Source organism: Bradyrhizobium forestalis, assembly GCF_002795245.1.
Classification (GTDB): Bacteria; Pseudomonadota; Alphaproteobacteria; order Rhizobiales; family Xanthobacteraceae; genus Bradyrhizobium; species Bradyrhizobium forestalis.
In genome coordinates this window covers 55474-112080 of record NZ_PGVG01000013.1, presented here as the reverse complement: position 1 = coordinate 112080, position 56607 = coordinate 55474, and the positions used below count along the sequence as shown (strand labels likewise).

The 56607-nt window shown below is 64.9% G+C and carries 51 protein-coding genes, 1 tRNA gene, 1 pseudogene and 1 riboswitch (2 of these 54 cut by a window edge); of the genes and pseudogenes, 20 read left to right on the top strand and 33 right to left on the bottom strand.

Features of this window, described 5'->3' with window-relative positions; genetic code table 11:
• Positions 1-913 carry the 3' portion of a GGDEF domain-containing protein gene (locus CVM73_RS17740; RefSeq protein ID WP_208639215.1) on the top strand. The gene continues 134 nt to the left of window position 1, outside the view, so the window shows 913 of its 1047 coding nt (coding positions 135-1047); its start codon lies off the left edge, out of view; the stop codon is at positions 911-913.
• Between the two features lie 83 nt (positions 914-996).
• On the opposite strand, the gene CVM73_RS17735 is transcribed toward CVM73_RS17740, so the two are convergent.
• Entirely contained in the window at positions 997-2700 is a 1704-nt protein-coding gene (locus tag CVM73_RS17735) for a diguanylate cyclase domain-containing protein (RefSeq protein WP_100233231.1), read from the bottom strand.
• A 109-nt stretch (positions 2701-2809) separates the two neighbouring features.
• Here CVM73_RS17735 and CVM73_RS17730 point away from each other — a divergent pair, with 109 nt between their 5' ends.
• On the top strand, positions 2810-3499 hold the full coding sequence (locus tag CVM73_RS17730; protein WP_100233230.1) for a YggS family pyridoxal phosphate-dependent enzyme: 690 nt from the start codon (positions 2810-2812) through the stop codon (positions 3497-3499).
• A gap of 231 nt (positions 3500-3730) precedes the next feature.
• Here the strand turns inward: CVM73_RS17730 and CVM73_RS17725 are convergent, their stop codons facing one another.
• Both CVM73_RS17725 and CVM73_RS17720 read right to left on the bottom strand, forming a co-directional pair.
• The gene (locus CVM73_RS17725; protein ID WP_100233229.1) at positions 3731-4516 is read right to left on the bottom strand and encodes a 2-keto-4-pentenoate hydratase; all 786 of its coding nucleotides are present in this window, start codon (positions 4514-4516) and stop codon (positions 3731-3733) included.
• 5 nt (positions 4517-4521) lie between these two features.
• A complete protein-coding gene (locus CVM73_RS17720; protein ID WP_167406909.1) occupies positions 4522-5091 on the bottom strand; it encodes a L,D-transpeptidase family protein in 570 nt (189 codons plus the stop codon).
• Between the two features lie 202 nt (positions 5092-5293).
• On the opposite strand from CVM73_RS17720, the gene CVM73_RS17715 reads away from it, so the two are divergent.
• Positions 5294-5980: a response regulator transcription factor gene (locus CVM73_RS17715; RefSeq protein WP_024338712.1), complete on the top strand. Its 687-nt coding sequence runs from the start codon at positions 5294-5296 to the stop codon at positions 5978-5980.
• A gap of 58 nt (positions 5981-6038) precedes the next feature.
• A complete protein-coding gene (locus CVM73_RS17710) occupies positions 6039-6482 on the top strand; it encodes a cyclic nucleotide-binding domain-containing protein (RefSeq protein WP_018646009.1) in 444 nt (147 codons plus the stop codon).
• 117 nt (positions 6483-6599) lie between these two features.
• On the opposite strand, the gene CVM73_RS17705 is transcribed toward CVM73_RS17710, so the two are convergent.
• From CVM73_RS17705 to CVM73_RS17665, 9 genes are all read right to left on the bottom strand, one after another.
• Entirely contained in the window at positions 6600-7415 is an 816-nt protein-coding gene (locus CVM73_RS17705) for an exodeoxyribonuclease III (RefSeq protein ID WP_100233227.1), read from the bottom strand.
• A gap of 217 nt (positions 7416-7632) precedes the next feature.
• Positions 7633-8394 carry an outer membrane lipoprotein carrier protein LolA gene (locus tag CVM73_RS17700; protein WP_100233304.1) on the bottom strand — a complete coding sequence of 254 codons (762 nt, stop codon included), beginning with the start codon at positions 8392-8394 and terminating at the stop codon, positions 7633-7635.
• Positions 8395-8544: 150 nt separating this feature from the next.
• Positions 8545-11022 (bottom strand): DNA translocase FtsK, encoded by a 2478-nt coding sequence (locus tag CVM73_RS17695; protein ID WP_100233226.1) that lies wholly within the window; start codon positions 11020-11022, stop codon positions 8545-8547.
• A gap of 9 nt (positions 11023-11031) precedes the next feature.
• A complete protein-coding gene (locus CVM73_RS17690; RefSeq protein WP_167406902.1) occupies positions 11032-12246 on the bottom strand; it encodes an aminotransferase class I/II-fold pyridoxal phosphate-dependent enzyme in 1215 nt (404 codons plus the stop codon).
• A 327-nt stretch (positions 12247-12573) separates the two neighbouring features.
• Positions 12574-12978 carry a GFA family protein gene (locus tag CVM73_RS17685; protein WP_100233225.1) on the bottom strand — a complete coding sequence of 135 codons (405 nt, stop codon included), beginning with the start codon at positions 12976-12978 and terminating at the stop codon, positions 12574-12576.
• A 214-nt stretch (positions 12979-13192) separates the two neighbouring features.
• Positions 13193-14641 carry an ammonium transporter gene (locus CVM73_RS17680; protein WP_100233224.1) on the bottom strand — a complete coding sequence of 483 codons (1449 nt, stop codon included), beginning with the start codon at positions 14639-14641 and terminating at the stop codon, positions 13193-13195.
• Between the two features lie 37 nt (positions 14642-14678).
• Positions 14679-15017 carry a P-II family nitrogen regulator gene (locus CVM73_RS17675; protein ID WP_008142813.1) on the bottom strand — a complete coding sequence of 113 codons (339 nt, stop codon included), beginning with the start codon at positions 15015-15017 and terminating at the stop codon, positions 14679-14681.
• A gap of 310 nt (positions 15018-15327) precedes the next feature.
• Positions 15328-16629: an ammonium transporter gene (locus CVM73_RS17670; protein WP_100233223.1), complete on the bottom strand. Its 1302-nt coding sequence runs from the start codon at positions 16627-16629 to the stop codon at positions 15328-15330.
• A gap of 77 nt (positions 16630-16706) precedes the next feature.
• Positions 16707-17045 carry a P-II family nitrogen regulator gene (locus CVM73_RS17665; protein WP_028176997.1) on the bottom strand — a complete coding sequence of 113 codons (339 nt, stop codon included), beginning with the start codon at positions 17043-17045 and terminating at the stop codon, positions 16707-16709.
• Between the two features lie 251 nt (positions 17046-17296).
• Between CVM73_RS17665 and CVM73_RS17660 the strand changes: the two genes are divergently transcribed.
• On the top strand, positions 17297-18178 hold the full coding sequence (locus tag CVM73_RS17660; protein WP_100233222.1) for a DUF4339 domain-containing protein: 882 nt from the start codon (positions 17297-17299) through the stop codon (positions 18176-18178).
• Between the two features lie 39 nt (positions 18179-18217).
• On the opposite strand, the gene tesB is transcribed toward CVM73_RS17660, so the two are convergent.
• On the bottom strand, positions 18218-19081 hold the full coding sequence (gene tesB, locus CVM73_RS17655; protein ID WP_100233221.1) for an acyl-CoA thioesterase II: 864 nt from the start codon (positions 19079-19081) through the stop codon (positions 18218-18220).
• A 223-nt stretch (positions 19082-19304) separates the two neighbouring features.
• On the opposite strand from tesB, the gene CVM73_RS17650 reads away from it, so the two are divergent.
• Positions 19305-20525 carry a ubiquinone biosynthesis hydroxylase gene (locus tag CVM73_RS17650; RefSeq protein ID WP_100233220.1) on the top strand — a complete coding sequence of 407 codons (1221 nt, stop codon included), beginning with the start codon at positions 19305-19307 and terminating at the stop codon, positions 20523-20525.
• A gap of 225 nt (positions 20526-20750) precedes the next feature.
• Here the strand turns inward: CVM73_RS17650 and CVM73_RS17645 are convergent, their stop codons facing one another.
• On the bottom strand, positions 20751-20948 hold the full coding sequence (locus tag CVM73_RS17645) for a Trm112 family protein (RefSeq protein WP_007598651.1): 198 nt from the start codon (positions 20946-20948) through the stop codon (positions 20751-20753).
• A 59-nt stretch (positions 20949-21007) separates the two neighbouring features.
• Positions 21008-21538: a TetR/AcrR family transcriptional regulator gene (locus CVM73_RS17640; RefSeq protein WP_167406901.1), complete on the bottom strand. Its 531-nt coding sequence runs from the start codon at positions 21536-21538 to the stop codon at positions 21008-21010.
• 104 nt (positions 21539-21642) lie between these two features.
• On the opposite strand from CVM73_RS17640, the gene CVM73_RS17635 reads away from it, so the two are divergent.
• The 6 genes from CVM73_RS17635 (at position 21643) to CVM73_RS17610 (ending at position 27489) form a co-directional block, all read left to right on the top strand.
• A complete protein-coding gene (locus CVM73_RS17635; RefSeq protein WP_100233218.1) occupies positions 21643-21993 on the top strand; it encodes a hypothetical protein in 351 nt (116 codons plus the stop codon).
• Positions 21994-22026: 33 nt separating this feature from the next.
• Positions 22027-22836 (top strand): crotonase/enoyl-CoA hydratase family protein, encoded by an 810-nt coding sequence (locus CVM73_RS17630; RefSeq protein ID WP_100233302.1) that lies wholly within the window; start codon positions 22027-22029, stop codon positions 22834-22836.
• Complete coding sequence (locus CVM73_RS17625; RefSeq protein ID WP_100233217.1) at positions 22827-23639, top strand: SDR family oxidoreductase; 813 nt, start codon at positions 22827-22829, stop codon at positions 23637-23639. The genes CVM73_RS17630 and CVM73_RS17625 overlap by 10 nt, the downstream gene beginning before the upstream one ends.
• A 219-nt stretch (positions 23640-23858) precedes the next feature.
• The gene (locus CVM73_RS17620) at positions 23859-24137 is read left to right on the top strand and encodes a PepSY domain-containing protein (RefSeq protein ID WP_100233301.1); all 279 of its coding nucleotides are present in this window, start codon (positions 23859-23861) and stop codon (positions 24135-24137) included.
• 57 nt (positions 24138-24194) lie between these two features.
• Positions 24195-24785: a cytochrome b/b6 domain-containing protein gene (locus CVM73_RS17615; RefSeq protein ID WP_167406900.1), complete on the top strand. Its 591-nt coding sequence runs from the start codon at positions 24195-24197 to the stop codon at positions 24783-24785.
• Between the two features lie 205 nt (positions 24786-24990).
• Positions 24991-27489, top strand: coding sequence for an EAL domain-containing protein (locus CVM73_RS17610; RefSeq protein WP_100233300.1), 2499 nt, complete (start codon positions 24991-24993; stop codon positions 27487-27489).
• Positions 27490-27501: 12 nt separating this feature from the next.
• On the opposite strand, the gene CVM73_RS17605 is transcribed toward CVM73_RS17610, so the two are convergent.
• Together CVM73_RS17605 and trxA are read right to left on the bottom strand one after the other, a co-directional pair.
• The gene (locus CVM73_RS17605) at positions 27502-28179 is read right to left on the bottom strand and encodes an LON peptidase substrate-binding domain-containing protein (protein WP_100233215.1); all 678 of its coding nucleotides are present in this window, start codon (positions 28177-28179) and stop codon (positions 27502-27504) included.
• Positions 28180-28263: 84 nt separating this feature from the next.
• The gene (gene trxA / locus CVM73_RS17600; RefSeq protein ID WP_100233214.1) at positions 28264-29187 is read right to left on the bottom strand and encodes a thioredoxin; all 924 of its coding nucleotides are present in this window, start codon (positions 29185-29187) and stop codon (positions 28264-28266) included.
• Positions 29188-29460: 273 nt separating this feature from the next.
• Between trxA and CVM73_RS17595 the strand changes: the two genes are divergently transcribed.
• The 4 genes from CVM73_RS17595 to CVM73_RS17575 all read left to right on the top strand — a co-directional run bounded on the left by CVM73_RS17595 (position 29461) and on the right by CVM73_RS17575 (position 33061).
• Positions 29461-29535 (top strand) — tRNA-Gly (locus tag CVM73_RS17595).
• Positions 29536-29611: 76 nt separating this feature from the next.
• Positions 29612-30598: an NAD-dependent epimerase/dehydratase family protein gene (locus CVM73_RS17590; RefSeq protein WP_167406899.1), complete on the top strand. Its 987-nt coding sequence runs from the start codon at positions 29612-29614 to the stop codon at positions 30596-30598.
• 381 nt (positions 30599-30979) lie between these two features.
• Positions 30980-32254 (top strand): PQQ-dependent sugar dehydrogenase, encoded by a 1275-nt coding sequence (locus tag CVM73_RS17580; protein ID WP_100233212.1) that lies wholly within the window; start codon positions 30980-30982, stop codon positions 32252-32254.
• Positions 32255-32476: 222 nt separating this feature from the next.
• Positions 32477-33061, top strand: a complete 585-nt coding sequence (locus CVM73_RS17575; RefSeq protein ID WP_100233211.1) for a c-type cytochrome — start codon at positions 32477-32479, stop codon at positions 33059-33061.
• Positions 33062-33252: 191 nt separating this feature from the next.
• Here the strand turns inward: CVM73_RS17575 and panE are convergent, their stop codons facing one another.
• From panE to CVM73_RS17555, 4 genes are all read right to left on the bottom strand, one after another.
• Complete coding sequence (gene panE / locus CVM73_RS17570; protein ID WP_100233210.1) at positions 33253-34176, bottom strand: 2-dehydropantoate 2-reductase; 924 nt, start codon at positions 34174-34176, stop codon at positions 33253-33255.
• A gap of 112 nt (positions 34177-34288) precedes the next feature.
• A complete protein-coding gene (locus CVM73_RS17565) occupies positions 34289-34903 on the bottom strand; it encodes a 2-hydroxychromene-2-carboxylate isomerase (RefSeq protein WP_167406898.1) in 615 nt (204 codons plus the stop codon).
• An 84-nt stretch (positions 34904-34987) separates the two neighbouring features.
• Positions 34988-36337, bottom strand: a complete 1350-nt coding sequence (locus CVM73_RS17560) for an MATE family efflux transporter (RefSeq protein ID WP_245452322.1) — start codon at positions 36335-36337, stop codon at positions 34988-34990.
• 88 nt (positions 36338-36425) lie between these two features.
• The gene (locus CVM73_RS17555; protein WP_100233207.1) at positions 36426-37022 is read right to left on the bottom strand and encodes a DUF2239 family protein; all 597 of its coding nucleotides are present in this window, start codon (positions 37020-37022) and stop codon (positions 36426-36428) included.
• A gap of 150 nt (positions 37023-37172) precedes the next feature.
• Here CVM73_RS17555 and CVM73_RS17550 point away from each other — a divergent pair, with 150 nt between their 5' ends.
• Positions 37173-37838 carry a glutathione S-transferase family protein gene (locus CVM73_RS17550; RefSeq protein ID WP_100233206.1) on the top strand — a complete coding sequence of 222 codons (666 nt, stop codon included), beginning with the start codon at positions 37173-37175 and terminating at the stop codon, positions 37836-37838.
• A 185-nt stretch (positions 37839-38023) separates the two neighbouring features.
• Here CVM73_RS17550 and ggt read toward each other — a convergent pair whose 3' ends face one another.
• Positions 38024-39775 carry a gamma-glutamyltransferase gene (gene ggt / locus CVM73_RS17545; RefSeq protein ID WP_100233205.1) on the bottom strand — a complete coding sequence of 584 codons (1752 nt, stop codon included), beginning with the start codon at positions 39773-39775 and terminating at the stop codon, positions 38024-38026.
• Between the two features lie 100 nt (positions 39776-39875).
• Here ggt and CVM73_RS17540 point away from each other — a divergent pair, with 100 nt between their 5' ends.
• On the top strand, positions 39876-41261 hold the full coding sequence (locus CVM73_RS17540; RefSeq protein WP_100233204.1) for an MFS transporter: 1386 nt from the start codon (positions 39876-39878) through the stop codon (positions 41259-41261).
• 124 nt (positions 41262-41385) lie between these two features.
• Here CVM73_RS17540 and purH read toward each other — a convergent pair whose 3' ends face one another.
• The 3 genes from purH to CVM73_RS17520 all read right to left on the bottom strand — a co-directional run bounded on the left by purH (position 41386) and on the right by CVM73_RS17520 (position 46366).
• Complete coding sequence (purH, locus tag CVM73_RS17530) at positions 41386-42978, bottom strand: bifunctional phosphoribosylaminoimidazolecarboxamide formyltransferase/IMP cyclohydrolase (RefSeq protein WP_100233202.1); 1593 nt, start codon at positions 42976-42978, stop codon at positions 41386-41388.
• A gap of 25 nt (positions 42979-43003) precedes the next feature.
• Positions 43004-43085: riboswitch (ZMP/ZTP riboswitch) on the bottom strand.
• Positions 43086-43143: 58 nt separating this feature from the next.
• A complete protein-coding gene (locus CVM73_RS17525; RefSeq protein WP_167406896.1) occupies positions 43144-44862 on the bottom strand; it encodes a heparinase II/III family protein in 1719 nt (572 codons plus the stop codon).
• Positions 44863-45019: 157 nt separating this feature from the next.
• Entirely contained in the window at positions 45020-46366 is a 1347-nt protein-coding gene (locus CVM73_RS17520) for an RsmB/NOP family class I SAM-dependent RNA methyltransferase (protein ID WP_100233200.1), read from the bottom strand.
• Positions 46367-46554: 188 nt separating this feature from the next.
• On the opposite strand from CVM73_RS17520, the gene CVM73_RS17515 reads away from it, so the two are divergent.
• Positions 46555-46752, top strand: a complete 198-nt coding sequence (locus CVM73_RS17515) for a DUF1674 domain-containing protein (protein ID WP_100233199.1) — start codon at positions 46555-46557, stop codon at positions 46750-46752.
• Positions 46753-47036: 284 nt separating this feature from the next.
• Here the strand turns inward: CVM73_RS17515 and cysN are convergent, their stop codons facing one another.
• The 4 genes from cysN to CVM73_RS17495 form a co-directional block, all read right to left on the bottom strand.
• On the bottom strand, positions 47037-48932 hold the full coding sequence (cysN, locus tag CVM73_RS17510; protein ID WP_100233198.1) for a sulfate adenylyltransferase subunit CysN: 1896 nt from the start codon (positions 48930-48932) through the stop codon (positions 47037-47039).
• Complete coding sequence (gene cysD / locus CVM73_RS17505) at positions 48932-49894, bottom strand: sulfate adenylyltransferase subunit CysD (RefSeq protein WP_100233298.1); 963 nt, start codon at positions 49892-49894, stop codon at positions 48932-48934. The genes cysN and cysD overlap by 1 nt, the downstream gene beginning before the upstream one ends.
• Positions 49895-49899: 5 nt before the next feature.
• Complete coding sequence (locus CVM73_RS17500; RefSeq protein ID WP_100233197.1) at positions 49900-50919, bottom strand: sulfotransferase family protein; 1020 nt, start codon at positions 50917-50919, stop codon at positions 49900-49902.
• A 155-nt stretch (positions 50920-51074) separates the two neighbouring features.
• On the bottom strand, positions 51075-52793 hold the full coding sequence (locus CVM73_RS17495; RefSeq protein WP_245452321.1) for a methyl-accepting chemotaxis protein: 1719 nt from the start codon (positions 52791-52793) through the stop codon (positions 51075-51077).
• Between the two features lie 240 nt (positions 52794-53033).
• Here CVM73_RS17495 and CVM73_RS17490 point away from each other — a divergent pair, with 240 nt between their 5' ends.
• The gene (locus CVM73_RS17490; RefSeq protein WP_100233196.1) at positions 53034-53621 is read left to right on the top strand and encodes a thermonuclease family protein; all 588 of its coding nucleotides are present in this window, start codon (positions 53034-53036) and stop codon (positions 53619-53621) included.
• A gap of 55 nt (positions 53622-53676) precedes the next feature.
• On the opposite strand, the gene CVM73_RS17485 is transcribed toward CVM73_RS17490, so the two are convergent.
• The 4 genes and pseudogenes from CVM73_RS17485 to CVM73_RS17475 all read right to left on the bottom strand — a co-directional run.
• Positions 53677-54192, bottom strand: coding sequence for a L,D-transpeptidase (locus tag CVM73_RS17485; protein ID WP_100233195.1), 516 nt, complete (start codon positions 54190-54192; stop codon positions 53677-53679).
• Positions 54193-54459: 267 nt separating this feature from the next.
• Positions 54460-55773 (bottom strand): toll/interleukin-1 receptor domain-containing protein, encoded by a 1314-nt coding sequence (locus tag CVM73_RS17480; RefSeq protein WP_158237575.1) that lies wholly within the window; start codon positions 55771-55773, stop codon positions 54460-54462.
• 197 nt (positions 55774-55970) lie between these two features.
• Positions 55971-56096 (bottom strand): annotated as a pseudogene (locus tag CVM73_RS41475) (hypothetical protein); the annotation flags it as partial.
• 139 nt (positions 56097-56235) lie between these two features.
• Positions 56236-56607 carry the 3' portion of a TIR domain-containing protein gene (locus tag CVM73_RS17475; protein ID WP_100233193.1) on the bottom strand. The gene runs 948 nt beyond the window's last position, so 372 of the gene's 1320 nt are visible here — the last part of the coding sequence; its start codon lies beyond the right edge, outside the window; it ends in the stop codon at positions 56236-56238.

The following is a 56607-nucleotide window of genomic DNA, read 5'->3' as shown; positions in this document are numbered from 1 at the left end:
CAGCCATGACGATCTGCGCAACGCGATCGATCTCCTGATCGACCACAATCGTCCGTTCGACGCGCGTACCAATCAGGATCTGTTCGAGACCTATGTCGCGCCCCAGGTGAGTGCCGTCGCGGTCGACACGTCCGAGCGGCTGCAGGCGCTCATGGGGGCCGCAAAGGAGTTTCTGGCGACTGCGATCGCCGACAATCATTCGCAGATGCAGGTCATCAGCCAGGTGGCCGACCAGGGCAGGGCCGGCGTCGATCCAAAACTGCTGGTCGCCCAGCTCATGAACGAGCTGGCGCGGGCCGCCACCAAGGCGACGCGGCTGGAGGCAGGCTTTGCGGAAAAGACCCGCGAGCTCGACGTGATCCGCGATTCGCTGTCGAGGTCCGAGCAGCGCGCCCGGACCGACATGCTGACGGGCCTGGCGAACCGGCGGGCGCTCGATGAATTCCTGCGCAAGGCGCAGGCGACTGCGGAATGGGGCGAGCCGCTCAGCGTGCTCTTGCTCGACATCGACCACTTCAAGTCCTTCAACGACAATTTCGGTCACGGCGTCGGCGACCAGGTGTTGCGCCTGATGGCCAAGGTGCTGCGCGAAAAGGTTCGCGTGCAGGATCTGCCGGCCCGCTATGGCGGCGAGGAGCTGATCGCGGTGATGCCGGACGCCGATCTCGCCACTTGCGCCGAGATCGCCGAACGCATCAGGCGCGCGATCGCCGAATGCACGATCACGCGCCGCTCGACCGGAGAGACCCTGCCCAACATCAGCGTGTCGATCGGTGTGGCGCAGTACCGGACGGGCGAGGCAATCACCGATCTGATCGAGCGTTGCGACCGCGCGCTCTATCTCGCCAAGGGCGGCGGACGCAATCGCGTGGTGACGGAGATCGAGCTCGAGCGGGCCGGGGCTGCGGGGTAGGCTCTGCAGGCTCGTTCACCTCTCCCGCTTGCGGGAGAGGGAGTGCACCTCCGCTCCAGCAATCAAACTGATCTCGTCACGCCTTAGGCGCTCGCCACCATCATCATCTCAGCCGCGCCGGTCGCGATCGCCTGCACGCCGTGCTCGACGACGTTGTTGCGGCCACGATGCTTGGCGGCGTAGAGCGCGGCGTCGGCGGCTTCGATCAGGTCGCCGGGACGCAAGGCTTCGTTGGGCTTCGTCGCGGCGACGCCGATCGAGACCGTGACGATCATGTGGGCGGAGGTGATGTGCGGCAGGCACAGCTTCAGCACAGCCGCGCGCACCTGCTCGCCGATCTCGACGGCGCGGTTCACGTCCGTGTTCGGCAGCAGCAGGCAGAACTCCTCGCCGCCATAGCGCGCCGCAAAGCCCATCGTGTCGGCGGCGATGCCGGACAGCGATTCGCCAAGCCGCGTCAGGCAGGAATCGCCTTCGAGATGGCCGTAGGTATCGTTGAACAGCTTGAAATGGTCGACGTCGATCATCAGAAGCGCGAGCTCGCTGCCATATTGCTGTGCTCGCATCCATTCGAAGTCGAGCCGGCTCTGGAAACCGCGGCGATTGGCGAGACCGGACAGCATGTCGATCGAAGCCATCACCGTCAGGCGGTCGTTGCTTGCGATCAGCTCGCGCTCGCGCTGGCTCAGCTGCGCAGCCATCGCGTTGAACGCGCGGGCCAGCGGCACGAACTCGGCCGGCAGCCGATTGCGTGCCGCGCGGGCCGACAGGTCGCCCTCGCCGAGACGCTTGGCCATGTCGGCGAGCATCTCGATCGGCTTGATCACCAGCTTCTCGGCGGCGATCAGCGCGCCGAGCAGGACGAACATGAGGACGAAAGCGAGCTGCAGATATGCGGTGCGGATGTCGCGGCTGACCGCTGCGGACACCTTGTCTTCGTCGATGCTGGCGATCAGGCGAGCATTGGTGCCGGCGATGCGGATATAGCTGACCGCACGGCGGGAGCCGTCGGCGGCGAGGAAAGACAGTGACCCCTCATCCTGGTCGGACCGCAGCGCCTTGTCGGCGATTGCGGACATCAGGGGCAAGTTGTCGAGCGGACGGCCGACTGCACTGTGCTGATCGGCCGGCGCCGCCAGCACGGTGCCCGCGCTGTCGACCAGCACCGCGGTGATGCCGGCGCGACCGCCCAGATTGCTCATGACCTTCGACATCCAGTCGAGGTTGACGGTGGCGAGCACGACGGCATCGGGTACCCCGCTGAAGGCGGAGACCGGATAGACCGCCATCACCGTCGGCGACGGCACCGGCCGCGACATGATGAAGTCGCTCAGTATGAAGCGACCGGTCTCCTGCGCCTGCTGGAAGTACGGCCGGTCACTGAGATCGAGGCCGACATACATGTTGTTGGTGGCGCATTGGATGCGCCCGTCCTGGCCGGCGATCAGAAGCGTGCGGATCCAGGGAAGGCTCGACGGCAGGCTCGCGCGCAGCACGTCGCAGCTCTTGCTGATGCCGCCGGCGGAAGCGCGGATGAAGGCCTCCGATTTCAGGATGGTCTCGACCGACGAGATCACCTCACGCTGCGCATCGGCGCTGTGCCTTGCCACCGTGGTGAATTCGGCCGCAGCTTGCGCGATCTGCCGCACGCGCGTGTTTTCGAGCGAACGGATGCGCTCGAGCATCAAGGGCGTCACGAGAATCACCGCGAGCAACGCAAGCCGCGCCCGGATTCCGAGAACCTGCTTGAGTTTCGCTCGTTTGCGGTTGAGACTGACGCTTGCCATCTTCGCTACCCACCCCGTGGGCCAAGGTAAAGCGAAGGGTTCAAAAACTGTTTCGTGAACTCGGTAAAATTGGACTTAACTCGGGCTACGATCTCAGCCAAGAGACGTCATGACAAAAGACAACACCGCGCCGGTAACCGGCCATTCACCAAACGCACTTGCCGCGGTCGAAGCCGAGATTGCACGCGCCTGCAAGGATGCGCAGCGTGATCGCGCCTCCGTGACGCTGATCGCGGTGTCCAAGACTTTCGCGGCCGATGCAATTACCCCGGTTATCGCCGCCGGACAGCGCGTATTCGGCGAGAATCGGGTGCAGGAGGCAAAAGCCAAGTGGCCGGCGTTAACGTCTGTTTACCCCGATATCGCGCTGCATCTGATCGGGCCGCTGCAATCCAACAAAGCAAAAGAGGCCGTCGCACTGTTCGACGCCATCCATTCGGTCGACCGCCCGAGCATTTGCCAAGCGTTAGCCAAGGAAATCGAATCCCAGAACAAGCACCCGCAGCTCTTCGTCCAGATCAACACCGGCGAGGAACCGCAGAAGGCCGGCATCGCGCCCGGCGAGGCCGACGCCTTCCTCGCGAGCTGCCGCGACACTTATGGTCTGACGATCTCCGGTCTGATGTGCATCCCGCCGGTCGACGAACCGCCGGCGGCGCACTTCGCGCTGACCGCCAAGATCGCCGCGCGCAACGGCTTGAAGAATCTCTCGATGGGCATGAGCGCCGATTTTGCGACCGCGATCATGCTCGGTGCCACCCATGTGCGCGTGGGGAGCGCGATCTTCGGGCACCGGTAGGAAGGCCATACCCGGCAACGGAGTACGTGCATCCTCGACGGTCATTCTCGTGTCCCGGACAAGCTGCAACGCCGAAGCGTTGCGGCGCAGAGCCGGGACCCAGAGCGAGATTGTACAGTGCGGCGGAATGGGCCCCGGCTCTGCAGCGCACCGCTGAAGAAGCGCTGCGCTGCGTCCGGGGCGCGCGCGCGAAGCGTGGCGCTCGCAATGACGGCGGCGTGCGAGCCGCGCCTACGCGAACCCCACCGACACCTTGCCCAGCACACCAAAATCCGCCGCCAAATGATCGCCGGCCTGGATAGCCAGTGGCGGATGGCATGTGCCTGTCGTCACGACCTCCCCTGCCCGCAAGGTGATGCCGAGCCCGCGCAGCTCATTGGCAAGCCAGGCGAGCGCAATGCGGGGATCGCCGAGCACGTTCTTGCCGTGGCCGATGTAGCGCTCGCCGCGTAGCGTGACCTGCGGCCGTTCCTCGACGAGATCGATCGCGCGCCAGTCTGCCGAGGTCGCCGCGCCGAGCACGAACAGATGGGCGCAGGCATTGTCGGCGATGAGCTGCGCCTCGCCGGCGCCGGCGAAATCGACAAAGCGCGAATCGGGAATCTCGATCGCGGGATGCAGGGTCCCGACCGCGGCGAGGACTTCCTCGACGGTGTACGGCGTCGCGCGGGGCGGCAGATCGCGTCCCATGCGGAAGGCGAATTCAGGTTCGCCGACGCGCATCTCGTTGCCCTTCATCGACGCGGTGCCGCCGTCAGCGATCACCGTGTCGTTCATGATGCGACCGGCCATGGGGCCGGCGACATTGATGTGTTTCTGCCCGGCCTCGCTCGTGGCCGCGATCTTCCATCCGAACAATGTTCCGCTCGATTGTCGTTCGAGCGCGGCCTGGATGGCGTAGCCCTCGGCGCGACTCCGCGGCCTCAGCGGTGCCTGCAGTGCGTCCAGCTTGGTGCCGTCGCGCCAGTGCTTGACCAGCACATGCGAAGCGGCGGCGATCTGATTCTCGTCGAGCATGCCTCTCACCCGATGATGATTCTTGTTCTTGGTCCCAAGCGCCGCAGCAATTGCAGCATCGCAGATTTCGTCATGGAGACGCAGCCCGCGGTCGGGCCGAAATTGTCGCGGGCGAGGTGCAGGAACACCGCGCTGCCGCGGCCGGCGATGCGTGGTCGCGTGTTGTGGTCGATCTCGATGATGAAGTCATAGAGATGGTCGGCGCGCTTGAGCCGGTCACCGCCCTGCCCCTCGCCGCGCCGGATGCTCTGGTTGTAATGGCGGTCCCGCGGATCCTCGCACCAGGCGTCCACGCCGGTGATCATCCGGGCCGGCAGGAACGTCTGTGGGCGGCTGTGCCGGTCGGCCCGCCACCACAACCGCCTGGGACGGAAGCTGCCTCTGGGGGTGCCGCCGTCGCCCTCGCGCTTGTTGGCCAGAATGCCGCCCCGCCCCAGCGCAACCGGGATGGTCAGCGCTCCGGCCGTCAGCCAACCCCGGCGCCGATTACCGGCAGCAGGCTTAACGTGGATCGCGGAGAGCGGCCTGGCGCTTTGATTCCTCGCGTAACCAACTGAAGCTGCTTTATTTTTCATGTGAACGTGCAATGTCGGATTCATTACGGGACATTCATCAAAACGCCCTGCTATTCTGCGTTAGAGTGCTTCTGGCTTGTGAATCGGTAACAGCCCACTACTTCAACACGAACAACAATAACAACGGCGACCCTAAACTTTCCCTCGCGGCTGGGTGCGGCATGGATGCGCGCCGAGCCGGACCCTAAAAGGATGACCTCCCATGCCCAACGCCCGCAAGATCCTGATCGTGGATGACGATACCGATCTGCGCGACACGCTGGTGGAGCAATTATCGCTACACGAAGAATTCGAAGCCTCCGCCGTCGATACCGGCGCCAAGGGCGCGAGCGCCGCCAAGGCCAACTCCCCCGATCTGGTTCTGATGGATGTCGGCCTGCCCGACACCGACGGCCGCGAGGTGGTTCGCTCCTTGCGCAAGGGTGGCTTCAAGGCCCCGATCATCATGCTGACCGGGCACGACACCGATTCCGACACGATCCTGGGCCTGGAATCCGGCGCCAACGACTATGTGGCAAAGCCCTTCCGCTTCGCTGTTCTGCTGGCCCGCATCCGCGCCCAGCTCCGCCAGCACGAAGCCAGCGAGGACGCGGTGTTCTCGGTCGGTCCCTACTCCTTCCGCCCCGGCTCGAAGATGCTGACCGCGGCCAATGCGCGCAAGGTGCGGCTCACCGAGAAGGAAACCGCCATCCTTCGCTTCCTCTACCGCGCCGGCCAGATGCCGGTGTCGCGCGAGACCCTGCTCCAGGAGGTCTGGGGCTATAATTCCGGCGTCACCACCCACACGCTGGAAACCCACATCTATCGCCTTCGCCAGAAGATCGAGAAGGACGCGGCTAACCCGGAAATCCTGGTCACGGAAGCCGGTGGCTACAAGCTGGTGCCGTGATACGCTTCGGGGGCGTGCGAATCGTTTTAGATCGCGTGCCCTCGAACCTCGGACCTGAATGTCAATCGACGATGATGTAGCGCTTCTGGAGCGTGTCCCGACACTGCGCCTGTTGGGAGACGCCTCGTTGCGCATGCTGGCGATCGGTTCCGAGCAGCGTGACTTCGTCCGCGGCGACGTCCTGTTCAATCTCGGCGACGACGCCGATGCCGGCTTCGTGGTCCAGCGCGGCGCCTTCAGGGTCGAAGACGGTGCCGGCGCCGAAATGATCGCAGGTCCTGGCGCGCTGATCGGCGAGCTCGCGCTGGTGGTGCCGATGAAGCGGCCGTCGAGCGCGATCGCACTGGAGCATTCCTCCGTCATCCGCGTCGCACGCAGCCTGTTCCAGCGCGTGCTCGAAAGCGATCCCGCCGCCGCCGTCCGCCTGCGCGACGAATTCGCGGTGCGCTCCAGCCAGATCGCCAGCGATATCTTGATGGCGGGCGCGAAGCTGACGTCGTAGCTCTTGTCATTCCGGGGCGCGCGCAGCGCGAACCCGGAATCCATTGAGCGTCAGAGACGGTCGATGAATGGATTCCGGGTTCGCGACTTCGTCGCGCCCCGGAATGACGACGGCGGCTTACACCTCCAGCGTCACCGTCACAGGCACGTGGTCCGACGGCCGCTCCCAGCTGCGCGCATCGCGCAGAATCTTGAAATCGCTGACCGCGTCCTTCAGCGCGAGCGAGACCCAGATGTGATCGAGCCTGCGGCCGCGATCGCCGACGGTCCAGTCGGCGGAGCGGTAGCTCCACCACGTATAGACCTTCTCCGACATCGGGATGCGCTCGCGCGCGACGTCGACCCATTCGCCGGCGGCGAGCGCCGCCTTCAGCTTCTCGGTTTCGACCGGCGTGTGCGAGACGACTTTCAGAAGCTGCTTGTGCGACCAGACGTCGTTCTCGTGCGGGGCGACGTTGAGGTCGCCCACCAGGATATGGCGGTCCTCGCCGCGCGGATGCAGCGGCTCGCACGCCGTCATCTCGTCGAGGAAGCGAAGCTTGTGATCGAATTTCTCGTTCAGCGCGGGATCGGGAATGTCGCCGCCGGCGGGCACGTAGAAATTATGCAGCACCAGCGGTTTTGCGATGCCCGCCTTCTCGCCGAACGACACCGAGATGTGGCGCGAATCCACCTTGTCGCAGAAGGTGCGGATGTCTTTCGATTCGAACGGGATCTTCGAGACGATGGCGACGCCGTGATAGCCTTTCTGCCCGTTCAGCGCGACGTGCTCGTAGCCGAGCCGCTTGAAGCGCTTCAGCGGAAAGGCGTCGTCGATGCACTTGGTTTCCTGCAGGCACAGCACCTCCGGCCGCGCGCTCTTGAGGAATTTCGCGACCAGGTCGATGCGCAGCCGCACCGAATTGATGTTCCAGGTTGTCAGGGAAAGACGCATGGGGAATGCGTCTTAGCAAGCCCTCGTGGGGTCGGCAAAGGCGCAAAGCGCCGTGCCCACCGTCTTTTCAGGCTTGAGTGTGAGCGGTGGGTTCGCTCGCGTGCCCCGGACGCTGTGCGGCACGAAGTGACGCGCTGCAGAGCCGGGGCCCATCTTGCGGCATCCTGGGTCCCGGCTCTGCGCTCCGGTTCGCTGCGCTTGTCCGGGACGCGAGAGCTCAACCCGGTGATGGGCCGTAATTGGTGAAATCGATCTTGAACATGCCGGGATCGAGCTTCTTGCTCGAATCCAGATTGTAGACCGCGATCGTGGTGTCGTAGCCCTGCGGATCGGTGACGGTCCATTGCTTGAGCTGACCGTCCTTGGCGCCGATCATCAACAGCAGCCGGCTGGTGCCGACCAGCGCTTGCTTCTCCTCGATGGTGACGCTGATGAAGAGATCGTCCGCCGTGACGTTGACGACGTTGGTGTCCTTCATCAAATCGATGCGGTCGGACAGCAAATAGCGCAGCGGTGTCTGCGACAGCGGGTAGACGTCCTGCGTGGCCAGCTTGCGATCGCGCACCACGACAGAGGATCCATCGGCGACGATGTCGATCGGGCTCGGCGCATCGTATTCGAAGCGCACCTTGCCCGGCTTCTGGATGTAGAAATCGCCCTGCGTCTTGCTGCCGTCGGGGCCGACCTGGACGAAATTCCCGACCAGCGTCTGGAGCGACGACAGATAGGCGCTGACCTTGGCCGCCTGCGCCTTCTGGTTGGCGTCGAAGGTCTGGAAGATGCTGCTCGGCACGTTGCGCCGCGGATCCGGGATCACCGGATTCGGCGGGGTCTGCGTCGCTCCGGTGACAGCCGGTCCACCGCCGCCGCCGCCTGCAGCACCGTCGCGTCCCTTCGGTGCAGGCTTCGGCACCGGAACGCTCTGCGCGAGCGACGCACCGGTCACCATCGCGGCGGCGACGAGAAGCACGCCGGCCACGCGCGCGCTTCGCGCGGCGATGATGGCAACGAATCGAATGTCCGGATGTCTGATCAACGCGTGTCCTGTATGGCTAGGCGCCTTTTAGCGTGATTTCGGGCAAAAGCAGATATCGAATTTGCGTGAAATTATGTTCAGAGGCTGCTCGCCTCACATATGGCTGTCTTCTTCCTCGACCAGAATCTCGCGCTTGCCGGCGTGGTTGGCGGGACCGACGATGCCCTCCAGTTCCATGCGCTCCATCAGCGATGCGGCGCGGTTATAGCCGATTTGCAGGCGGCGCTGGATGTAGCTGGTCGATGCCTTGCGATCGCGTTTGACGATCGCAACCGCCTGCTGGAATAGATCGCCGCCGCCATCCCCGCCCATGCCGGTGGCGTCGAACACGGCGCCGTCCTCGTCCTCGGTCGGTTCTTCTGCGGTGACGGCCTCGAGATATTCCGGCTGGCCCTGCGTCTTGAGGTGACGCACCACCTTCTCGACCTCCTCGTCGGAGGCGAACGGCCCGTGCACGCGGCTGATGCGGCCGCCGCCGGCCATGTAGAGCATATCGCCCTGGCCGAGCAGCTGCTCGGCGCCCATCTCACCCAGAATGGTGCGGCTGTCGATCTTGGACGTCACCTGGAAGGCGATGCGGGTCGGGAAGTTCGCCTTGATGGTGCCGGTGATGACGTCGACCGACGGACGCTGCGTGGCCAGGATTACGTGCAGGCCGGCGGCACGCGCCATCTGCGCCAGACGCTGCACCGCGCCTTCGATGTCCTTGCCGGCGACCATCATCAGGTCGGCCATCTCGTCGACGATGATGACGATGTAGGGCAGCGGGTCGAGCGAGAGCTTCTCTTCCTCGTAGATCGCCTTGCCGGTTTCCTTGTCGAAGCCGGTGTGCACCGTGCGCGTCGGCTCCTCGCCCTTGGCCTTCAATTCGAGCAGGCGCGTGTTGTAGCCGTCGATGTTGCGCACACCGAGCTTGGCCATGTTCTTGTAGCGCTCCTCCATCTCGCGCACGGCCCATTTCAGCGCGACCACCGCCTTCTTGGGGTCGGTCACGACGGGCGTGAGCAGATGGGGAATGCCGTCATAGACGGAGAGTTCGAGCATCTTCGGATCGACCATGATCAGCCGGCACTGATCGGGCCGCAGCCGGTAGACCAGGCTGAGGATCATGGTGTTGATCGCGACCGACTTGCCCGAGCCGGTGGTGCCGGCGATCAGCATGTGCGGCGTGCGGGCGAGGTCGATGATGACGGGGTCGCCGCCGATGGTCTTGCCGAGGCACAGCGGCAGCTTTGCGACCGTGTCGGTCGCCTCCTTTGCGACCAGCAATTCGCGCAGGTAGACCTTCTCGCGATGCGCGTTCGGCAGCTCGATGCCGATCGCGTTGCGGCCGGGCACGACGGCGACGCGCGCCGACAGCGCGCTCATCGAGCGGGCGATATCATCGGCAAGGCCGATCACGCGCGAGGACTTGATGCCGGGCGCCGGCTCCAGCTCGTACAGCGTGACCACGGGACCCGGATTGGCCTTCACGATCTCGCCGCGCACGCCGAAATCCTGCAGCACGCCTTCGAGCGAACGGGAATTGGTCTCCAGCTCGGCCTTGCTGAGCGGCTGGCGATCGCCGGCCTTCGGCGCGGCCAGCATGGAGACTGAGGGAAGATCGAACTTGTCGGAGGACTTCTTGGCCGCAGCCTTCGGCGCCGCTTTCTTGCGCGGGGCGCGCGCGGCGGGCTGCTCCTCTTCCTCCTCCTCGTCTTCCGCTTCCTCGTGCTCCTCTTCGTAGTCCTCGTCTTCCGACTGCGGCGAGATCGAGGGCGCGGCGCGGCCGCCGCCGAGATTCGGCTCCTGGCGGCTGTACGCAACGGCCTTGGTCTTCGGTCCGCTCGACACCAGCGAACGGTAGGCAGCGCCAAGCAGCCAGATCAGCCGGGCCTTGGTGCTCATCAAGGCGTGGAACAGCCAGCCCAGCGACACCGAACCACGATCGCTCTCCTCGTCCTCGTCGAGCGGCTTGTCGTCCTCCTCGATCTCGGTGAGCTCGTCGTCGTGCTCGCGTGCGCCGAGGCCGCAGGCGATCAGGAACGTCGCCGCCATCGCGGCGAACAGGATCGTGCCGAGCACGATGCGATAGATCGTGCCCGGCGGTCCGAAGATCACCGCAGGCGCGCGCACCAGCGCGTCGCCGACCACGCCGCCTAAACCGGTCGGCAGCGGCCATGCGCCGCCATGCGGCCAGCAGCTGACGAAGCCTGCCGCGATCACGGTGCAGAGGATCCAGGAGCCGAGCCGCAGCGCCTCGCGGTCGAACGGCCGGTGCGTCATCATGCGCCAGCCCCAGACCGCGACGGTCAGCACCAGCATGATTGCGCCGAGTCCGAGGATCTGCATCGCGAGATCGGCGCCGATCGCACCGGCATAGCCGAGGATGTTGCGGATCGGCCGCGAGGTCGCGTGGCTGAGGCTGGGATCCTGCACCGACCAGGTCATCAGCGCCGCCGAGGCAACGCCCGCCAGCGCGATCAGGCCGAGGCCGGTGAGCTCGCGCATGCGTCGCGCCAGCCCCTCGCGGATCGAAGGCGGCAGATGGCCGACCAGAGGAATGACACGTTCGATTGCCGACATGCTCACGGGCTCCGCCTAACCCAGAGTCTCGACCAGACGGTGCAGCGCCTGCGCCGTCGTTTCACCATCCTGCACCAGCGCGAGGCGGATGTAGCCTGCGCCGGGATTGGATCCGTCAAGCTGCTGCCGCGCCAAGAAGCTGCCGGGCACGACGCGCACGCCTGCTTCCTTGAAGAGTTTCAGCGTCACCGACACGTCGTCGCCGATCTCCGAGGTGTTGAGCCAGACGCAGAAGCCGCCATCGGGCCGGCGATAGCCGTAACGATTGCCGATGATCTGGTCGGCGAGATCGAACTTGATCCGGTACAGCCTGCGGTTCTCCTCGACATGCGCCTCGTCGCCATAGGCGACGGTCGCAACATGCTGGAGCGGCACGGGCACCTGGGGCGCTGCGATGTTGCGCAGCTCGAGGAACATGCCGATGAACCTCTTGTCGCCGGCGGCGAAGCCGACGCGCAGGCCCGGCAGGTTAGAGCGCTTCGACAGCGACTGGAACGCAACCACGCGGGTGAAATCTGGGCCGGCGCATTCCAGTGCGCTGCCCGGGGCTTCGCGGGTGTAGATCTCGGAATAGCACTCGTCGCTGAGGATCACGAAGCCGTAGCGGTCGGCGAGTTGCTTCAAGCGTTTGAAATAGTCGGGCTTGGCGACCGATCCTTGCGGGTTGGCGGGCGAGGCCAGGTAGAACGCGACCGTACGCGCCAAGGTCGCTTCGTCGATGGCGTCGAGGTCGGGCAGGAAGCCATTCTCGACTGTTGTCGGCAGATGGACCGGCTCGCAAGCGGCTGCGAGGGCGCCGGCGCCATAGACCGGATAGAACGGGTTCGGCATCAGGATGGCGGGCTTGCCGGGACGCGGGCCGACATAGCGCGCCGCCGCGATCGCGGCGAGGAACAGCCCCTCGCGGCTGCCATTGAGGACGAGAATCTCGCTCTTGGGGTCGAGCGCCCGCGGCAGCTTGAAGCGCGATGACAGCCAGGCGCCTGCTGCCTGGCGGAACGGCTCGGTGCCCTGGTTCGCCGGGTAACGGCCGAACTCGGCGATGTGCTTGGCCAGAACCGGGCCGACGAAATCGGGCACGGGATGCTGGGGCTCGCCGACCGCGAGCGAAATCAAGGGCTTGCCCGGCTGATGCGGGGCCAGCAGCTCGTTCAGCCGAACGAAGGGCGAGCGCGCGGAATCGGAGCTTCCATTGGCCTGCGGCGCACGGGATGAAGCGGTCATGACCATTCTGGGCGCCAGTACTCTTGGAACGGCCGGTCGCACCAAAGCGCCGGCGGGAAGCGGTTCAGTTCACCATAGATAGGGCGAGGTTAAGACGCGATTAACCATCGGCCGCCGCCCGCGTCCAGAGCGGGAATAATGGGACCGGATAACAACGGGATGGCTGTGGCCGTTCTAACCTCTCCCGCTTGCGGGAGAGGTCGTCGCGCTCGAAGAGCGTGGCGGGTGAGGGCTCTCTCCTCTTGGGGAATCTCTCTGTGGAGACACCCCCACCCCCGCCCACCCCCGCAAGCGGGAGAGGGAGCGCACCGTCTTGCCGGCGCGATCCGATGCTCAGCGCCCCGGTAGCTTCTCGAACGCCGGCATGCCCGCGGGGATCGCGTGGAACTCCTGCATGTCGCAGGTGTAGATCGCCATCTGCGGCTGGAACTGTTTTGGCTCGTCCAGCGTGCCGACCTTTACGACTGCGGCGGGCAGGCCCGGAACCTTGGTCACCAGATGCGTGCCGCATTCGGCGCAAAATTCGCGCGTGACGGCGCGTTCGAGGTCCTTGCGCGTGAACTGCTTCGGTTGTCCGGTGATGTAGCTGAAGCCGGCGGCCGGCATCGCGATGAAGGTGTTGGGCGCGCCGCCCGAGATGTACTGGCACTCGCGGCAATGGCACTGCGCCTGCATCATCGGATCGCCTTCGGCCACGTAGCGCACCTCGCCGCAATAGCATCCGCCTTCCAAACGCATGACGACCTCCCGTTGTTTTTCGTTGTGGAGGGTATTTCTGCGCCGGCAATCCGGAATGGCAATCTCTTTCTTCGTCGTGCGGGCCCAAAAGAAGACAAAAAGAAAGGGGCTCCAGCTTGCGCTGGAGCCCCTCAACGGTCGGGGCATTGCCGGGTATGTGCCCAAACCGTAGGTGTGGACGCGGTCTCCGGAGAGGCCGCGCCCGGGAGGAGAGTTACATGTTGTAAGCGCGCTCGGTGTGCTCGGTGATGTCGAGGCCTTCACGCTCGCTCTCGACATTGGCGCGGAGGCCAACGATCACATCGACGACCTTGTAGAGGATCGCCGAACCGACGCCCGACCACACCAGCGTGGTGCCGACGGCCTTGAGCTGGGAGATCATCTGCGCCGCGAAGTCGTAATCGGCAACCTTCGGCGGGATCGCGGTGTAGTCGATGATGCCGGCGCCGCCGAGGGCGGGGTTCACGAGGATGCCGGTGCCGATGGCGCCGACGATGCCGCCGATGCAGTGCACGCCGAACACGTCGAGGCTGTCATCGTAGCCGAGCGCGTTCTTCACGACGGTGCAGAAGAACAGGCAGACCACGCCGACGACGAGGCCGAGGACGATCGCACCCATCACGCCGGCGAAGCCGGCGGCAGGCGTGACGGCCACGAGACCTGCCACAGCGCCGGAGATGACGCCGAGCACCGACGGATGGCCCTTGATGATCCACTCCGCGAACATCCACGACAGCGCTGCGGCTGCGGTGGCGACGAAGGAGTTGGTCATGGCGAGGGCGGCGCCGCCGTTGGCTTCGAGGTTGGAGCCGGCGTTGAAGCCGAACCAGCCGACCCAGAGCAGCGAGGCGCCGATCATCGACATGGTCAGCGAGTGCGGGGCCAGCAGGTCCTTGCCGTAACCGACGCGCTTGCCGATCAGGAGGGCGCCGACGAGACCTGCGATGCCGGCGTTGATGTGCACCACGGTGCCGCCTGCGAAGTCGATCGCGCCCGCCTTGAAGATCCAGCCGGCGTCGGCATTGATCTCGTCGAGCTTGGCCTGCGCCGCGGTCTTCGCCGCCGCATCACCCGCCGCAGCCAGCGCCTTGGCAGCGTCCTGGATCGCGTCCGGGCCCGGCCAGTACCAGACCATGTGCGCGATCGGGAAGTAGATCAGCGTGACCCAGAGCGGGATGAAGAGAGCGATCGCCGAGAACTTCATGCGCTCGGCGAAGGCGCCGACGATGAGGGCGGGCGTGATCGCCGCGAAGGTCATCTGGAAGCAGACGTAGACGAGCTCCGAGATGTTGGCGTCGACCGAGAAGGTCGCAGCCTTCGAGTCGGTGGTGACGCCCATCATGAAGGCCTTGGAGAAGCCGCCGATGAAGTCGGAACCGCCGGTGAAGGCGAGGCTGTAGCCGTACACGGCCCAGATCACGGTGACGACGCAGACGGTGTAGAACACCTGCATCAGGACCGAGAGCATGTTCTTGGAACGGACGAGACCGCCGTAGAACAGCGCGAGGCCTGGGATCGTCATCAACAGCACCAGCACTGTCGATGTCAGCATCCAGGCGTTGTCTCCCTTGTTGACCGTTGGCTCGGCGTAGGCTGCGGTCGCAGCGAACAGGCCGACTGCGAGAGCCGCCAATCCCGCGCCATGGGGACGCTTGAACGTCATATTGTTTACTCCTGCTTGGATAAGGTTGAGCGCGAAATCAGAGGGCCGCGGCATCGGCCTCGCCGGTGCGGATGCGCACCGCATGGTCGAGGTTGATGACGAAGATCTTGCCGTCGCCGATCTGTCCGGTTTTCGCCGCGGACGTGATGGCATCGATGGTCTTGTCGACCTGGTCGGATGCGACAGCGACCTCGATCTTGATCTTGGGCAGGAAGCTCACGGCATATTCGGCGCCGCGATAGATTTCCGTATGGCCCTTCTGGCGGCCATACCCCTTGACTTCCGTCACCGTGAGACCGTGAACGCCGATGGCGGTCAGGGCGTCCCGGACTTCTTCCAGCTTGAATGGCTTGATAATCGCCATAACAATTTTCATGGGTCCTATCCCCGCTTGGGCCCGGTCCGGACGTGGCCGGGCGTTGCTCGACTGGTTCGCCACGAGGGAGACGTTTCACTACGCGGGCACAGCCGCCCCCCTAGAATCAAATGCCGTGCCAGATCGGGCGTATTGCCTAACGGATTATGAAAGCGGGTGTTTTCGCGTTTGGCGGGTATTGCAGTGCAGTGCGCTATTACGTCGCGCTCAAAACGTGGTCACGCCTGCTCAAAACGAGGGCACGACAGGCTGTCGACACAATGTTGCTCATGTGTCGTGCAGCGAGAAGGTAATTTCGTAGCGCCAGCGCCTATTGCAGGGCTTCACCGTGCTGCGAAATATCCAGTCCTTCGAGCTCGTGCTCACGGGATACGCGCAAGGGCACGAACAGGCCGACCAGCTTGAGCAGGACAAAGCTCACGCCCGCCGACCAGACGAAGGTGACGGCAACCCCGTAGAACTGGATCAGGAGCTGCTGAGGATGGCCCTCCAGCAGGCCGGCGGTGCCGCCAATGGCGCTGGTCGCGAACACGCCGCCAAGCAGGGTGCCGGTCAGGCCGCCGATGCCGTGGACGCCGAAGACGTCGAGCGAATCGTCATAGTCGAAGCGGTGCTTCAGCCAGGTACAGGCCCAGTAGCAGACTGCTCCGGCGACGACGCCGATGACGATGCCGTGCCAGGGCGCGACGAAGCCGGAGGCCGGCGTGATGGTGCCGAGCCCCGCCACCGCGCCGGAGATCATGCCGAGCACAGAGGGCTTGCGCCGCGTCGACCATTCGATCGCGCCCCAGGTCAGTGCGCCGGAGCAGGCGGCGAGATGGGTCGCGATGATGGCCATCACCGCGCGCGAATTGGCCGCGCCCGCCGAGCCGCCGTTGAAGCCGAACCAGCCGACCCACAACAGGCCCGTGCCCATCACCGCCAGCGACAGATCGAACGGCGAGAGATTCTCGGTGCCGTAGCCGTGACGGCGTCCCATCACCTTGGCGGCAACGAGGCCGCCGGTGCCGGCCGACAGATGCACCACGAGGCCGCCGGCGAAATCGAGCACGCCCAGGCTGTTGAGGAAGCCGCCGCCCCAGACCCAATGTGCCAGCGGAATGTAGACGAAGATGAACCAGGCGACGGAGAACAACAGATAGGCCGAGAACCGCATCCGGTCGGCGACCGAGCCCGCGACCAGCGCCACCGTGATGATCGCAAACGTCATCTGGTACAGCATGAACAATGCTTCCGGGATCGTCTTCGCCGCGGGGTTGACGCTGTCGAGCGTCATGCCGGCGAGGAACCAGCGGTCGAGCGTGCCGATCCACGGCCCGTCGCCGACGAAGCACAGCGAATAGCCGAACGCGACCCAGAGAATGGAGATCAGCGTCACGGCGGCGAGGCTCTGCGCCATGGTGGCGAGCACGTTCTTCTTGCGCACCATGCCGGAATAGAACAGCGCGAGCCCCGGGATCGTCATCATCAGCACCAGCGCTGTGGCGACGATCATCCAGGCGGTGTCGGCGGTGTTGATCTCGGAAGCGGCGGCGCGCGCCGGCGAAGCTACGACGGACATAAATCCGACTGGCGCAGCCATGGCAGCTGCGCGGCGCAACAATCCCGCCATATCGTTCCCCCCGGCATCAATTGGCGTCGCACGCTGTAGCGTCGTTGCCCGGTGCGATCGAAACAGATTTGCTTGGTTCAGAGCGCGTCGCTGTCGGTCTCGCCGGTGCGGATGCGCAGCGCGTGGTCGATCGGCGTGACGAAGATCTTGCCGTCACCGATCTGGCCGGTGCGCGCGGTCGCGGTGATCACGCTGACCGCCTTGTCCGCGACGTCGGAGGCGACCGCGATCTCGATGCGCAGCTTGGGCAGGAAGTTCACGACATATTCGGCGCCGCGGTAGATCTCGGTGTGGCCCTTCTGGCGGCCATAGCCCTTCACCTCGGTCACGGTCATGCCGTGAACGCCGATCGCCGTCAGGGCCTGGCGGACCTCATCGAGCTTGAAGGGTTTGATGATCGCGACGACGAGTTTCATGGTCAGGCCTATTTCCCGGGATGCGCCACGCCGTATGTCCCCGGCGCCGCGTCAATCTGGCATCTTTCCGGGCAAATGGCACAAAAAAGTTGCATATTGAAGCGGAAAAACGTTTGGCCATGTGAATGGCCGCCTCTGTACAGGGCATCCGTTCATCCTTCACAATGCATTTTTGGCATGGATGCGGTGAACCGAAGCGGTGAACCTAAGCGCCTTGGCCAGTACATAAGTATGTTCGAGGGGGACGCTTCATGGCGAGTTGGTTTTACGCATCCGAGGGCAAGCAGCAGGGGCCCTTTCCGGAAGGGCAGTTCCGCGATCTGATCGCCCAGGGCGTCGTCCGTTCGGACACGTTGGTATGGACCGAGGGCATGGCCGGCTGGCAGAAGGCCGCCGAGATCCCCGGCCTGCTCGGCGGCGGTGCTCCGCCGATGATACCGGGCGGCGGCCCGCCGATGATGGGTGCTGGTGGTTACGGCGGCGCGGCCAGCGGCGGATCGCTCGCCGTCGATTTCGGCATCCTCGAGTTCACCTGGCGCACGCTCGTGCTCGCGATCGGCTCGTGCTTCATCATCCCGGTGCCGTGGCTGTTCGTCTGGTACACGAAATGGATCGTGCCCTGCGTCAAGGTCCCCGGGCGCCCCAATCTCAGTTTCACCGGCAGCGCTATGACGCTGGTGCCGTGGTTTTTCGGCTTCATCGTTCTGGCGATCGCGCTCGGCTTCGTCGGCAGCCAGTTGCTCAGCAATCTGCTGTTCATCGTCCAGATCGTGCTCTACTGGCTGCTGATCAAATGGATGATCGCGAACCTCGCCTCCAACGGGCAGCCGCTGGGCCTGAGCTTCACCGGTTCGGTCTGGGCCTATATCGGCTGGAATCTGCTGTTCGCGATTTCCATCATCACCATCATCGGCTGGGCCTGGGTGGCCGCGGCCCAGCTGCGCTGGTTCTGCCGCAGCATCGAGGGCACGCGGCGCGAGATCGTTTTCAAGGGCAGCGGTCTCGACATCCTCTGGCGCGGCATCGTGGCTGCGATCCTGTCCAGCCTGATCATCCCGATTCCGTGGGTGTATCGCTGGATCATGAACTGGTTCGCGTCGCAGACCGAGCTCGCACCGCGCGGCTCGGCGTGATCGAGAAATCCCAAGCGCGGTGAGCCGCGCCTGAGATGATCAGCTCCTCCGCTCGCGCACCGAGCCTTCCTGCGCGACGGAGGCGACCAGCGTGCCGTCAGGCTTGAAGATCGAGCCGCGGGTCAGTCCGCGGCCCGATTGCGCGCTCGGCGAATCCTGCGCATAGAGCAGCCATTCGTCGGCGCGGAACGGGCGGTGAAACCACATCGCGTGGTCGAGGCTCGCAGGCATCATGCGCTTGTCGAACAGCGTGCGGCCGTAGCGTGCCATGATCGCATCGAGCAGCGAGAAGTCGGAGGCGTAGGCGAGCGCGCACATATGCAGCGCCGGATCGTCGGGCAGCTTCGCCGCGGTCTTGATCCAGACGTGGATGCGGCCGTCGTCGATCTTCTGGCCGAAATAGCGGCCGAGCTCGACCGGGCGCAGCTCGATCGGGCGGTCAGATTCGTAGTAGCGGCGGATGAACTCCGGCATCTCGCGGAACATCGGCTGCTTCGCCACCTCCTCCGCCGTGAGCTTTTCCGGCGGCGGCACGTCGGGCATCTTGTCCTGATGGTCGAACGCACTCTCCTCCTCGGCGTGGAACGACACCATGATCGAGAAGATCGCGTTGCCATGCTGGATCGCGGTGACGCGGCGGGTCGAATAGCTCTTGCCGTCGCGCAGGCGTTCCACCTGGTAGATGATCGGGATCTGCGGATCGCCCGGCAGGATGAAATAACAATGCAGCGAATGCGGCAGCCGGCCCTCCACGGTGCGGCAGGCGGCGACCATCGCCTGCCCGATCACCTGGCCGCCGAACACCCGCTGCCAGCTCGTCTTCGGGCTGTTGCCGCGGAACAGATTCACCTCGAGCTGTTCGAGGTCGAGGATCGAGATCAGGTCGATCAGGCTCTTGGACATGGTGGTGCTTTCTAATGCCGCGTCATTCCGGGGCGCACGCAGTGCGAACTATGGTGCGCAATTGCGCACCTGAGAATCTCGAGCTGATAACCTCTGGATCCCGGGTTCGCGCGTTGCGCGCCCCGGAATGACCGAAAGAGGCCGTTCCGCCCTCGTTTCACCGCACTGTTTCGCCCAGCTCAAGTCTGCTAGCAAGACCGAGAATTGACCGGGAAGCTTGGGTATGTCGGTACAGGGTAGCATTGTCATCGGTGGCGGCGCGTTTGCGGGGCTCGCGCTGGCCCTGGCGCTGCGCCAGGGGCTCGGGCCCGAGATTCCCGTCATCGTCGCCGATCCCGCGCTCAGCACGCGTCCGAGCCGAGACCCCCGGGCCACCGCGATCGTCGCCGCCTGCCGCCGCCTGTTCGAGGCGATCGGCGCCTGGGACGACGTCAGGGGCGAGGCGCAGCCGATCCTCGACATGGTCGTAACCGATTCGAAGCTGGAGGACGCCACCCGTCCCGTGTTCCTGAATTTCGCCGGCGATGTCGCGCCGGGCGAGCCCTTTGCCCACATGGTCGAGAACCGCCGCCTGATCGATGCGCTGGTGGTGCGCGCCGAGGCCGAGGGCATCGACCTTCGCGCCACCACGGTTGCATCCTACGATGCGCGCACCGACGGCATCGACGTGACGCTCGGCGATGGCAGCGTGATCGCGGCGAGCCTCTTGGTCGCCGCCGACGGCGCGCGGTCGAAGCTGCGTGAGCGTGCCGGCATCGTCACCCATGGCTGGGAGTATGACCAGTCCGGCATCGTCGTCACCGTCGGGCATGAGCGCGATCACGAAGGCCGCGCCGAAGAGCACTTCTTGCCCGCAGGTCCCTTTGCGATCCTGCCGCTCTCGGGCAAGCGTTCCTCGCTGGTGTGGACCGAGCGCCGAGCCGAGGCCGCACGTATCGTTGCGCTGAGCGAGGAGGAATTTCACGGCGAGCTCGAGCAGCGCTTCGGCCTGCATCTCGGCGAGGTGAAGGCGCTCGATAAGCCGCGCGCGTTTCCGCTGTCCTATTTCGTCGCGCGTTCCTTCATCGCCGAGCGCCTCGCGCTGGTCGGCGATGCCGCCCACGTCATCCACCCCATTGCAGGTCAGGGCCTCAACATGGGGCTGAAGGACGTCGCGGCGCTGGCCGAGGTCGTGGTCGACGCCGCGCGGCTCGGCATGGATCTCGGCGGGGCGGACGTGCTCGAGCGCTACCAGCGCTGGCGCCGCTTCGACACCATGGCGATGGGCGTTGCTACCAACTCGCTGAACTTCCTGTTCTCCAACCAGTCGACGCTGTTGCGCACGGTGCGCGACATCGGCCTCGGCCTCGTCGACCGCGCCCCGCCGCTGAAGAACCTCTTCATCCGCCAGGCTGCCGGACTCACCGGTGAGGTGCCGCGGCTGTTGAAGGGCGAGGCGTTGTAGCCGGACGTTTCGGGGGCTCCCGCCCCACTCTCTCCGTCGTCCCGGACAAGCGCGTCCCTAAGCGCGCGTAGATCCGGGACCCATACGCCGCAGCATTGGTTTTGCGAAAGCTCGGAGTTACCAGTCTCGCGCCACAACCACTTCCTGTGGTTATGGATCCCCGCTTTCGCGGGGATGACACCGGCGTGTGGCGCGGGCAAAGCGCTCCATCCGAGCGACGTGCGCTCAATCGATCTTGCGCGCCTCTTCCGGCAGCATGATCGGAATGCCGTCGCGAATGGGATAGGCGAGCTTGGCGCTGCGCGAGATCAGCTCCTGCTTTGCAGAATCGAACTCCAGCGGGCCCTTGGTCAGCGGGCAGACCAGAATCTCCAGCAATTTGGGATCGACGCTGGCTTCGGGACGTTCGGTGGGCGCGTTCATCGGGGTCTCCGGCAATCGGTTGCCTTTAGCATAGAAATTCGCGGCCGCCCATCGCGAGCCTAGGCGGAGACCATCGTCAGAAGCTCGCCGAGCAGGGCTCCGAGCCGTGCCGCCGGCACCGGCGCTCCGGACAGGGCAAAGCCGAGAAATGTCCAGTACAGGATCTGCGCGCGGGCCTGCGCGGTCGCCGGGGCAAGCCCGCGTTTCGCCAGCAGCTGCTCGATATAGTCGAGCCTGCGGCGGTCGATCGCGCGCACCGCTGCTTGCGCGCTGGCATCGAACGCCGCCCAGTTGCGCACCGCGCGCTCGAGATCGAGCCGTGCGCCGAACGACCGACGCAGCAGCGCCTGCAGCGGCTCGTCGCCGGCGGCCTCGACGTCGGCGATGATCTGCTCGGCCGCGATCTCGCGCCAGCGCTTCAGCACCGCGGCTTGGAACGCGCCAAGATCGGCAAAATGCCAATAGAAGCTGCCGCGCGAGACGCCCATGGCCTTGGCGAGCGGATCGGCCTTCAGCGCCGTGAAGCCGTTCTTGGCGAGCGCCTTGAGGCCTTCCTGGATCCAGTCGTCGGCGGAGAGTTGTTCGGTCATGTCGGGTTCCCGAGCGCGGACCATACATTAGTGTATTGACAGGCGACTGGCCAGCGCCTATCTCTCCATACAGCACTGTATGGCGAAGGAAGCGAGGTCTGCTGATGCGTGATCTGCTGCTGCAATGTGCCGGCGTCGCCGGAATCGTGGTCGCCCTGATCCATGGCGTGCTGGGCGAAACCAAGGTGTTCGCCAAAGCGACCATCAGCCCGGAAAGCCTGCGCACGCTGATCCGGCTGGTCTGGCAGGCCGGTACGGTCGCCTGGATCGGCGGCGGCGTGCTCTTGCTTGCGGCACCCACGCTGGAATCGGACAGCGCGCGGCACTGGATCGTGGCGACCATCGTCGCCGTCTACGGCTTTGCGGCCGTCGCCAACGCCTGGTGGTCGCGCGGACGTGGCTTTGGCTGGAAGGCGCTCGCCGCCGTGGTCGCGCTGGCGGTCGGCGGATACTGAACCTGCTCATCCGGGCCGCAAAGGAGGAGCATGATGACCGATCGCATCCGTGTGGTTGTCGAGAATGACGTGGCCCACGTACGCTTGAACCGCCCGGCCAAGATGAATGCGCTCGATCCGGCGATGTTCGAGGCTCTCGCCGAAGCCGGCGCGGACCTTCGTGCCAGCCCAGAAATTCGAGCCGTCGTACTGTCTGGCGAAGGCCGCGCATTCTGCGCCGGCCTCGATGTCGAACGCATGCTTGCGGCTGCAAATGGCGAGCCGCTGCTTCCGTCCGTCGATTTGACGCTTCGGACCCACGGCATCGCAAACTTCGCGCAGCACGTTGTCTGGCTCTGGCGCGAGCTGCCCGTGCCCGTGATTGCAGTGGTGCACGGCATTGCCTTCGGCGGCGGCTTGCAGCTCGCGCTCGGCGCCGACCTGCGCTATCTCGCGCCCGATACGAAGCTCGCGGCCATCGAGGTGAAATGGGGTCTGGTGCCGGATATGTGCGGCCCGCAATTGATGCGCCGCCTCGCGCGCGAGGATGTCGTGCGTGAGCTGACCTATACCGGGCGCGTGTTTTCGGCCGACGAAGCGCTTGCCTACGGCTTTGCGACGCGACTTGTCGACGATCCCGTGGCGGCCGCGCTGGCAACCGCGCGTGAAATTGCGGGCCGCAGCCCCGATGCGATCCGTGCCGCCAAGCGACTGCTCAACCTGTCCGCCACTTGCGAGGCGGCGGCCGGTCTCGCCGCGGAGACCGCCGAACAGGCGGCGTTGCTCGGCTCCGTCAATCAAGTCGAAGCGGTCAGGAGCAATCTCGAACATCGTGCACCGAGATGGAGTCTCGCATGGCGCTGACACTCGTTACCGGAGGCACGGGTCATCTTGGCCGGGATGTCGTCGATCGCCTGGTTCGCGACGGACGTCGGGTGCGGGTATTCGCGCGATCGCCGGGCATACGATCGGACGTCGAATGGGCCGCAGGCGATCTCGCCACAGGCGTGGGGTTGCGGGAAGCGCTGCATGACGTCGATACGGTCATCAATGCGGCGACCTGTTCGCCGATCGCGCGGCGGGGCGGCGTTCGTCCGATCGACTTCTTCAGATCGCCCTCCGCCGTGGACGTCGAGGGGACGGAGCGGCTGCTGTCGCTCTGCGGGGAAGCCGACGTACGGCACGTCCTGCATGTCTCGATCGTCGGGCTCGATCAGGCGACCCTGCCCTACGCGCGGGTCAAGCTCGCTGGCGAACGGCTGGTGCGTGCGTCAGCGCTGCCCTGGTCCATCGTTCGCGCGATGCCGTTTTATTACCTGCTCGACAGCTTGCTCTCGAGCCTCGCCTGGCTTCCGGTATGGCCGGTGCCGACGACGCCCTTCAATCCCGTCGATACGTCCGATGTCGCCGATCACGTTCTGACTTGCGCGTTCGACGGGCAGCGCGGCGTGCGTGCGGAGATCGGCGGCCCCGAAGAACTCGACCTCGTTGCCTTCGCTCGCCAATACCGGGATGCAAGGAGACTGCACCGGAAAATCGTGGCGATCGGCCTTTCCGAAGCGAAGGCGCGCGGCATGGGCTTGGTCGTCAGCCAGGGTGTACGCGGACGTCTCCGCTGGACGGACTGGCTGCAGCGCGCCTATCCAAGCATGCGAAGCGCAGCCTAGCGCAACTGGCGAGATCAGCAGTTCATCCGACCCGTGAGACGTAAGGCCGCAGCTCCCCTGCGAATGCATGCTGCATGCGGAGAGCCCTGATCTTTTGGCGATCGTTAGAACAACTCTAAATCCAAATGGCCCCGTACAGGATTGACTTCACCATCACCTTTGCTTCCTTCAGTCCCGCTTCGCGGCTCCGCGCAGCGCCCACGAGAGGAGGAGAAGTTCGTGAAGGTCATTCGTGTTGTTGCCATTGCACTGACGATCGGGATTGGCGCGGGATCGACGGCTATGGCCGACGGTTTCAAGGACTGCACCAAGCTCGACAAGGCGTCGTGGAAGCCGGCCAGCGAAGCCGAAGCCAAGGCGAAGGCGCTGGGCTATGAGGTGCGGCGCTCCAAGATCGAAGGCTCGTGCTACGAGGTCTACGGCGTCAAGGAAGGCAAGCTCTACGAGCTGTTCTACAGCCCCGAAGATCTCAGCCTGAAGCATACGATCGCCAAGTAGAATGCGTCGATCGCGCGACGCGATCTGCGCAAAGCAAGGCTTGAAGGTGGTCCCCGCTTGATCGAGCAAGCGCCAGACCCGCGCGGGGTGTCCGACCGGACCCCCGCTGAGCGAACCGCTCCGCGGATGATCGCGGTCTGGGACCTCCCGCTGCGCCTTTGGCACTGGGCTCTCGCGGCTGGCGTTCTGGCCGCGTGGTTCACGCCGACCGTCTATGACGGCCTTCACCGCGTGGTCGGCTATGCGGTGCTGGGGCTGCTCGCTTTTCGTCTCGTTTGGGGCTTCTGGGGAAGCCGTTATTCGCGCTTCCGCATGGTCGGCGTCAGGCTTCGCGCCTCGCCTCGCTATCTCTGGAATCTGCGTCGCGGCATCACCGGCCGCTATATCGGGCTCAACCCCGCCGGCACGCTGATGCTGGTCGCGCTGCTGGTTTCGCTCGCGGTCTCGACGATCACCGGCGCGATGTCGGTCACCGTCACCTTCTTCGGCGTGTGGTGGGTCGAAGACGCCCACCACTATTCATCGGATGCCGTCATCGTCCTGGTCGTGCTCCACGTCGCGGGCGTGGTGCTGATGGGAATCTTGCAGCGCGAGAACCTGATCCGCGCGATGATCACCGGACGCAAGCGCATCCGCAGCCTTCTCTAAGTTCGTTGCCGATCGTTGCGCGCCTTTCGTGTCCCCCAGGTCGGGCGCGATCACGCGGCGGTTTTACGCGCAAATGCGCGACAGGTCAGATTGTGCGGCCAACGTTTACCCGCTGGTAAGCATGCAATCAGGCGTTGCACAAAATTAACGCGAAGCACGTTTAGCCCATCCACCATCGACAGTATTGACGATGGAGCGAAATTGGATGTTCCGCGTTTTCTCCTGCCTTGCGGTCGAGCACGATTGGCGGCTCGTGGTGCTCGCTTGCCTGGTCTGCTTCGTTGCCAGCATTGTCGCCGTCAGCATCTTTCATCGTGCGATCGCGACGCGCGCGAGAACGCGGTGGATCTGGATCACCATTGCCGGCGCGGCCATCGGATACGGAATCTGGGCGACACATTTCGTCGCGATGCTCGCCTACGAGCCTGGCGTCACGACGGGCTATGGCATCGTGCTGACGGCGTCTTCTCTTGCCGCGGCAATGCTCCTGACCTCGGTCGGTTTCGGTGTTGCTGTCGGCACCTCCGGCCGGTGGCGCGCGGCGGCAGGGGGCGTCATCATCGGCGGCGGCATTGCCAGCATGCACTATCTGGGGATGTGGGCCCTTGAAGTGCCGGGTCGAGTCTCCTGGTCCATGGATCTCGTGCTCGTCTCGATCATCTTGGGCATGTGTCTCGGCTACGCCGCGCTGGCAGTTGCGCTCACCCATCAGGGCTATCGGGGCACGCTCGCAGCTGCAGTCCTGCTGACGCTGGCCATCGTGTCGCATCACTTCACGGCCATGGGTGCGGTGCAGATCACGCCAGATCCCACGCTCGCGACCGATACCCTCTCGCTTTCTTCGGCCTTCCTCGCGCTCGCTATCGCCGGTGTGGCCTTGTCCGTGCTGGGAATGAGCTTGATCGGCGTGCTGGCCGATCGTCGTCTGGCAACCAGAACCGCCAAGTTCGAAGAGATCATCAGCCAGCTTTCGGTCGCCCGGCAGCAACTCGAAGGCTCGCAGAACGAACTGCGGGAACAGAAGCTCAGGCTGGACACGGCCATCAACTACATGGTCGAAGGCCTCTGCATGTTCGATGCCGATAGACGGCTCGTCGTCTGCAACGAGCGTTATGCCCGACTCTATCAGCTGCCGCCGGAGCTGCTGCGGACGGGGACGTCGCACACCGACATCATCAGGCACCGTATCGCGAAAGGCATTCTCAAGGGCGATTCCAGCGAGGGTGCTGCCGAACGATTCATCTCGAAACTGGCGGCCTTGCCGTTCGATGCAGTCTCGAGCAGGATCGACGAGCTTGCGGATGGGAGGCTGATCTGCGTGACGCGACAGCCAATGGCCGGTGGCGGATGGGTGGCCACGCATCTCGATGTCACCGAGCAACGCCGGTCCGAGGCCAAGATCACCCATATGGCACAACACGACGCGCTGACCGATCTGCCAAATCGCGTGCTGCTCCGGGAACGGATGGAGCATGCGATTGCGGTGACGCGCAACGGCGGCCTCGATCTGGCCGTGCTCGTGCTCGACCTCGATCGCTTCAAGGAAGTCAACGACACGCTTGGACATCCGGCGGGCGACGCCCTGCTGCGCGCCGTCGCCGCGCGTCTGCGCGAATGCGTCACGGAAACCGCATTGATTGCCCGACTGGGCGGCGACGAGTTCGCCGTGATCGATTACGTGACCAACCCGGCCGTGGAGGCCGCTGCCCTGGCCGATAACATCAGAAAGGCGCTCTGCGAACCCTTCGATCTCGGCGATCACCGGGTCGCGGTGGGCACCAGCATCGGCATTGCCATCGCACCGCGCGACGGCAATGATTCCGACGTGATCCTGAAGAGCGCGGATCTCGCGCTCTACTCGGCCAAGAGCGGTGGGCGTGGTGCATTCCGCTTCTTCGAGCCGCAGCTTGACGAGCTCATGCATGCGCGACGCAACCTGGAGCGCGAGATGCGGGATGCGCTTGCCGGCCGCCAGTTCGAGCTTCACTACCAGCCGTTCGTCAGCGCTGCGACCGGCGAGACCTGTGGCTTCGAGGCCTTGCTGCGCTGGCATCACCCGCAGCGAGGCCTGGTTTCGCCGGGCGAATTCATCCCGCTTGCGGAGGAGACCGGCTTGATCGTGCCGCTGGGAGAGTGGGTCTTGAGGACCGCCTGCGCGGAAGCTGCCACATGGCCGGCATCTGTCAGGATCGCGGTCAACCTGTCTCCCGCCCAATTCAGGAGCAAGGAGCTCGTTCCGGTCATCGTCGGCGCGCTGGCGAGTTCAGGAGTCGCGCCGCACAGGCTCGAGCTCGAGGTCACGGAGACGGTGATCATGCATGACAGCGAAGCCGTCTTTGCGGTGCTCGCTCAGCTGCGCGAGCTCGGCGTGCGTATCGCCCTGGACGATTTCGGCACTGGCTATTCCTCGCTGAGCTTTCTGCAGAGATTCCCGTTCGACAAGGTCAAGATCGACCGCAGTTTCGTCGACGAACTCTCCAGCACACGGGCCGAGGCGCGCCATCTCGCGCGCGCAGTGGTTCGTTTCGCAGTCAGCCTCGGCAAGACGACGACCGCCGAAGGCGTCGAAACCGAGGAGCAGCTCGACATCCTTCGTGAGGAGGGGTGCGTCGAAACGCAGGGCTATTATTTCAGTCGGCCGATGCCTGCATCCGACATCGCCAGAATGCTGCGGCGGGACGAGGCAGCCATCCGCGCCGCGTGAGCCTTCAGACCCTCACTGCAGCGGCGGATCGCCGCTGGTGCGCTTCTTGGCGAGGTCCATCTCGGTGACCGCGATCAGGATCTCGGCGCGGGTCTTCAGGTCCGGCGCCTCCAGCATCGCCTGCTTCTCCGCGGGGCCATAGGGCGACATCATCGCCAGCGCGTTGACCAGCGCCTCATTGGGCGCGCTCTCGACGCCTTCCCAGTCGACCTTGAGATTGTTGGCCTTCAGGAAGTCGGCCAGCACCGCCAGCAGCGCCTCGCGATCGACCTCCTCCTCGCCCATGCGCGCGGTGAAGTCGTCGACGAAAGTGAAGAAGTCCACCTTGCACTGCCGATAGGCGGTGAGCACCTCGAGCTCCTCGACCACCTTGAAGCGCGAAACGCCGGTGAGCTCGAGGATGTAGCGGCCGTCGCCGGATTCGGCGAGCTGGGTGATGCGGCCGACGCAGCCGACGCGGAACAGTGCCGGCTTGTCGGAATCCTTCGGCGAGTGCGCCACGTCCGGCTGGATCATGCCGATCAGGCGATGGCCGTCGCGGAAGGAATCGTCGACCATCGCGAGGTAGCGCGGCTCGAAGATGTTGAGCGGCATCTGGCCGCGGGGCAGCAGCAGCGCGCCCGGCAGCGGAAATACCGGGATGATCTCCGGAAGGTCGGCGGGCCCGCGATATTCGATGTTGATCGGCATCTACCCGGTCCCCTGGCGTTGCTAGCGCATGATCCGGAAAAGTGTGGAGCGGTTTTCCGAACAGATCATGCTCAAAAGAGGGCCTTACGAAAACAGGATCGTCGACAAACGCTTGCGTCCCTCGACGGTCGCATCATCCGTGCCGCCCCAGGCCTCGAAGAACTGCACCAGCTGCTTGCGGGCGCCGTCGTCGTTCCATTTGCGGTCGCGCTTGACGAGCTCGAGCAGCTGCTCGGTCGCCGCCGCGCGATTGCCTTGCGCGTTGAGCGCGGTGGCGAGGTCGAAGCGGGCCTGATGATCGAGCGGGTTTGCGGCGACTTTCTGTTCCAGCTCGGTAATCGGGCCAAGCGATTTCGCCTGCTCGGCGAGATCGATTGCGGTCTGCACGGCCTTCACGGCCGGGTCGTTGCGCTTGGATTCCGGCACCATGGCCAGCGTCTGCTTGGCCTGCTCCATCGCGCCGGAGACAGCGTAGCACTTCGCAAGGCCCGCAAGCGCCGCGATATTGGTCGAATCGTGCTGGAGCGCCTCGGCATAGATCTGCGCCGCCGCCGCCGTGTCGCCCTCGGCGAGCACCGTTTCGGCCTCCTGCACGATCTCGGCGACGTTGACCTCGCCCGGCGCGGTGACGCCCTTGGTCAGCTTTTCGATGAAGGCGTTGAGCTGGCTCTCGGGCACGGCGCCCATGAAGCCGTCGGCCGGCTGGCCGTTGACGAAGGCGATGACCGCCGGGATCGACTGGATGCCCATCTGGCCCGGGATCGCCGGGTGCTGGTCGATGTTCATCTTGACCAGCTTGACCTTGCCCTTGGCCGCCTTGACCGCCTTTTCCAGGACCGGGGTGAGCTGCTTGCAGGGGCCGCACCACTCCGCCCAGAAATCGATCAGCACCGGCTGGCGCTTCGATTCCTCGATGACGTCCTTCACGAAGGTCTGGGTGGTGGTGTCCTTGATCAGGTCGGCCGCAGCCGGGCCCGCCGCTCCGTTACCCTGGTCGATGATCGTCACGGGATTCCCTCGTCATGTCTGGAATGGCGGCTCTTTAGCACGCCGCCACATCATATGCTTGTTTGTCGGCTCCTAAATTGGGCCGGGACGGCCGAATTTCAATCCAGGCGACCCGATTCGCCGGTTCCGGGTCCCTTTCGGGCGATTTCGTCGCATTCAGGGGCCATATGGGGCCTCAGATTGCGAATCTATGCCGCCGGTAGCTGTTGCATTCCCCTCCCGCTTTTGGCATACGACAGCCGTTGCCGGCGCGTCACGCGACCGACACAGGATGCGGGTGTAGCTCAGTGGTAGAGCACGACCTTGCCAAGGTCGGGGTCGAGGGTTCGAGCCCCTTCGCCCGCTCCAATTTTTCCCAGAGCATCCAGCCAAACCGGGTCGGGCCGTGGTTTTCCACGCCGCTGGCGGCTCTATTGGATCTCACATGACAATTCTGGTCACCGGCAGCGCAGGCCACCTCGGGGAGGCCATTCTGCGGACACTCCGTGGGCGCGGTTCGGCCGTGCGCGGGATCGATCTGAAGGCTTCGCCCTTCACCGATGCCGTCGGCTCGATCGTCGATCCGGATTTCGTGCGGGAGCAGATGGACGGCGTCACCGCCGTCATCCACACCGCGACGCTGCACAAGCCGCATGTGGCGACCCACTCAAAGCAGGACTTCGTCGACACCAACGTCACCGGCACGCTCAATCTGCTCGAGGCGGCCGCCTCCGCCGGCGTGAAGAGCTTCGTCTTCACCAGCACCACCAGCGCGTTCGGCTCGCAGCTGCGCCCCGACGCGGGACAGGCGGCGGTGTGGGTCACCGAGGATCTGCCGCCGGTGCCGAAGAACATCTACGGCACGACCAAGCTGATGGCCGAGAATCTCTGCGAGCTGTTCTTTCGCGAGCATGCCCTGCCGGTCGTCATCCTGCGGACCTCGCGCTTCTTTCCGGAGGACGACGATGATCCGGCGATGCGGTCGGCTTACGCGCTGGACAACGCGCAGGCCAACGAGCTGCTCTATCGCCGGCTGGATATCGCGGACGCGGTGAGCGCCCATCTGCTTGCCGTCGAGCGCGCGCCAAAAATCGGGTTCGCCCGCTATATCGTGTCGGCCACAAGCCCGTTCGCGCAACGCCATCTCGCCGCGCTCGCGCGCGATGCGGCGAGCGTCGTGCGCGAGCTCTATCCGGAGTGCGCGCAGCTCTATACGGCGCGCGGCTGGCGGCTCTTCCCCGCGATCGATCGCGTCTATGTCAACGCGCGCGCGCGGCGCGAGCTGGGCTGGCGGCCGGAATTCGACTTCGCACATGTGCTGCGCAGCCTGCGAGATGACCGCGATTTCCGCAGCACACTGGCGCGCGAGATCGGGTCGAAAGGCTATCATGACACGGTGTTCGACGATGGGCCCTACCCCGTCGCCCCGTAAGCGCCGCGACTGCCATTTTGCTCGACACTTCAAATGTCTGCCCGGTGTCACCGGGAGCGGACCAGTCTGGGCCGTTCTACTGTGCATGGGGTTGTTTTCGCGTTTTTGTATGAGCCACCCCTCGTGCCGCCCGGAAGCGATCCGCGCGCCCATTTGATTCCGCGCTGCAGCGAGGGCGTTGTCGTCGCGGCGTTCGCCCTTCATCGGCATTCCGTCTCGATTTTTTGGCGCACAGCCGCGCTGAACCCGGCGCGCTTCTCAGGGCTCGCAGATATGCTAACCTTTTTGCGTCTGTCGTCCCGACGGACTCAAAACTTCGCCTCTCGACTAGCAAAACAAAATAACGCGCAGCCCTGACGGCTGCCTTAGGGGAGTGACGCGATGACATCGATGTTCCATCGATCCGTGTTGGCGCTTGCAGCGATTGCCCTTCTCGCGGGGACCAGCGCGGGCAATGCGCAACAGCAGGACAAGAACAGGACGCTGAAGAAATACGAATCCGGCACCAAGGAGTTCTGGACCCATCCGCCGGACGACTGGTTCCTCGGCGACGAGACCGAGGCGCAGAAGGGCCTTGCGCCGCCCTCGGGTCCGCCGACCGGCGCCTCCGATTCCGAGCTCGCCAACATCATCAAGAAGGTCAAGCTGCCGCCGGGCTTCAAGATCGAGGTCTACGCCTCGGGCGTGCTGGCCGCGCGGCAGATGGCCTGGGGCGACCAGGGCACGCTGTTCGTCGGCTCGTTCGGCCTCGGCAACGTCTATGCCATCAAGGACAACAACGGAAAGAAGGAGGTCAAGACCGTCCTCAAGGGCCTGAACATGCCCACCGGTCTCGCCTTCAAGGACGGCGCGCTCTACGTCATCGCCGTCGACAAGCTGATCCGCTACGACAACGCCGAAGCCAATCTGGACAAGCTCGGCCAGGGCAAGGTTGTCTATGACGACATGCCGTCCTATGCCGCGCATGGCTGGAAGTACATCGCGGTCGACAAGGACGGCTGGTTCTACATTCCGTTCGGACCGCCCTTCAATATCGGCCTCCCGCCGACCAGCGTCTCGCAGATCCGGCGCGTCGATCCCAAGACCGGCAACGCCGAAATCTGGGCGCTCGGTGTCCGCAACTCGGTCGGCGGCGACGTCGATCCGCGCACCGGCAAGCTCTGGTTCACCGAGAATGCCCGCGACTGGGTCAGCGACGATCTGCCCTCGGACAAGCTGAACATGATCAGCAAGATCGGCGAGCATTTCGGCTATCCTTATTGCCATCAGGGCGACCTGCCCGATCCGAAGTTCGCGATGGGTCACAAGTGCTCGGAGTTCACTCCGCCGGTGGTGAAGCTCGGCGCGCATGTCGCTCCGCTCGGCATGAAGTTCTATACCGGCGACCAATTCCCCGCCGACTACAAGAACAACATCCTGATCGCCGAGCACGGCTCGTGGAACAGGCACAAATATCAGGGCGCGCGCATCGTCCGCGTGATCGTCGGGCCCGACGGCAAGAATCCCAAGCAGGAGATCTTCGCCTCCGGCTGGCTCGAGGGCGACCAGGGCTATCTCGGCCGTCCCGCCGACATCATTCTCGCCAAGGATGGATCGATCCTCGTTGCCGACGATTGGGCCGGCGCGATCTATCGCATCAGCTACAGCAAGAAGTAGCGCGACACGAGAAAGAGGCTGCGGGCCGGGTGACGGCCGCAGCCTCTTTTGCTTGTGACAGACCTGCAATGGAACACGTTCGTCATGCCCGGACTTGATCCGGGCGTCCATCAACCGAGAAACTTTTGCAAAAGGGATGGATTGCCGGGCCTACGCCCCGCCGAAGAGGCTTCGGCCTCGCAGGCGGGTCAAGCCCGGCAATGACAGCCGGAGAAATCAGTGATGCGGGTCGTTCGGTTCGGAATTCTGTCTGCGACGCTTCTGCTCGCATCTATCCCAGCCCAGGCCGCCGACAATGCCGCGATCAAGGAGAAGGCCGCCGCCTGCGCCGGCTGCCACGGTGAGAACGGCATCTCGCAGACAGAGAACATTCCCTCGCTCGCCGGTCAGCCCGATCAATTCCTGCAATGGCAGCTCGTGTTCTTCCGCGCCGGCTCGCGCAAGAACGACCAGATGCAGCCGATCGTCGAGCAGATCAGCAACGAGGACATCCGCAATTTCGGCGCCTACTTCGCCTCGTTGGCGCCGCCGAAGGGGGCGGAGGACAAGGACCCTGACCTGTCGAAGAAGGGCGCGCAGGTTGCCGCCGGCCGCCGCTGCGCCTCGTGCCATACGGATAGCTATGCCGGCACCAAGGCGGTTGCGCGGCTCGCCGGCCAGCGCGAGGAATACCTCGTCAAGGCGCTGCACGATTACAAAGCCGGCCAGCGCGTCGGCGGCGGCGTCGCCGCGATGGCCGACGTCGCCTATCACATGAGCGACGAGGAAATCACGGCGGTCTCCCACTATCTCGCGCATCTGCAGTAGCTCGGCTGCGAGCTCCAAACTCGGTGTCGTCCTGGACAAGCGCGCCTCAAGCGCGCGCAGATCCGGGACCCATAACCACAGGGTCAAGTTTGGCGAAGACTCGGAGTTGCCGGCGTGTCGCATAACCACGTCCTGTGGTTATGGGGCCCGGATCGGCGCGCTTGTCCGGGACGACGGCGGAGTGTGTGGCTCTACCCCGCCCGCTGCTTCTCATACGCCTTCAGATGCGTGTACGCGATGCGCAGCTTCGGCACCGGCACTTTGGCCGCATCGGCGCGCGCGATGAGATCGCCGATGACGTGATCGGCCTCGACCGGCAGGCCGGCCTTGATGTCGCGGAACATCGAGGCCGTCATCGGCGAACCCTCGGTGGTGAGGTTGCCCTTCACGCGCTCGAAGAATGGCCCGCCCGGCGGATAGCCCGACGCGGTGGCGATCGCGCTGGTCTCGTCCAGCATGCCGAGCAGGAAATCCCGACCGCCGGGAGCCGCAAGGATGCTGCCGACCGAGGCGCGCATCAGGCTGGTGGATGCCGCGAGCGAGGCGAGGAACACCCACTTCTCCCACATGTCCTGCATGATGTTCTGGCTTGCGGCGGCGCCAGTGATGCCGCTCTTGAAGGTTTCGTCGATCGCCTTCACCCGGTCCGACAGCTTGCCGTCGCGCTCGCCGTAATTGATCGACTGCATCGGCTGGAGCTGCACCACCTCGCGCTTCTCGTTCAGTGTCGCGGCGATGGCGCAGAGGCCGCCGAGCACGCGCTCCTTGCCGAACTTGCTATCCAGCGTGTCGAGGTGCTTCATGCCGTTGAGCATCGGAATGATGGCGGTGTTCGGTCCGACCGCCGCGGCGAACGACTTGATGGCGTCGTCGAGGTCGAACGCCTTGCAGCTCAAGAGCACGACGTCGAACTTGTCCTTGAGCGCGTCCGCCTGCACGGTCGGCGGATTCTTCAAGGTCACGTCGCCGTTCGGGCTCTTGATGACGAGGCCAGCGCCTGCAAGCTCGCTGGCGCGCCGTGGCCGGACCAGGAAAGTGACGTCGCGGCCGGCCTGCAACAGCCTGCCACCAAAATAGCCGCCGATGGCGCCGGCGCCGACCACGAGGATACGCATGGGACCTTCCTTGTTGTTGCTCTTGACGGTCTATCTATAGTCGTCATTGCGAGCGATGCGAAGCAATCCAGAATGTTGCCGCGATCACATTCTGTCGCTGGCGAATGCAGGGCTATCCGCCCAGCACCATCTCCTCGACCTCGCGCAGCTGCTCCTTGCCGAAGAACATCTCGTTGCCCACGAAGAAGGTCGGCGAGCCGAACGCGCCGCGGGCGACCGCCTCCTCGGTGTTCTTGATCAGCCTGCCCTTGACCTCGGGTTCCCCGGCGCGGGCGAACAGCTTTTGCGCATCGAGGCCGGAGGACGCCAGCGCCTTCGCCGCGACGTCAGGATCGTCCATCTTCTTCGGCTCGCGCCACATGTGGTGGAAGGCGGCATCGACGTATTTTTCGAACACGCCCTCGAGCTGCGCGGCGATCGCCGTGCGCATCAGGTTCAGCGTGTTGACGGGGAAGAACGGATTCATGACATAGGGCTGGACCTTGAAGCGCTTGACGAAGCGCGCGGTCTCGAGCGCCTGGAATTCGGGCTTGTTCCTGATGCCGGCCAGCGTCTCGGCCGGCGACTTGTTGTTGGTCGCCTTGAAGATGCCGCCGAGCAGGATCGGCACATATTCGAACTTGACGCCGATCCGCTGCTCGATCGCCGGAATCGCCAGATGGCTGAGATAGGCGTTCGGGCTGCCGAAGTCGAACAGGAATTGCGGGGCGGTGCGGGTCAATATCATTCTCCCTGACGTCGCTTTTCGACCATTGTGGCGCAGGCCGCGCCACAGGTCCACCGTTTAATGATGGTCATAATACTTTGAGAGTCAGACCAGACGGCGGATCGCCTGCTTGCGCCACACCAGGAGGTAATAGCCCATCTGCAAGACGAACATGGCGCAGAACACGATCGGGTAGGCAGCCCAGACCCCCTCAAGGCCGATCGCGCGGCTGAGGATCACCGCAGCCGGCAGCTCGATCGCGACAATCGCGAAGATCGACAGCAGCATCGGCGTGAAGGCGACGCCGGCCGCGCGCATCGCGCCGGAAAACACCGTGGCAAGGCCGAAAGGCACCGAGCTCCACAAGGCAATGTAGAGCAGCCCTTTCGCCAGATCGAGCACGGCGCCGTCGGTGATGAAGATGCCAAGCACCGCGCGCGGGGCCAGGTAAATCAGCGCCACCAGCCCGCCGGTCAGGACGAGATTGAACGCAAGGCCGGTGCGCACGATGCCGTCGAGCTGTGCCCTGTCGCCACTGCCGATCGCCTGCGCACCGAGAATCGAGACCGCGATCGAGATCGACATCGCCGTGAACTGTGTGTAGCCCATCACCTGGTTGACGGCGCCGTAGGCGGCCGTCGCGTTTGAGCCGAAGCCGTTGACGAGGCCGAGCAGCACCAGCTCGGCGATCGCCATCACCACCATGCCGATCGCGCTCGGCAGGCCGATGCCGAGGATCTTGCCGAGCACGGCGCGGTTCAGCCGTAGCTGAAGCAACAGCACCGCGTCCGGCGCGAGCGCGTGCTTCCTCCGCAGCAGATAGACCGCCAGCACGATCAGCGTCAGCGCGTTGGCGATCGCAGCCGCCCATGCCGGACTGGTGATGCCAGCCGGCGGCAATCCGAACGCGCCGCGGATCAGCAAGGGCGTCAGGATCAGGCCGACGGCGGTCGACAACGCCAGCGCCAGCAGCGGCGTCAGCGCGTCGCCGACACCGCGGATCATCGCGGTCATCACGAGGAAGACGAAGCCGAGCGGCATGGTCAGCAGCATGATGCGCGCGTAGGCGCTGGCCTCATCGAGAATGTCCGCCGGCGTGGCGAGCATGACCATCAGTTGCCGGCTGAAGAGCCCGCCAATCAGTGCAATCGAAGTCGACAGCAGCAAGCCAACTGCGAGTGTCGTGCCCACGATGATCTTGATCCGGCCGTGGTCGCCTGCGCCAAAGGCTTGCCCGATCAGCACGGTGGCGCCGGTGCTGAGGCCCATGACGAAGGCGAACAGGAAGAACATTACCGGGAAGAAGGCCGAGACCGCGGCGAGCGCGTCGACGCCGATCATCTGGCCGAGATAGACATTGCTGACAGTGCCGAACAGCGATTGCAGCGCGTTGCTCAGCATCAAGGGGGCGAGGAAGCGGAGGAATGTGGTCCAGAGCGGCTTTGCGGCGGGCATGGATCGGCCTTTCATCAGGGCGTGCGAAGCCGTTGCCGCGCAATGCGCGGCTCGGCCGTCGATGGGGCTATGAAGAGCAGTGCGCGGTTTAGGCGCGGTCGCTGTAGGCGAGCTTGACGATGTGGTCGCGGATATCAGTCGGCCAGTCGGCGATCAGCCCGGTGAAACGCCGCCGATCGTCCGCGAACAGCGCGCGCGAAGCTTCCTCGAACTGCGGCAAATTGCCGGCCATGGTCGACATGAAGTGGTAGGCCGCATCGCGCGCGTGGCGCTCGCGGTCCTTGTCGCCGCTCGCGCGCCTGGCTTCGTCGACGAGCTTGCGCAGCGCGACCGAGGCGCCGCCGGGTTGGGCGTTGAGCCACTCCCAATGCCGCGGCAGCAGCGTCACCTCGCGCGCGACCACGCCCAGTTTCGGCCGGCCGCGGCCGCGCGGCTCACTCGATGGTGCGGTCTCCTCAACCGGGGGCGGGAGAAGCTTCGCCAGGCGCGCCAGCACCTCGCGATCTCCGCCGCGCAGATCGAAGTCGATCGATCGGCCCGTGGCGTCCTCGAAGATGATGATGGCCTCCTCCGGCTGTGGCGCCACCCGCTTGACGACCAGCGCGACCTCTCCAGCCGGTCCGGACACCAGACGGCGGTGGCCTTGAAAGGCCGTGAAAATCTTCTGCATTGGAATCATTGCCATAATTGACGACGTTGGCCTTTAATACCCGGATAAATTATCGCCGTCAATATACCCGGGTGAAAATATCCGCACCCGATGGCTCGACATTGTGTTTCCGGGCTGGCACGAACGGCGCGGCTGATCGACCATGCCTAGCCCCGGGGACCCACGATGCTGACCGTTCACCACCTCAACAATTCCCGCTCGCAGCGCGTGCTGTGGCTGCTCGAGGAGCTGGGCGTTCCTTACGAGATCGTGCGCTACCAGCGCCAGCCCGACATGCGTGCGCCGAAGGAGCTGCGCGCCATCCATCCGCTCGGCAAGTCGCCCGTCATCACCGACAACGGCAACACCATCGCCGAGTCGGGCGCGATCATCGAATATCTCATCGCCACCTATGGCAACGGCCGGCTGATCCCACCGCCGGACACGCCGGAGCGGCTGCGCTACACCTATTGGCTGCACTATGCGGAAGGATCGGCGATGCAGCCGCTGCTGCTCAAGCTGCTGTTCACGCTGATGCCGAAGCGCGCGCCGGCACTGCTGCGCCCGCTGGTGCGCAAGGTCTGCAACCAGGCGCTGACTGCGCTGGTCAATCCGCAGCTCAAGCAGCACATGGACTATTGGGAAGGCGAGCTTGCCAAGAGCGAATGGTTCGCCGGCAGCGAATTCACCGCGGCCGATATCCAGATGAGCTTTCCGCTGGAAGCAGCCCAAGCGCGCGGCGGGCTTGAGCAGGGCCATCCCAAGGCGATGGCGTTCCTGGAGCGCATCCATGCGCGGCCGGCATATGCCAGAGCGCTGGAGAAGGGCGGGCCGTATCAGGTGGGGCGGTAGTCCGTTTCACCGTCATTCCGGGGCGCCCGAAGGGCGAACCCGGAACCTCGAAAATTGTGGCGCGGGATCCCGGGTTCGGCTCTTCGCGCCGCCCCGGGATGACACGTTAGTCCGCTTGCAACACGCGTCCGCGCGTCTCCGCCAGGGCAAGCCGGCGTGCTGTCGTGCCACGCAGAGAGAACGGGCTACTGCCCCGCCGCCTCCGCGCCGCGCGTGCGCGGATCGGCCGCGCCGAGCGGTCCGTTCGGCGTCACGAGAATCGAATTCGCCGATGTCTGCCCCATCGGCTCGACGACGAGGTGCCCCATCGTCTTCAGCTCGAGCAGCACGTCGTCGGGAAACCCGCGCTCGACGCGCACCTCATCCGGCAACCATTGGTGATGCAGCCGCGGCGCCGCGACGGCGGCTGCAACATCCATCTTGTAGTCGAGGACGTTCACGATCACCTGGAGCACAGTCGAGATGATGCGGCTGCCACCGGGCGAGCCCGTCACCAGTACCGGCTTGCCGTCCCGCAGCACGATGGTCGGGGACATCGACGAGAGCGGCCGTTTGCCGGGTCCGGGCAGGTTTGCCTCGAAGCCGACGAGGCCATAGGCATTGGAAGCGCCGACTGCCGCGGTGAAATCGTCGAGCTCGTTGTTGAGCAGCACGCCGGTGCCGTCGGCGACCAGGCCGACGCCATAGCTGAAGTTCAGCGTGTAGGTGTTGCTGACGGCGTTGCCGCGGGCATCGACGACGGAAAAATGTGTGGTGTTGCTGCCCTCACGCGGCGCGGCAGAAGCGGAGACGAGCTCCTTCGACGGCGTGGCGCGATCGGCGGAGATGCCCGTGCGCAGCTTGGCGGCGTAGTCCTTCGCGATGAGCGTCTCGATCGGTGCATTGACGAAGGCGGGATCGCCGAGATAGCGCGCGCGGTCGGCGTAGGCGCGCTTCATCGCCTCGATCAAGAGATGCAGCGACGCCGCCGATCCCTGCTTCAAATCGCCAAGCTGAAAGCCTTCGAGGATGTTGAGCGTCTCGATCAGCACCACGCCGCCGGACGATGGCAACGGCATCGAGACGATGTCATAGCCGCGATAGGTGCCGCGCACCGGCGTGCGGATGACCGGCTGATAGGCCTTGAGGTCGGCCGGCGTCATGATGCCGCCGGCATCGGTCACGGCCTTGGCGAGCTTCTCCGCGACTTCCCCCTCATAGAAGCCGCGCGGCCCCTGTGCGGCGACGGCCGACAATGTTTCGGCGAGATCGCCCTGCACCAGCCGGTCGCCTTCGCCCAGCGGCGTGCCATCAGGCCGCGAGAAGATCTTGGCCGAGGAAGGCCAGCGTGCCAGCCGCCGGTGCCAGGTAGGCAGCGTATCGGCCATGTCGTCGCTGACGATGAAGCCGTCGCGTGCGAGCGCGATGGCGGGCGCGAGCAGTTGCGCCAGCGTGAACTCGCCCGAGCCGTATTTGTCCAGTGCGAGTGCGAGACCCGCGACGGTACCGGGCACGCCGATGCCGAGCGCGGAATCGCGTGACTTCGTCGCGTCAGGCTTGCCATCGGCGCCGAGGAAGATCTGCGGTGTGGTCGCGGCCGGCGCGGTCTCACGATAGTCGATCGTGATGTCTTCATTGCGATCGGCGGAATGAATCACCATGAAGCCGCCGCCACCGATATTGCCGGCACGCGGGTAGGTCACCGCCATCGCAAAGCCGGTCGCGACCGCAGCGTCGACCGCATTGCCGCCGCGCCGCAGGATATCGGCGCCGATCCGCGCGGAGATCTTCTCCTGCGCCACCACCATGCCGTGCTCGGCGGCAACGGCGCGCACCATGTCGCGTGTGGGCGGGACATAGCCCCGCCGTGCATCCTGGGCGGTCGCGGGCAGGAGACCGAACGCCAGAGTGGCTATGACGGCGAGAAATGCCCGCCGTGTCGAATATGACGACATCATCAAATTTCCGTCGCGCGCTCGGGCCAGTTCACACCCGTCACGGTAATGCTATACGGTTTGGCCCGAGAGAGGCAAAACTGTTCGTGATGAGGCCTGCGTGATGACGACGATCGCCCCGGATGTGCGCGTGGCCAGCGCGCAGCCGATCTATCCGCCGCGCTCCGCCGTCGTCAGCTGGATCTTCTTCGATTGGGCCGCGCAGCCCTATTTCACGCTGATCACGACCTTCGTGTTCGCGCCCTATTTCGCGACCAGCGTTGCGCCAAATCCCGCCACCGGCCAGTCGCTGTGGGGCTTTGCGATGGCCGCGGCGGGCCTTTCGATCGCGCTGCTGTCGCCCGTGCTGGGGGCCATCGCCGATGCGGCTGGCCGCAGGAAGCCATGGATCGCTGGCTTCGGCGCGGTGCTGGTGCTGGCGTCCTGCACGCTCTGGATCGGCAAGCCCGGCGACTCCGCCGTCATTCCGTCGCTGCTCACCGCGGTGGCGCTCGCCAGCGTCGGTGCCGAGTTCGCCACCGTCTTCAACAATGCGATGATGCCGACCCTGGTGCCGCCGGAGCGGATCGGCCGGCTCTCCGGCACCGGTTGGGCCACGGGCTACATTGGTGGCATCGTCAGCCTGGTCATCGTGCTCGGCTTGCTCGCCGCCAATCCCGAGACCGGCCGCACGCTGCTCGGCTTGACGCCGTTATTCGGGCTCGATCCCGTCACGCATCAGGGCGACCGCGCCGCCGGGCCGCTGACCGGGCTGTGGTTCATCATCTTCGTGACGCCGATGTTCCTGTTCACGCCGGACTATCCGGCGAAGCGCCCATTGCGCGAGGCGCTGCGCGAGGGCCTGTCGGAGCTCAGGCAGTCGATCAAGAGCCTGCCGAGGCAGAAATCGCTCGCGGCATTCCTGCTCGCCAACATGATCTACACCGATGGTTTGGTGTCGCTGTTCGCCTTCGGCGGCATCTATGCAGCGGGCACCTTCGGCTGGCACACGATCCAGATCGGCACGTTTGGCATCATGCTCGCGATCGCCGGCGCGCTCGGCGCATGGCTCGGCGGCAAGCTCGATGATTTCCTCGGGCCCAAACGCGTCATCGCCGGCAGCCTGCTGCTCCTGCTGCTGTCGGTGGCGGCGATCCTGCTGGTCGACAAGGACAGCGTGCTGTTCGTCAAGGTCGCGCCGCCCCAGCCGGGGGCGGGCTTGTTCTCGCGCGCCGCAGAGCGCGCTTATCTGGTGCTGGGCTGCCTGATCGGTGCGGCCGGCGGGCCGTTGCAAGCCGCTTCGCGCACGCTGCTGATCCATCTCGCCCCGAAGGATCGCATCGCGCAGTATTTTGGTTTGTTTGCGCTGACCGGGAAGGTGACGTCCTTTATCGGACCGCTCTTGATCGGCATGATCACCGCGGTGACCGCGAGCCAGAAGGCCGGCATGGCCGTGCTGGTGGTGTTCTTCGTTGCGGGACTGGGGCTGTTGATGCGGGTGAAGGATTAGCCCGCAACTCGCCGTCATTCCGGGGCGCGCGAAGCGCGAGCCCGGAATCTATCGTGCAGCGTGTCACGTGGAGAAATGGATTCCGGGTTCGCGCCAAGTGGCGCGCCCCGGAATGACGGCGAGATCAGTGCCTGAAGTGCCGCGTTCCCGTGAACACCATGGCGATGCCGTGCTCATCGGCGGCCTTGATCACCTCGTCGTCACGCATCGAGCCGCCAGGCTGCACCACGGCGGTGGCGCCGGCTTCGATGCACGCGAGCATGCCGTCGGCGAACGGAAAGAACGCATCCGATGCCACGACCGAGCCCTTGGTGAGCGGCTCGGCGAGCTTCAGCTCGGCTGCGGCATCCTGTGCTTTGCGCGCCGCGATCCGCGCTGAATCAACCCGGCTCATCTGGCCCGCGCCGATGCCGACGGTGGCGAGATCCTTGGCGTAGATGATGGTGTTGGACTTGACGTGTTTTGCCACCCGGAACGCGAATTTGAGGTCACGCATTTCCGCGTCGGTCGGTGCGCGCTTGGTCACGACCTTGAAGGTCATGTCGTCGACCACGGCGTTGTCGCGGCTCTGCACCAGCAGGCCGCCGGCCACCGTCTTGGCGGTGAGGCCGGGCGCGCGTGGATCGGGCAGGCTGCCGGCGAGCAGCAGGCGAAGGTTCTTCTTGCCGGCGATGATGGCGATCGCTTCCTCGCTGGCATCGGGCGCGATGATGACCTCGGTGAAGATCTTGGTGATCTCCCGCGCGGTGTCGGCGTCGAGTGCGCGGTTCATCGCGATGATGCCGCCAAACGCGGACGTGGAATCGCAGGCCAGCGCCCTGCGATAAGCCTCGACAAGGTTCGGGCCTTCCGCGACGCCGCAGGGATTGGCGTGCTTGACGATGACGCAGGCGGCCGTGCGCTTGGCGTCGAACTCACCGATGCATTCATAGGCCGCATCGGTGTCGTTGATGTTGTTGTAGGAGAGCTCCTTGCCCTGCAGCTGCCGCGCGGTGGAGACGCCCGGGCGCTTGTCCGGAGTCGCATAGAACGCCGCGGTCTGGTGCGGATTCTCGCCGTAGCGAAGTGATTGAATGAGGCGGCCGCCGAAGGCGCGGAAGTCGGGCGCGTCGATCTCGAGCCGCCGGTTGAACCAGTTCGAGATCGCGGCGTCATAGGCCGCGGTGCGCGCATAGGCCTTTGCGGCAAGGCGCCGGCGAAGCGCAAGGGTGGTTGCCCCCTCGTTGCGGGAAAGCTCGTCGAGCACGGCCTGATAGTCCTGCGCCTCGACCACGACGGCGACATCGTCATGGTTCTTCGCGGCGGCGCGGATCATCGCGGGGCCGCCGATGTCGATATTCTCGATGCAGTCCTCGAAGCTCGCGCCTTTGTCGACGGTCGCTTCGAACGGGTAGAGATTGACGACCAGGAGATCGATCGGCGCGATCCCGTGCTTCTTCATCGCGTCCGCATGTTCGGTATTGTGGCGGATCGCCAGCAGGCCGCCATGCACCTTCGGATGCAGTGTCTTGACGCGACCGTCCATCATCTCGGGGAAGCCGGTGAGGTCGGCAACGTCCTTCACCTTGAGGCCCGTTGCGGCGATGGCTTTTGCGGTGCCGCCGGTTGAAACCAGCTCCACGCCGCGCGCAGCCAGCGCGCGGGCAAACTCGATCAGCCCGGTCTTATCGGAAACGGAAAGCAGCGCGCGGGTGACGCGGCGGGTCGTGTTGGTCATGGACAAGATCCTCTGTCTAAGGGAGTACCTATGCCCAGGCGCGCGGCTTCTATGTCCCGCGCTTCCCGATGGTGCTCCATCCAAGGTCGCCAGTCGCGCGAGCGAGGGCTCGATAGCAGCTTTTGGCCGTTTTCACAACGACGAGATGGGGCCGAATTCGTGCGGTTACAGCGGCAGTTCCGGCTCGCGGCGGGCGTTGCGGCGGGCATTGGTGACAGCGGGCGAGGCGGTGGAGCGGATAAAGCTCCAGCGGATCGAGGGGGCCTGCCGCGCGTCCTGCCGGATCACGATCTGGGCGGTGCGGCGCGGGCCGTCATTGCCGGCCAGGAACACGCTGTCCTCGAGATCGACCTTGTCGTCCAGCGCCTCGAAGGTCCAGACGTCGCGGTTCGGCAGCACCAGCATGACGCCGCGGGCATCCGACAGCCGGCTCGCCTTCACCGCGGGATGCAGATGGAAGCGCAGCGCGAAATCGGCATCCGCGCCCTTGAAGCGTCCGCCCTGCGGCGGCGACAGCGTGTCCTCGCCGTCGATGCGCGCGCCGTCATTGGTGAGCATCAGCACGCGGCGGTGGATTGCCCCGAACTTGGCGAGATAGCCGTCATGCGATGTCGTGAGCAGCGTGCCGTTCTGCACGACCTCGCGATAACTCTCGACCTCGACGGGGCCGCTGGTGACGGGCGCGCCGTGCAACAGCCGTTTCATCGCCGACATCTCGACGAACTGGCATGACGAGGTGTCGCGATAAGTCAGCGTCGAATGCGCCGCCGTGCTGCGCGCGAACGGCCGCCAATTGTCGCGGCCCGTAGTCGGCATGCCGCAATTGGTGACGATGCGGCTAATGCCGGAAGACAGTTCGAACGACAGGCAGCCGGCATGGGCGTCGTGGCTGATGCCGGCCGGCGGCGGCGGGCCGGTGTCGATGATCAACGTGGTCTGGCCGGCATCGAGGCGCTGGAAGCCGGTATGCGGCATGTTCGCCATCGGCGCGCCGTGGGTGTCATCATAGGCGAGCAGCGTGGCGAGCAGGTCCGAAGAGGTCGCGCTCATGCCGTTGAACAGGGCGAAATTGCCGTCGCCGTGCCGGAAGAAGCGCAGCATCGGCATCATGCGGTCGATCGCATTGAGCAGCGCCGGCGGCGGCGCGATGTTGCGCGCGGCAAAGGTCTGCCGCAGCGGCAAGAGGTCGATCAGCAGCTCGATCAGCGCGCCCGGGTTGCGGGAGATGTGCCCACCGTCGGGCAGGATCTGCCGCTGCAATTCGTCGGAGAGCTTCTTCGAGGCGCTGCGGATGTGACGTGTCTGGTTGGCGAGACACAGGGACGCATAGCACAGCGCGATCAGCACCTGGAGCTTCGGCACCCCGTCCGGAATGTCGACCATGGTGTAGCGCAGGAAGCGGATCTCGCGCGCTAGGGCGCGCAGATAGCGTCGGTAGAATTTGTTGTCGGTCTCGCCCAGCACCAGCGGCGCCTGCGACAGCAGCGAGATCACGCGCCTCGCCAGCACGTCGGCGCGGCGCGCGACGGGGCGGCGCTTGTTGGCGGGGTTGGCGATCCAGTCCTCGATCAGCGCGCGCGCATTCGCCCGCGTCAGCGCAGTGTCGGCGGCGCGTAAGTGACGCAGCCAGCCGAAGCCGAGCAGCGCAACCTCCCAATCCTCCGACGGCGGCTCGAGATCGAAGATCGAACGGCCGTGGCAATTGACGATCTTCCCGGCGAAGACGAAGCGGCCGGCATAGATCTCGGCGGCGCGGGTCGCATCCGCGGTACGCAGGTCGTGCGGTGCGATGATCAGCCGGTCGGTGCGGCTGGGCCAGACCCGCGACATCGCAACGGAACCGCCACTCGCGCGCGCGAGCATGTTCCGCGCGAAGCGGTTCATGACCAGCGTCGAGATACGTCTGCGTTGAGCGACCGACACGCCTTGCCTTGATGGGGGAGAGGATCAGCGACGAATCCTTATTAATCCCAAAATCGGACGCCTGACACCACCTTGAACGGCGCGAATCAGCGTCGTGGTCGCAAAATCCAGTGCAAAATCAGGATTTAACGAGCCGGGCCGCGAAAAATCCGTCGAGCCCGCCGAGCTTGGGATCGGCGTTCGGCAGATGGCAGGGCAGGGTGCGAAGGTCGCCGTCCCGGTTGAGGATTTCGTCGAGGCCCGCGACCTCCGACGCCTTGATCGGGACGCGGCGAAGCGCAGGCTCGGCGGCGAGCAGCGCCGCCACGGCCTGCTCACCCTCCTCGGGTTCCAGCGAACAGGTGCAATAGACCAGCGTGCCGCCCGGCTTGAGCAGCGAGACGGATTTCTTCAGCAGCCGCTGCTGAAGCGCGGCCAGGGCGGCGATGTCGGATTCCTGCCGCAGCCATGCCACGTCGGGATGACGGCGGATCGTGCCGGTCGAGGTGCAGGGCGCATCGATCAGGATACCGTCGAAGGCCTCGGCCGGGCCGGCCCATTCCACGGCGTCAGCGACGACGGTCTCGGCCTGGAGCGACAGTCGCGCCAGGTTTTCGCGCAAACGCGCCACCCGCGCAGGCGAGCGGTCGATCGCCGTGACATGCGCGCCTGATAGCGCCAGCTGCGCGGTCTTACCGCCGGGGGCGGCGCAGAGATCGGCAATGGACTTGCCTTTGACGTCACCGAACAGCCGGGCGGGCAACGCGGCGGCGGCGTCCTGCACCCACCACTGGCCTTCGGCGAAGCCGGGCAGCATGGTCACCGAACCGTGCAGCAGCATCCGCACCGTTCCCGTCGGCAGTGTCTCGCCATGCAGGCGGCTCGCCCATTGTGCGGGATCCGACTTCACCGTGAGATCGAGCGAGGGCTCGTGGCCGAGCGCCAGCGCCATGTCTCGTGCGGTCGCCTCGCCATAATGCGCGGTCCAGCGCGCGAGCAGCCATGGCGGCAAATCCAGCGATTGCGTCGCAACTTCCTCGACCAGCGCCTTGCCCTCGCGCGCGCAGCGGCGCAGCACGGCGTTGACGAGGCCGGCGTAGCGCGCGGCACGGCGGTCGGATTGCACGAGGCGGACGGAGAGATCGACCGCGGCGTGATCCGGCACGTCCATCCAGAGGATCTGCGCGGCGCCGATCAACAGCGCGCTCTGCGCGCGCGGCGCATCGGAGGGAATGCCCTTGTCGAGCAGGCGGGACAGCACGTGGCCGAGCGTGCCGAGCCGGCGCAGCACGGTGGCGACGAGGCGCCGCATCAGCGCGCGGTCGCGGTCGGCCAGCGTCTTCAGTCCGGGATGAGCGCCGCCGCCGTCGAGCTGGTCGTCAAGCGTGCGATGCTTGTGCAGCACACCGTCGACGATGTCGGCGGCAATCCGCCGTGCCGCAAGACCAGGCACTTCGGATGGAGGGACGAAACGTTGAGATGGCATGCGGAAGCAAGGTTCTGAACGAGCGGCAGTTCCGCCGCAAAGGGCGCATGCCTTGAGAAGGCGATCTCTGACACGCGAATATGCCAAATGTAAGAATCGCTTGCGGGTTTTTCAGCCCTTTGAGCCGATTTCAGGAATGCGTTATTGGGCATCGCGTTGCGCCCGATCCTGCGCTAGAAAGACCGGCGATGAGTGACCCCGTTCCCGATCGCAGGCCGCTGTCGCCGGCCGCACAGCGCGCGCTGGCCGAGGCCGAAGTGCGTCGGCAGGCTGCGGCCGCCCAGGCCAAGGACGCGGCCAAGGCAAAGGAGTTGCAGGGGCCGCAGGGGCCCGAGCCCACCCGCTACGGCGATTGGGAGCGCAAGGGCATCGCTTCCGACTTCTAGCTCTCGATCTTACTTAACCTCTCCCGCTTGCGGGAGAGGCGTAGGCCACCTTCGGTGGCCGCCAGCTTAAAAAGACGCCGAGGCAAAGCCTCGGCTATGGCGAAGCGCCGGGTGAGGGTTCTCTCCACACAGGGGTTCTCGCTTGCGGAGATACCCTCTCCCCAACCCTCTCCCGCAAGCGGGAGAGGGAGCGCACCTCCTTCGTGGTTGCATCAGACCGAATCTCATCTTGCTTTAGCTCGCTGCCGGAGAGCAGCGATGATGAGTACGGTTCGCTCCGGTCGTTACAGGTAATTGTGCTCTCGCAAGTAGCGGATGATGCGCTCGCAGGCCGCCTCGCTCGACAGCTCCGACGTGTCGATGGTGATCTCCGGCGCTAGCGGCGCCTCGTAGGGCTGGTCGATGCCGGTGAATGCCGGCAGCTCGCCCGCCCGTGCCTTGCGATAGAGTCCCTTGGGATCGCGGCGCTCGCATTCGGCGAGCGGGGTCGCGACGTGGATCTCGATGAACTCGCCCGCCTCGAGTCGCCGGCGGGCCAGCTCCCGCTCGCTGCGGAACGGCGAGATCAGCGCGACCAGCGCGATCAAGCCGGCGTCGACGAACAGCGCCGCGATCTCCGTAACGCGCCGGACGTTCTCCGTCCTCTCCGCATTGGAAAAGCCGAGGTCGCGGTTGATGCCGTGGCGGAGATTGTCGCCGTCGAGCAGCGCGGCATGGCGTCCTTGCTCGGCAAGCCGGCGGTCGACGAGATCGGCGATGGTCGATTTGCCGGCACCGCTCAGCCCTGTGAACCAGAGCACGCAGGGCCGTTGCTGTTTCAGCCGTGCCCGCACGGATTTGTCGACGGCAAGCGGCTGCCAATGAATGTTGGTGGCGCGCCGGAGCGACATGTCGATCATTCCCGCCGCGGCCGTGCGATGGCCGATCGGATCGATCAGAATGAAGCTGCCCATCTCGCGGTCATCGCGATAGGCCTCGAACACCAGCGGGCGGTCGAGATTGAGATGGACATAGCCGATCTCGTTGACGTCGAGCGTGGCGGCGCTTTCCTGCGCCATGGTGTCGATGGCGATCCGGTGCTTGAGTGTCGCGATCACCGCGCCGGTCGAGGCGGTGCCGCATTTGAGCAAATAGCGCCGGCCCGCGACCATGGCCTCGTCATCGAACCAGACGAGATGGGCCGCGAGCTGATCCGAGACCTGCGCTGCAGATCCTGATGTCAGCACGTCGCCGCGGCTGACGTCGATCTCATCGGCGAGCGTGAGCGTGATGGACTCGCCCGCTCCTGCCTGATTGCATTCGCCGGCGGGTGTGAGAATGCGTGCGACGCGGGTCCGGCGTCCCGACGGCTGCGCGCGAACCGCATCGCCGACCGCGATCGTTCCGCTCGCGATCCGCCCGCAGAAGCCGCGAAAATCCGCGTGCGGCCGGTTGACCCATTGCACAGGCAGCCGGAACGGCCGCTGCGAGACGTCGCCGGCCACGTCCACGGATTCCAGATAGGCCGTAATGGTCGGCCCTGTGTACCAGGGCATGCGCGTGCTCGCAGCGACGATGTTGTCGCCATCGGGCGCGACGACCGGGATGCACTGGACCTGGGAGATTCCGAGCTGGCCGGCCAGCGTCAGGTATTCGGCGGTGATGGAAGCGAAGCGATCTCCGTCGAATCCGACCAGGTCCATCTTGTTCACGGCGAGCACGACGTGACGGATGCCGAGCAGCGACAGGATGTGGCTGTGGCGCTTCGTCTGCGTGATCACGCCCTTGCGCGCGTCGACCAGCACCACGGCGAGATCGGCATTGGAGGCGCCGGTCGCCATGTTGCGCGTGTATTGCGCATGCCCCGGTGTGTCGGCGACGATGAAGCGGCGCAGCCTGGTGGCGAAGAACCGATAGGCGACGTCGATGGTGATGCCCTGCTCGCGCTCGGCCTGCAACCCGTCGACCAGCAGCGCGAAGTCCAGGTCGCCACCGGTGGTGCCGACGGTCCGGCTCTCGGAGGCCAGCGCGTCGAGCTGGTCGTCGAGCAGCGTCTTGGAATCGTAGAGCAGGCGGCCGACCAGCGTGCTCTTGCCGTCATCGACGCTGCCGCAGGTGACGAAACGCAGCGTCGGGCGATCGTCCTGCTCGAGCCGCGGCGCATCGGAGGCGGCGATCGTCGGTGCCTCGTGATAGGACATCAGAAGTAGCCTTCCGCCTTCTTGCGCTCCATCGATGCGGGGCTGTCGCGGTCGATCATGCGTCCCTGTCGTTCGGAGGTGCGCGATGCCATCATCTCCTGCACGATCTCGGGCAGGGTTGCCGCCGTCGAGGTCGTGGCGCCGGTGAGGGGGTAGCAGCCCAGGGTGCGAAACCTGACGGAGCGCCATTGCGGCTCTTCGCCAGGCTGCAGCGGCATCCGGTCGTCGTCGACCATGATCAACGCGCCGTCGCGCTCGACCACCGGACGCGAAGCTGCGAGATAAAGCGGAACGATCGGAATGTCCTCGAGCAGGATGTAGTCCCACACGTCGAGCTCGGTCCAGTTCGACAGCGGAAACACCCGCATGCTCTCGCCGGGCGCGAGCATCGTGTTGTACAGGCCCCACAGCTCCGGCCGCTGGTTCTTCGGATCCCAGCGATGCGCCGCGCTCCGGTGCGAGAACACGCGCTCCTTGGCGCGCGACTTCTCCTCGTCGCGTCGCGCGCCGCCGATCGCGGCGTCGAAGCCGTGGAGATCCAGCGCCTGGCGCAACGCCTGCGTCTTCATCACGTCGGTGTAGCGGGCCGAGCCGTGGGTGAAGGGGTCGATGCCCTGGCTCAATCCGTCATCGTTGGTATGGACGATCAGATCGAGGCCGAGCTCGCGCGCGCGCATGTCGCGAAACGCGATCATCTCGCGGAACTTCCAGGTCGTGTCGACATGCAGCATGGGAAACGGCGGCTTGCCGGGATGAAATGCCTTCATCGCCAGATGCAGCAGCACCGAAGAGTCCTTCCCAATGGAATACAGCATGACCGGCTTGCGGAATTCGGCCGCCGTCTCGCGCAGGATGTGGATGCTTTCCGCTTCCAGGCGTCGAAGGTGGCCGGCGACGTGAAGCTGCTTGCCGCCGGCCCTTCCACGAAGGGCGGATTCGGCGGTCGTGCGAATGTCCAGCATGCTGATCACGCGGCCGCGGCAAACCAGTCGCCGAACAGGCGTGCCGACATTGCCGCATTCAGGCCGAGATCGCGAACGCAGGCCGCGACCGAGGCACGATAGGCATCATTGACCCCGCAGCGCTCCAGAACCTCGAGCTGAGCTTCGCTCAGTGAGGCCGTCGCGCGGCGCTGGTAGCGATAGGCGCTATCGGAGGTGTGCAGATTGGGCACCTTGTAGATCGTCGCTTCGCTCGGGAAGATGACGCGCGCATTGTTCGCTTGCACGTCTCCGGGCTCCCGCCAGGACGTCACGGCATTCTCGGTAAAGCTGCTGGAAAGGTCGAGGCGGTCGAACAAGACACGGACCGACGACACGGCCTCCTTGCTCACCTCGTAGACGTAGTGAGTGACGCGAACGCCCTGTCGCTCGGCATAGCTTGCGACGTGAGCCGCGCTGAGCGCGGCGACGACATAGTGCCGCAACAAGGTATCTGCAGGCGCGCGCGAGATCAGCTTGTCGAGCCATGACGCCAGCGAACTCGCCGGCTCGCGATCGAGCATGATGAGATGCAGCCGGTGCCGCGGATAGCCCGCCTCGATCAAGAGCTGCAGCGGATTGAACAGGCTCTCGGCCAGCACGTAAGGCCCGATCGTCTCCTTGCTGAAGATGTGCGGTTCGTCGGTCGCCGACGGCACGATCCAGGGTGTCAGCGGGCGGCCGACGAGCGCGTCGCGCAGGATCGCCTTCAGCGGTTGATAGTATGAGGGCATCCCGGTCATGCCGAACAGATTGCTCAGAGCCGTCGAGCCGACCCGGGCTTTGCCGCATGCAAAATAGAGCATCGGGAAGTCTTGTGCCGGGCGATGCCGGAAGTCTTGCGCAAGGCACTCGGTGACCTCGCGCATCAAGGTTTCAAGCGTGACGGTCCTGGTCTGGAATTCGCCGACGGGCGAAAGCGGCAAGGTGTTGAGGGAGCCATGCTGTTGCCGAAGCAGATCGGCGATTCGTTGGAGCGAATCGGGGGAAATCCCGTCGATGTTCATATGGGAGGCTCACTCTTCCAGGCTCCGCAAGCAAGGTTGCTTGCGTAATGTGATACAGCCTATAGTTGCTTATCGAGGCGGTCAAATCCGGGGAATCCCAGGGGTGCCGTGCACATCGGCGAGCACTACGGGTGCTCGCTGATGTCTCTGCGGCATCAGGCCACGCGAACGGTATTGAGGAACTTCTCGACCTCCGTCTTCAACAGGCTGCTTTCGCTCGACAGCGAGCGCGCCGATGCCAACACCTGTCCCGACGCCGCGCCGGTGGCGCTCGCGCCTTGACTGACCTGAGCGATCTTGTCCGCAACTTCGACGGTGCCCTTGGCGGCTTCGCTGACGTTGCGCGCAATCTCGGCCGTCGCGGCGCCCTGCTGTTCGATGGTCGCAGCGATCGTCGTCGAGATGTCCGAGATGCGGGCGATGGTCGCTCCGATCTCCTTGATCGCGCCGACGGAGTCTTCGGTCGCCGATTGCATGCCGGCGATCTGCGCGCTGATCTCCTCGGTCGCTCGCGCGGTCTGCGCCGCGAGCGCTTTGACCTCGCTTGCGACGACTGCAAAGCCGCGCCCGGATTCGCCGGCCCGCGCGGCCTCGATCGTTGCGTTCAGCGCCAGGAGGTTGGTCTGTTCGGCAATCGCAGTGATCAATTTGACGACGTCGCCAATTCGGCCCGCCGCCTTGAGCAGCTCATTGATCCGGGCATCGGTGCGCTCGGCCTGCTTGACGGCATCGCCGGCGATGCGGCTGGAATCGTGGACCTGGCGGCCGATCTCGACGACCGAAATGCTCATCTCCTCGGCGGCGGACGCCACGGCTCCGACGTTGGTGGATGCCTCCTCCGAGGCGGCCGCGACCATTCCCGAGAGCTGCTGGGTCTGCTCCGCGGTTCCCGACAGCGTGCCGGCGGCGGCCTCGAGCTGTTGGGAGGCTGCCGAGACAGAGTCGATGATACCGCCGACCGCAGTTTCGAACGCGCCGGCGAGCCGGGTCATCTCCTCCTTGCGCTGAGCGGCAGCAGCGGCTTCCTGAGTCTTCTGCTCGGCCTCCATCTGCTCGATCCGGATCAGATTTTCCTTGAAGGTCTGAGCCGCGCGAGCGTTGTCGCCGACTTCATCGCCGCGGGCGGTGTAGGGAATCTCGACCGCCTTGTTGCCGCCGGCGAGCTGCAGGAGCACGTCGCCGATGCGTCGGACCGGCCGGGCGATGCTCATCACGGAAAAGACTGCGGACCCGACCAACGTCAGAACGACGAATACGCCCACGATCATTGCGAAGGTGGCGACGCGATCCAGCTCGGCCAGCATCTCGCCCTTGCGACGCGCGGCAAATTCGTTGGCAACGCCAACCAGATCGTCGATGCGCTTGCCGACTTCCAGGGCTGCCGGACGCATGTGCTCTGCGAGAATGCTCGCCCTCGCCGACTCGGCTGCAATGTTGGCCCCACCGGCAGGGGCGCCAATGATGGCCTTTTGCGCCCCCGCCAGCTCAACGCCGCTGGCCAGATACGCATCGACGAATTTCCTGGTCTCACGATAGGCGTCCTGGGTGACCTTTCGGGTCGCCCGCTCCGTCGCGGCATCGATTTCCGCACCAGCCTCACTCGCTCGGGTGCGGAGAATCTCAAGGAGCCTGTCCACCTCTCCGGCTGACGCCGCCGAGCCGATTTCGAGGGCTGCGAGCTGCGCCCGCGCCATCGCCGTCTGTGCCGCCTGCGCATTGCCCTTGTTGAGATAGTTGATCGTGACCAGGCGATTGGATTCGGCAATCGAGCGGTTGCCGAGCATCTGGTTGGTCAGCATGCCGCCGACCAGCACCACGCTTACGCCCGTCACGACGCCGAGCTTGGTTCCAATGCGAACCCCGAATGAACCCACCACTGCCTCCTTGGATCGTCACCGAATATATGCGTCTTCGCAACCAAAGATTGAGAATTGGGTAACATTCAATAGTGACCGTAGAAGTACGGCCGAACCTTGAAGGGCGCGTGACGATCTTGATCCGTACAACTACGGGTAGCGTCGCGATCGGTGCAGCATTTGAGCGGCGCGGTCGGAATTAGAGTGCAGGGAGACTTGCGCTTGCGATGCGCCCCGACTCAGTTCTAGCCTGAAACAATGCGTCTCCGCGGCCGTATCAGTGCTCATCAATCCTCGTTCAGAGGTGCTCCGTTCAGCCGCCGCTTCTCGGGCCTCTTGCCGTGGCTGTTTGTGGTCGGCATGGCGGCGGCGATCGTGCTCGCCTTTCGGCAAGGATCAAGCTGGCCCGTGCCGCATGCGGCCGACGACCGCGCTCAGGATGCCGAGATTATCTTGCAGCAGGCCGGCAATGCGGACGTCCGACCGGTCGATGTCATCCGCACCATCGACGGCGATACCTTCCTCGCCCGCGTTCGTCAGCGTGACGGCCGCGATCTCGTTGCGCGTGTTCGGCTGCGCGGCATCGACGCGCCCGAACTGAAGGCGTCTTGCCAGGCGGAGCTGGACAAGGCCGAAGCTGCGGCCCGCGCATTGCGCGATCTGCTCGGCCAGGGCGGCGTGACCATCACTAATCTCGGCCCCGACAAATACGGCCGCGTCCTCGCCGACGTCGCAACCCGGCGGACTGCGAACGTTTCGGCGGCGTTGCTCTCCGGCGGCTTTGTGCGCAGCTACAATGGCGGCCATCGCGACGGCTGGTGCGCGCGCGGCTGGCGCTTCTGGTAACCAAGAAAGCCGCGTCGAAAGACGCGGCGTTTTTCGTCTCGACCGATTCAAGCGATCAGCGCGTCACGACCACCGTCGTGCCGACGGAGACGCGGCGATAGAGATCGGTGATATCGTCGTTGAGCATGCGGATGCAGCCATAGGAGACGAAGCCGCCGACCGAGCCCGGCACGTTGGTGCCGTGGATGGCATATTCGCCGCCGGCGAGCGTCATCGCCGCAACGCCCATCGGGTTGCGCGGCGAGCCGCCCGGAATGACGTCGGGGATATTCGGCTTGTCGCGCTTCACCTCGGCGGGCGGCGCCCAGGCCGGATTGAGATACTTGCCGTCGATCTTCGTCGTGCCGGCCCATTGCTTGCCGGCCTTGCCGACGCCGACCGGATAGCGCACGGCGTGGCCGTTATCGAGGATGAGATAGAGCCGCCGCTCGCTGGTTTTGACCACGATGGTGCCCGGCGAATAGTCGGCGAGGTGTGCGCCCACCAGCTCCGGTCGTGCCTTTGCCGCCGTCGACATCAAGACCCCAGCCCCGATGGTGGCGGCCAGCGCCACCGCAATCCTCATCGACATCGATGCTTCCCCTCGCCCAAAACGGATCGTCCAAAATGACGCAGAACCCGGCAATCGCCGCCGCGCCGAGCCCTCGTCAACGCTCATTGTTAACCGCGCCCGTTAACCGGATGGTTTCCACGCACGGCCGCCGAGGGCCAGCCAGCAGCGGGAACAAAGGAAATGTTCGAAATAAAGTAAATGACCTGAAAACAACACTGGGCAGGAAAGATGCCAGGCAGGTGATGCCGGCTCCGATCCATCCGTGCGGGAACGTGCGGCCGGCTGCTATCTGCAGATTCCAGAGCCGATCCAGATCTGCAGGCTGCTCGCGGCGACGCTGGAATCGACCTTCACGCTCACCCCACCAGGCGCAACGCGTGTGGCTCCGGCGGGGGCGGCGATCCCTGTAATGTCCTTGGCCAGCAGCTCAGCGTACGGGCGGTCGGACGGGGATCCATACCGCACTTCGCACATCCGCGCCGCCGCCTCGTTCCTGGTGCCACCGCCGGCCGTGGGCTCCTGCCATTTCCAGCCCAGCGCTCCCACCTCGCGCGCGAACGGCCTGATGTCGCGGTCGCGGTTGAAGTCGCCGGCAAAGACGAGAGAGGCAGTGTAGTCGCCCCGATACGGCAGCCAGATGCCGAGCTTGTTGGCTTCCATCGTCTGTGGCCGCGGCTTGATGCCGGTACCGAGCAGCTCGTTGGTGATCTCAGCGGCTTTGGTGGCGGCAGCAAGACTCTTCGCATCCCCCGCGCGGTAATCAACCCCCGAACGTGGCGATACGCTGTCCGGCTTGTTGTCGTTGTCGACGTCACGATCCGGATGGACCTGCTCAAAGCCGGCCTCACGCAGCTTTGCAAGAAGCTGATCGATCTGCTGCTGAGGACGTTTGCTGTGCAGGTAGATCGCGATTCCATTGAAAGCAGTCGCCGTCGATGCGGCCGTAGGGATCGGCGTCGGAGTCACGACAGTTATGGGAGGGCGGCTTGCTTGCGGCCAATTCAGCATGACGGTGACGGCCGCGATACTTGCTGCCATTGCCAACGCCAATCCTATCAACCAGCCCTGAAATGATCTTGGCTTTCCACCGCCGGGTTCGTGTCTCGAGGGCTCAAGCACATCGCCAGGCTGCAGCTCTTGCACGGGTCTTGGGCTGGCCGAACCAGGAGGTTCGTCGCCAGGCGACGACGTCGGCTTGGCTGGCGCTGGTTGACCTCCTACTCTCTTTTGAATCGCGTGACGAAGCTTGATGAACTCCGGCGCGTTGCGATCTCCTTGCCATCTCGAAAAATCGCCTGTCTGTATACCGCGGAAACCCAGCGGGGGCTTGGCGCTGTCCAGCGAGATCGGAACAAGCTTGCCCGCATCATTGGCGAGCCCGGCTTCATCAAGAACGTATTTGGATTTCGTCGAGGCTTTCGACCAGGCGACAATCGTGCACGACGCTCTATTCAGCTCTTCCTCGATCTCCTCGCTGAAGGATCCTGCGATCTGAAGATCGTCGTCCCACCACACCGTCCATTCGGTTTCGAGCGCGTGAATGATGGGCTCGATCTGCGCGCGATCAACCTTGGCATAGCTGAAAAAAATATCGGCCAAGCGCCAGCCCTCGAATAATCGTCCTGGAATAACAACTTCAGGTTAGTCCGGGAATCTTTCGCGAGCAACATTGCAGGATTGGTGACGATGTGGGCCAAAAACGACGGGGCCACGCAAGCGTGGCCCCGGTACGAAGTTCAGAATGACGAGGTCCGGAGTTCGATGCTCACGCATCACCACGGAACGACGGCGATGACTTACGCCGATCTCCGGTTCTGCCGGTTCTTGACGAGGTCGTCGACCACGGCGGGATCGGCCAGCGTCGAGGTGTCGCCCAGGCTGCCCGGCTCGTCCTCGGCGATCTTGCGCAGGATACGGCGCAACGGGCTAACCTCTGTTCCGCTTCAATCTCGGTCGAGAGATGTTGTCCCACCAAGCGATCCATTCTGTTTCTATCACATGGATGAGCAGTTCGACCGCGCGGTCGATACTAACGCCATTGCTGGAGAAAATATTGCCAGGCTAGCCAGCGGACGCTCGAATGATTCTGCCCAGAGCGCGGAGTCGCTCAAGTATCGTCAGGAAGAGTCTGTCTCGCTTGCCGCGATCCTCGTAGTCCGGCTCGATGGTCCTTCCGTCCCTTGGTTCGAACTGAGTGGCCGACAACCATGGATAGGATCTCCAATCGCAGGGAGCTACTATGATAGGTAGGATAACGAGTCCAGTCTCCTTCCTCCTCTCAAGGAAGCGCGCCATCTCGACACTCTGGCAATAGTCCGAATTCAAGAAACTTTGACTCACTAGGGCGATCACGATATCTGCAGCTTCCATCTGCTTCTTGATCTCGTTGTCCCAAAGCGCTCCGGCTTCGAGCCGCGTATCGAACCAGATCGA

Bases quoted from the DNA above. Each gene is read 5' to 3' on its own strand.
- CVM73_RS17720 (WP_167406909.1), bottom strand. From the start codon at position 5,091: ATGAAAAATAAAGCAGCTTCAGTTGGTTACGCGAGGAATCAAAGCGCC.
- CVM73_RS17525 (WP_167406896.1), bottom strand. From the start codon at position 44,862: ATGAACCGCTTCGCGCGGAACATGCTCGCGCGCGCGAGTGGCGGTTCC.
- CVM73_RS17625 (WP_100233217.1), top strand. From the start codon at position 22,827: ATGGCGCTGACACTCGTTACCGGAGGCACGGGTCATCTTGGCCGGGAT.
- CVM73_RS17640 (WP_167406901.1), bottom strand. From the start codon at position 21,538: ATGACCGAACAACTCTCCGCCGACGACTGGATCCAGGAAGGCCTCAAG.
- CVM73_RS17500 (WP_100233197.1), bottom strand. From the start codon at position 50,919: ATGAACATCGACGGGATTTCCCCCGATTCGCTCCAACGAATCGCCGAT.
- CVM73_RS17685 (WP_100233225.1), bottom strand. From the start codon at position 12,978: ATGCGTTTGGAAGGCGGATGCTATTGCGGCGAGGTGCGCTACGTGGCC.
- tesB (WP_100233221.1), bottom strand. From the start codon at position 19,081: ATGTCCAAGAGCCTGATCGACCTGATCTCGATCCTCGACCTCGAACAG.
- panE (WP_100233210.1), bottom strand. From the start codon at position 34,176: ATGCGTATCCTCGTGGTCGGCGCCGGCGCCATCGGCGGCTATTTTGGT.
- CVM73_RS17485 (WP_100233195.1), bottom strand. From the start codon at position 54,192: ATGTCGATGAGGATTGCGGTGGCGCTGGCCGCCACCATCGGGGCTGGG.
- CVM73_RS17650 (WP_100233220.1), top strand. From the start codon at position 19,305: ATGTCGGTACAGGGTAGCATTGTCATCGGTGGCGGCGCGTTTGCGGGG.
- CVM73_RS17645 (WP_007598651.1), bottom strand. From the start codon at position 20,948: ATGAACGCGCCCACCGAACGTCCCGAAGCCAGCGTCGATCCCAAATTG.
- CVM73_RS17550 (WP_100233206.1), top strand. From the start codon at position 37,173: ATGCTGACCGTTCACCACCTCAACAATTCCCGCTCGCAGCGCGTGCTG.
- CVM73_RS17735 (WP_100233231.1), bottom strand. From the start codon at position 2,700: ATGGCAAGCGTCAGTCTCAACCGCAAACGAGCGAAACTCAAGCAGGTT.
- CVM73_RS17635 (WP_100233218.1), top strand. From the start codon at position 21,643: ATGCGTGATCTGCTGCTGCAATGTGCCGGCGTCGCCGGAATCGTGGTC.
- purH (WP_100233202.1), bottom strand. From the start codon at position 42,978: ATGACCAACACGACCCGCCGCGTCACCCGCGCGCTGCTTTCCGTTTCC.
- CVM73_RS17515 (WP_100233199.1), top strand. From the start codon at position 46,555: ATGAGTGACCCCGTTCCCGATCGCAGGCCGCTGTCGCCGGCCGCACAG.
- CVM73_RS17560 (WP_245452322.1), bottom strand. From the start codon at position 36,337: ATGCCCGCCGCAAAGCCGCTCTGGACCACATTCCTCCGCTTCCTCGCC.
- cysN (WP_100233198.1), bottom strand. From the start codon at position 48,932: ATGTCCTATCACGAGGCACCGACGATCGCCGCCTCCGATGCGCCGCGG.
- CVM73_RS17660 (WP_100233222.1), top strand. From the start codon at position 17,297: ATGGCGAGTTGGTTTTACGCATCCGAGGGCAAGCAGCAGGGGCCCTTT.
- CVM73_RS17540 (WP_100233204.1), top strand. From the start codon at position 39,876: ATGACGACGATCGCCCCGGATGTGCGCGTGGCCAGCGCGCAGCCGATC.
- CVM73_RS17725 (WP_100233229.1), bottom strand. From the start codon at position 4,516: ATGCTCGACGAGAATCAGATCGCCGCCGCTTCGCATGTGCTGGTCAAG.
- CVM73_RS17665 (WP_028176997.1), bottom strand. From the start codon at position 17,045: ATGAAACTCGTCGTCGCGATCATCAAACCCTTCAAGCTCGATGAGGTC.
- CVM73_RS17580 (WP_100233212.1), top strand. From the start codon at position 30,980: ATGACATCGATGTTCCATCGATCCGTGTTGGCGCTTGCAGCGATTGCC.
- CVM73_RS17705 (WP_100233227.1), bottom strand. From the start codon at position 7,415: ATGCGTCTTTCCCTGACAACCTGGAACATCAATTCGGTGCGGCTGCGC.
- CVM73_RS17730 (WP_100233230.1), top strand. From the start codon at position 2,810: ATGACAAAAGACAACACCGCGCCGGTAACCGGCCATTCACCAAACGCA.
- CVM73_RS17605 (WP_100233215.1), bottom strand. From the start codon at position 28,179: ATGCCGATCAACATCGAATATCGCGGGCCCGCCGACCTTCCGGAGATC.
- cysD (WP_100233298.1), bottom strand. From the start codon at position 49,894: ATGCTGGACATTCGCACGACCGCCGAATCCGCCCTTCGTGGAAGGGCC.
- ggt (WP_100233205.1), bottom strand. From the start codon at position 39,775: ATGATGTCGTCATATTCGACACGGCGGGCATTTCTCGCCGTCATAGCC.
- CVM73_RS17555 (WP_100233207.1), bottom strand. From the start codon at position 37,022: ATGGCAATGATTCCAATGCAGAAGATTTTCACGGCCTTTCAAGGCCAC.
- CVM73_RS17610 (WP_100233300.1), top strand. From the start codon at position 24,991: ATGTTCCGCGTTTTCTCCTGCCTTGCGGTCGAGCACGATTGGCGGCTC.
- CVM73_RS17520 (WP_100233200.1), bottom strand. From the start codon at position 46,366: ATGCCATCTCAACGTTTCGTCCCTCCATCCGAAGTGCCTGGTCTTGCG.
- CVM73_RS17670 (WP_100233223.1), bottom strand. From the start codon at position 16,629: ATGGCGGGATTGTTGCGCCGCGCAGCTGCCATGGCTGCGCCAGTCGGA.
- CVM73_RS17565 (WP_167406898.1), bottom strand. From the start codon at position 34,903: ATGATATTGACCCGCACCGCCCCGCAATTCCTGTTCGACTTCGGCAGC.
- CVM73_RS17710 (WP_018646009.1), top strand. From the start codon at position 6,039: ATGTCAATCGACGATGATGTAGCGCTTCTGGAGCGTGTCCCGACACTG.
- CVM73_RS17490 (WP_100233196.1), top strand. From the start codon at position 53,034: ATGCGTCTCCGCGGCCGTATCAGTGCTCATCAATCCTCGTTCAGAGGT.
- CVM73_RS17690 (WP_167406902.1), bottom strand. From the start codon at position 12,246: ATGGTCATGACCGCTTCATCCCGTGCGCCGCAGGCCAATGGAAGCTCC.
- CVM73_RS17575 (WP_100233211.1), top strand. From the start codon at position 32,477: ATGCGGGTCGTTCGGTTCGGAATTCTGTCTGCGACGCTTCTGCTCGCA.
- CVM73_RS17630 (WP_100233302.1), top strand. From the start codon at position 22,027: ATGACCGATCGCATCCGTGTGGTTGTCGAGAATGACGTGGCCCACGTA.
- CVM73_RS17675 (WP_008142813.1), bottom strand. From the start codon at position 15,017: ATGAAAATTGTTATGGCGATTATCAAGCCATTCAAGCTGGAAGAAGTC.
- CVM73_RS17590 (WP_167406899.1), top strand. From the start codon at position 29,612: ATGACAATTCTGGTCACCGGCAGCGCAGGCCACCTCGGGGAGGCCATT.
- CVM73_RS17715 (WP_024338712.1), top strand. From the start codon at position 5,294: ATGCCCAACGCCCGCAAGATCCTGATCGTGGATGACGATACCGATCTG.
- CVM73_RS17680 (WP_100233224.1), bottom strand. From the start codon at position 14,641: ATGACGTTCAAGCGTCCCCATGGCGCGGGATTGGCGGCTCTCGCAGTC.